This window comes from Paraburkholderia graminis C4D1M, from assembly GCF_000172415.1.
GTDB classification, from domain to species: domain Bacteria; phylum Pseudomonadota; class Gammaproteobacteria; order Burkholderiales; family Burkholderiaceae; genus Paraburkholderia; species Paraburkholderia graminis.
This window is the reverse complement of the sequence record NZ_ABLD01000005.1, coordinates 282,196-338,069: the sequence shown is the minus strand read 5'-3', so window position 1 is coordinate 338,069 and position 55,874 is coordinate 282,196. Positions and strand designations below refer to the sequence as shown.

Below are 55,874 nucleotides of genomic sequence, written 5' to 3'. Positions count from 1 at the left end.
TGCCGCGTCACGGTCCGCATGAAGCGCGCGAACGCGCTCGCGTCAGCCTGCGACGCGCAACGCGTCAACGCCGCCGACGCCTGCGGAAAGTAGCGCGGCGCGCCGGCCGCGCGCTGGGCGAGCAGATCGTACATCCAGCGCTGCAGCCAGCCGAGCACGAGCGGCACCGGCAGCTTCTGCAGCGCCTCGCCGCACGCAAAGGCGTCGCACTCGGGGCCCGCAGCGAGCTGCTTGAGCGTCCAGTCGCGCAGCGTGCGGTTTTCGTCGCTGGCGAGGGCGAGCGCGGTGAGCGGCGCGCCGCCCGCCTCGGCGAGCAGCGCCGGCGCTTCGGACACGCCTTGCGCCGCGAGCCATTGGGTGGCGGCTTCGGGCGACGGCATGCTCATCGGCCATTGGCGGCAACGGCTGATGATGGTCGGCAGCAACCGGTCGACGCGTGCCGACACCATCAGGAACACGACGCCCGCCGGCGGCTCCTCGAGCGTCTTCAGCAGCGCGTTGGCCGCGGCGATGTTCAGCCCTTCGGCCGGATACAGCACGACCACGCGGGCGCCGCCGCGATGCGAGCCCACGCCAACGAAGTCGAGCAAGCCGCGAATCTGCTCGATCTTGATCTCCTTGCTGGGTGCGCGCGTTTTCTTGCCCTCGTCGGCGTCGGCCTTGTCGGCTTTATCCGCTTTGTCGTCGGCGCCGTAGCCGAGGCCGGCCTCGGCGGCCAGCGCCTCGGGCACCACGATCCGGTAATCGGGATGGTTGCCTTGCACGAACCAGTTGCACGCGACGCACGCGCCGCACGGCTCGCCGTTCTCGCGCTGGTCTTCGCACAACAGGCCCTGCGCGAGGTGCTGCGCGAAGCGCAGCTTGCCGATGCCCGCCTGGCCATGCAGCAGCAACGCATGCGGCCAGTGGCCGCGCAACTGCTGCAGGCGGTTCCAGTCATCGGCTTGCCACGGATAAATCATCGTTTGTCTTTTCGAATCAATCGGTTGGGGGCGTTATTTGATGCTTTTCCGGAGCTTTGGCGTGCGCTCGCCTGGATTTGACATTACTAATGCAAAATCAAAGACTTGCAATCAACTCTTCAAGCTGCTTCTGGATGCGGACAATGCTCTGCGAAGAGTCAATGATAGCGAAACGATACGGTGCTTCTTCCGCCCGGCGCAGATATTCGGCCCGCGTGCGCTCGAAAAAAGCCGCCGATTCGCTCTCGAAGCGATCCGGATCGCGCGCCGCGCTGCGCCGTTCGTTGGCGATTTCCGGCGCGAGGTCGAACAGCACGGTCAAATCCGGCTGGAAGCCGCCCTGCACCCACCGCTCGAGCGTTTCCAGCTTGTCGCGCGGCAGCCCGCGCCCGCCGCCCTGGTAGGCAAAGGTCGCGTCGGTGAAGCGGTCGGACAGCACCCAGTCGCCGCGTGCGAGCGCCGGCTCGATCACTTCCGCCAGATGCTGGCGGCGCAGCGCGAACATCAGCAGCGCCTCGGTTTCGAGATCCATCTTTTGATGCAGCACGATTTCGCGGATCTGCTCGCCAAGCGGCGTGCCGCCGGGTTCGCGCGTCATGACGACCGCGCGGCCGGTGGCCGCCACCTTCTGTTCCAGCCGCTCGCGGAACCAGGCGAGATGAGTCGTCTTGCCGGCGCCGTCTATGCCCTCGAACGTGATGAATTTGCCGCGCGCCATTTATTGCCCTCGAATGTATTTGTCCACGGCCTTGTTGTGATCGCCAAGGTTGTCGGAAAAGATGCTGCTGCCGTCGCCGCGCGACACGAAGTACAACGCGCTCGTTTGCGCCGGGTTCAGCGCCGCCTGCAGCGACGCGACGCCGGGCAGCGAAATCGGCGTGGGCGGCAGGCCCATGCGCGTGTAGGTATTGTAGGGAGTGTCCGTCTGCAGGTCTTTTTTGCGGATGCGGCCCGCGTAGCTCTCGCCCATTCCGTAGATCACAGTCGGGTCGGTCTGCAGCGGCATGCCCACGCGCAGACGGTTCGCGAACACGGCCGCGACCATCGGACGGTCCGACTTCTTGCCGGTTTCCTTTTCGATGATCGAAGCCATGATGAGCGCCTCGTACGGCGTCTTGTACGGCAGGTTCGGCGCCCGCGCGAGCCATGCTTCATCGAGACGCACGCGCATCAGACGATACGCGCGGCGATACACGTCGAGGTCGCTCGTGTTCTTGTCGAACAGATAGGTGTCCGGGAAAAAGAGCCCTTCGCCGTTGCCGATCGACGCTTCCGGCGCGCCGATCGCGCTCATCAACTGCGCGTCGTTCATCGCGACGCTGTCGTGTTTGAGCGCCGGATTCGCGTCCAGCTCGGCGCGCATGCGCTTGAACGTCCACCCTTCGATGATGGTCGCGACGTATTCGTTGACGTCGCCGCGCGCGATTTTTTGCAGCACTTCGTAGGGCGTCACGCCGGTCTTGAACTCGTAATTGCCGGACTTGAGCTCGCTTTGCAGGCCGAGCAGCCGCGTCATCACGATGAATAGCTCGGGCTCGACCGGCACGCCGCCGCGATTGAGCTGCAGCGTGACGCTGCGCAGGCTGCTGTGCGGTTTGACGGTGACGTCGAGTTGCGCGGGATTCAGCTCGAGCGGGCTGTTGGCCCAGTGGTATCCGCCAGCGATCGCGGCTGCGGCCAGCACGAGGACAATCGAGCCGGCAACCAAACATTTCTTGAAGAGGGACATGAAAACGTGGCAGGGTTGGACTGCATATAATACTTGTTTGCCTTAGCTAAAGTCAGAATTGACTGTTCCCGGAATCCATGAACACACCGCTCGCTACCGCTTCAGGCACTGTCCCAGCTAACCCCGCAGTGCATCCGTCAGCCGCGGCCGTCACGGCGCTGCCGGTGTGGCCGCGTCCGTCCGCCGATGAGTTCGACGCCGCCCTCCAGCACGGCGCCTACGCAGTGCTCACGCAGTTCGGCGTGATCGACGCGACCGGCGACGACGCCGCAAGCTTCCTGCACGGTCAGTTGACGAACGACACGCAGCACCTCGACGCCGCCAACGCGCGCCTCGCGGGCTACTGCTCGGCGAAGGGGCGCCTGCTCGCGTCGTTCCTCACCTGGCGCAGCGGCGACACGCTCCGTCTGCTGGTCTCAAAGGACGTACAGGCGGCGGTGCAAAAGCGCCTCTCCATGTTCGTTCTGCGCGCGAAGGCGAAGCTCGTCGATGCAAGCGGCGAGCTGGCGGTGATCGGCCTCGCGGGCGATGTGCGCAAGGCGCTGTCCGGCGTGTTCGACGCGTTGCCGGACGGCGTGCACGTCAAGGTGGACGGCGCGGCCGGCTCGCTGATTCGCGTGCCGGATGCGTTCGAGCGGCTTCGTTATCTGTGGATCGGGCCGAAGGCGCAGGTCGAAGCGCATCTGCCCTCGCTCGGCGAGAAGCTCACGCAGGTTTCGCCGGCCGTGTGGGACTGGCTCGACATTCGCGCGGGCGAGCCGCGCATCACGCAGCCGGTGGTCGAGCAGTTCGTGCCGCAAATGGTCAATTTCGACGTGCTCGGCGCGGTCAATTTCCGCAAGGGCTGCTACCCTGGCCAGGAAGTGGTCGCGCGCAGCCAGTATCGCGGCACGATCAAGCGGCGCACGTCGCTCGCGAACGTGGCGGGCGAGCTCGATACCGTGAAGGCGGGCGTCGAGCTGTTTCACTCCGACGATCCTGGTCAGCCGTGCGGCATGGTGGTGAACGCGGCGTCGGCGCGGGACGGCGGCGTCGATGTGCTCGTCGAGATCAAGCTCGCGGCGCTCGAAAGCGGCTCGGTGCATCTGGGCGCCGCGGACGGCCCGGCGCTGCGCTTTCTCGCGCTGCCGTACGGACTGCCCTCCGAGGTTTGAACGGCGCTTCGCGGTACGCAGATGAACGGCGCCGTGCGCTCGAAGCACGCGCCGCTTTTTGCCGGCGTCCTCGTCCGACTACTGTTCGCCATTGCGTTTGAAGCAACATTGAAGCAACAACCGGGAGACGCCCCCGATGTGCCTGATCGTGTTCGACTGGCGACCCGATGCGGTCGACGGCCCACTCTTCACGCTTGCCGCGAATCGCGACGAATTTTTCCACCGCACGGCCCAGCCGATCGGCTGGTGGGACGACGCGCGGGGCGTGCTGGCCGGCCGCGATCTGGTCGGCGGCGGTACCTGGCTCGGCATGTCGCGCCACGGACGCTTCGCCGCGCTGACCAACTACCGCGCGCCGCACGACATGCGCGCCGACGCGCCGACCCGCGGCACGCTCGTCAGCGACTGGCTGGCTTGCGCGGAGCCCGCATTTGACGCGGGACGGAATGGCGGCGAAAACCACGACGCGAACGACGGCGAACAGGAAACGCCCCTCGCCTATCTGCGCCGCGTCGCGCAAACGGGCGATCTGTACAACGGCTTCAATCTGCTGGTCGGCGACTGGACGCGTCGCGAGCTCGCCTGGTACTGCAATCGCTCGAATCTGGCGCCCGCGCTGCTCGCGCCGGGCACGCACGGCATCTCGAACGCGATTCTCGACACGCCGTGGCCGAAGCTCGTCAGGAAGCGCGCCGAACTGGGCGCGCTGCTCACGCGCAATTCGATGCCGCCGCTCGAACATCTGATCGACCTGATGCGCGATCCGCGCGTCGCCGCGGACGCCGAGTTGCCGTCCACCGGCATTGCGCTCGAGCGGGAACGGGCGCTGTCTGCGGCGTTCATCGAAACGCCCGGATACGGCACGCGCGGCACGACAGCGCTGCGCGTCGTCGCGAACGGCGAGATGGTCAGCGTCGCCGTGGCCGAGCGTAGCGACGACAACGGCTCACACCGCATCGTCCGGCCAGGCGACTTCGAACGCAGCTTCGCGTTCAACGTCGAGCGGGAAATCGCCTAGTCAGTCCACGCCGAATGCCGCGCGCAATGCCGCGGCGGCATCGGCATGCGCGTGCGCGACCTCGGGCACGAAGCCGCCCATCTTGAAGAACTCGTGGATCATGCCCGGATAGCGCGTGAGCGTCACCGCGTTGCCGTAGCGGCGCAGCTTGTCCGCGTACGCATCGCCTTCGTCGCTGAGCGGATCGTATTCGGCGGTCGCGATCCAGGCCGGCGCGAGGCCGCTGAAATCGGGCGCACCGCGCGTGCCGTCGAGCGGCGCAAAACGCCAGTCGTCGCGATCGCTCGTATCGCGCACATACTGCTCGAAGAACCATTGGATCGTCGTGCCCGACAGCAGGAATCCGTCGGCGAGGCGCGAGTGCGAATCGGTCTGCTGATAACCGGTCGTGCCGGGATAGATCAGCAATTGCAGCGCGAGCGGGATGCCGGCGTCGCGCGCGAGCACCGCGCACACCGTCGCGAGGGTGCCGCCCGCGCTGTCGCCGCCGACCGCGAGCCGGGCCGCGTCGATGCCGAACTCCGCGGCGTGCGTATGCAGCCACGTGAGCGCGTCGAACGCGTCGTCGACGGCGGTCGGGAATTTGTGTTCCGGCGCGAGCCGGTAATCGACCGACAGCACCGCGCACTGGCTGTCGCGCGCGAACATCCGCGCGAGCGCATCGTGCGTGTTCACGCTGCCGACCGTGAAGCCGCCGCCGTGATAGTAGACGAGCGCGGGCGCGGGGTTCGCCCAGCTCGGTTCTTCGGCGTGGTAAAGACGTGCGCCGATCGTCGCGCCGTCGCGCGTCGGAATACGCAGGTCTTCGACGGAGAACATCGGCGCGCTGGCAATCTCGAGAATCGGCGCGCTTTTTTCATACGATGCGCGCGCCGCTTGCGGCGTCATCTCATGGAGCTTCGGGCGCTTTGCGCGCGCGATCATGTCGAGCACCTGCTCGATCTTCGGATTCAACGGCATGTGACGTGAGATGGGTTAAAAAGAACTCGCGGGACGGCTCGGGCGGGCGGCTTCCGTACCGCATTCAAATCTCGCTGGCGCTTCTCACTTCCGGCTTCAGCGACATCGGATCGGTCGGATCGCGCAACTGCTCGATGTCCTCGTGACGCAGCTTGACGGTCGCCATGATGGCCGGGTGCGTGATGATATAGAAGCGCCGTGCTGCGACGGCGTCGAACGTGAGTGCGGCGACCTCGGCCGCGCTCAGCTTGCCCGCTCGCACCGCGCGCTGCAATTGCTTGCCGGCGGCGATCTGCGAGCGCGTCGGGCTGTTTTCGTTGCGCAGATCGGCGGGCCGCATGCGCTCGGCATCCGCGATGCCGGTCGGCGCGAAAGCCGGACACAGCAGCGAGCAGCCGACCTGGGCATTGGCGTCGCGCCCGGCCTGCGCGAGTTGCAGGTCGTGATACAGCGTCTCGGTGAGCGACACGACGGCGTGCTTCGACGCGTTGTAGACGCCCATCGCAGGCGGCGACAACAGCCCCGCCACCGACGCCGTATTGACAATATGCGCCGGCTCGTTCTGCGCGAGCATGAGCGGCGCGAACGCGCGCACGCCGTGGGCGACGCCCATCACGTTCACGCCGAACACCCAGGCCCAGTCGTTCGCCGAACTCTCCCACAGGAAGCCGCCCGAGCCCACGCCCGCATTGTTGAAGAGCAGATGCACCTTGCCGAACGCATCGAGCGCGGCCTGGGCAAGCGCTTCGACCTGCGCCGCGTTCGATACGTCGGTCGGCACGCCGATCGCGTCGGCGCCCGCGGCGCGCAATGCATCGACGGTCTGGGCGAGCGCCTCGGGGTTCACGTCCGCGAGCACGAGCTTCATGCGAAGCGCCGCGGCTCGTTGCGCGAATGCCTGGCCGAAGCCGCTCGCCGCGCCGGTGATGACCGCGACCCTGGCGGGAAATTCGAACATCTGGGGACTCCTTTTTGCGTGGGGCTTGATGCGTGGCTTTTGAATGTGTGATTCGCGATGCGCGACTTTGGCTGCCGTGACTTCGGCTGCGTGCCGTTTGATGCCTGATTTTGCCGCATGCCTTCAATGCGCGACTTCCGCGCAACGCAACGCATCGACAAACGGATCAATGAGCGACTCGCGCGTCCCACCTCACGCTTCACTCACCGAGCCGAGCCTCACTCAAATCAGCTTCACCAACTGCTTGCCGAAGTTCTTGCCCTTCAGCAAACCAATGAAAGCCTCCGGCGCGGCATCGAGCCCTTGCGCGATGGTCTCCCGATATTGCAGCTTCTTCTGTGCGACGAGCGTGCCGAGTTCGTTGAGCGCTTGCGGCCAGACGTCCATATGCTCGGTCACGATGAAGCCTTGCACCAGCAGACGCTGCGTCAGTATCAGCGACGGGTGCTTGAGCGGCACCGGCTGACCGTCGTAGCCCGCGATGTATCCGCACACCGCGATGCGCCCCGACGGGTTCATGCGCGCGAGCGTCGCGTCGAGCACTTCGCCGCCGACGTTCTCGAAGCAGCCGTCGATGCCGTCCGGCGTCGCCGCCTTCAGGTCCTGATACAGATTGCCGGCCTTGTAGTCGACGCAGGCGTCGAAGCCGAGCGTCTCCACGACGTAGCGGCATTTCTCGACGCCGCCGGCGATGCCCACCGCGCGCGCGCCGGCCTGCTTCGCCAGTTGGCCGACGACGCTGCCCACCGCGCCGCTCGCCGCGCTGACCACCACGGTCTCGCCCGCCTTGGGCGCGATGATCCGGTTCAATCCATACCATGCCGTCACGCCCGGCATGCCGACGGGTCCGAGATAGGCCGACAGCGGCACGTGCGTGTCGTCGACTTTCTGCACGCCCGCGCCGTCCGACGTGCCGTATTCCTGCCAGCCGAATATGGCGACGACCTTGTCGCCGACCGCGAACTTCGGGTTCTTCGACTCGATCACTTCGCCGACCGTGCCGCCGATCATCACTTCGTCGAGCGGCTGCGGCGCCGCGTACGACTTGCTGTCGTTCATGCGGCCGCGCATGTACGGATCGAGCGACAGGTAGTGATTGCGCACGCGGATTTCGCCATCGGCAAGCGGCGCGAGCGGCGTCTGCACGAGACGGAAGTTGTCGGGCGTGACAGCGCCTTGCGGACGCGAAGCGAGCAGGAACTGGCGGTTGATTTGTGGCATGTCGATCGTCTCCTTGGGTTGTGGATTGTGGACTACCGATTACGAATCAGCGACGGCGTGTTGCGCTCGCCGACGGCATGTTCGGGCATGTTGCCGCCTCGCACCTTGCCACTCGCTCAACCGTCGCTAGGACCGGGTTTCGCCGACGGGTCGCTGCGCAAGCGCTGGCGCGTCACGTCGCGGCCCACGGCGAGGCGACGCATGTATTTGAACGTGCCGAGCGCCTTGCCGACGAAGTGGCCTTCGCTATCGCGGATCTCACCTTCGCAATAGGCCATGGTGGTCGAGCGGTGCAGCACGCGCGCCGTCGCGCGCAACTCGCCGCGGCCTGGCTGCATGAAGTTGACCTTCATCTCGACCGTGACCACGCCGACACCGTCGCCGGCGAGACTGCGCGCGGCCATCGCGAGCGCGACGTCGGCGAGCGTCATCGTGACGCCGCCGTGCGCGACGTCCCAGGTGTTCATATGCTCGGGCAAGAGGGACAGCACCACTTCGCTGGCGCCGTCCGCAGCGGAAACGAGCCGTGCGCCGAGCCGGTCGACGAAGGGACTTTCGGGCAACGACGCGCCGCCCGCAGTAGATGAAGATGAATCGGTCATTGCGGCTTTCGGTTTTCCTTGTCTTGACGTGCGGCGGCGCGTGCGCGTGTGCGCTGATGCACCGGCGATGCGGGCACCTTCATGCACGCGCGACGCGACGCGCCGGAAGAGAAGAAATGATACCTGCTATGGCGTTTCGCAGTGGGAGCGAGGCGTGTGTTTGTCTGCCGCCGACGCATATGCCGACGCCCGCGCCGTCATCGCTGTCGCAAGCCGTCCGAGCCGGCGCAGCGCGTCGTCGGCGAGATCGAGATCGGTGCTGGGACAACTGAGGCGAATGAAGTGATCGAAGCGGCCCGCGTTCGAGAACACGGTGCCCGGCATCACGCGAATGCCCTCTTTCAGCGCGGCGTCGAAGAAATCGGCCGACGACACCTCGCGCGGCAGCTCGATCCAGAAGAAAATGCCGCCCGCGGGCGGCGTGAACCGCGTGCCCTCGGGAAAGGACGCGCCCAGCGCCGCCGCCATCCGCTCGCGCTGCATCCTCAGCCGGTCGCGCAAGCGCCGCAGATGCCGCTCATACGCGTTGGTCTGCAGAAACTCCGCGAGCACGACTTGCGACAACTGCTCGTTGTGACGCGACTGCGCGAATTTCAGCATGCCGATACGCGGATGCCAGCGCCCGCCGTTGATCCAGCCGATGCGCATGCCCGGCGCGAGCGTCTTGTTGAACGACGTGCAATGGATCACGGTGCCGTCGCTGTCCCAGGCCTTCAGCGAGCGCAGCGGCTGCGCGCTGTCGACCAGTTCGCGATACGGGTCGTCCTCGATCAGCGCGATGCCTGCCCGCGCGCACAACTCGACGAGCCGTGCCTTGTGCGCGTCGGGCATCACGCTGCCGAGCGGATTTTGCAGGTTCGGCACCGCGACCACGGCCTTGATGTCGGGATGCGTTTGCAACGCGAAGTCGAGCGCCTCGATGGCGAGCCCCGTGCTCGGGCTCGCGGGAATTTCGAGCGCGCGCAGCCCGAGACTCTCGAGCGCCTGCAACAGGCCGAAGAAACACGGCGATTCGACGGCGACGGTGTCGCCCGGTTGCGTGACTGCCCGCAACGCCAGGTTGACCGCCTCGATGCCGCCGTGCGTCATGATGATGTCGTCCGCGCCGACCTGGATGCCCGCGTCGAGCGCACGGCGCGCGATGATCGCGCGCAACGCCGGATCGCCCTGATCCGGCCCGGCTGTGGTCAACAGCGTCGGCCGTCGGCGCAATGCGCGCAGCGCGGCTTTCTGCAACGCGTCGGTCGGATAGAGATCTGGCGAGGCGGTCGCGCCGCCCAGATTGAACGCGTCCGGATAGCGCTGATATTGCGAGACGATCGTCGAAATGACCGAGTGAATGCCGACGAACTGCGCGGCGCGAGGCATCGTTGCGAGGTCCGGTTCCGATGCGGCGGGCAACGCGGCGTTTTGCGACGCGCGCACGAAATAGCCGGCGCGCGGCTGCGCCTCGATCAACGCCTCGCGTTCGAGCACGCGATAACTCTCGGTGGCGGTCGCGAGGCTCACGCCGTGACGCTGCATGAAGGCGCGCATCGACGGCATGCGCTCGCCGGGGCGCAGCACGCCATTGCGAATCGCGCGGCGATAGTGCGCGGCCAGTTGGCGGTAAAGCGGTTCGCTCGCGGTGGCATCGTTCGAGGACGCCGGGAGTGCATGAGGCGCGAGGGGCATGCTGGTGTGCGCGTGCATGGGCTTTTGTGCTTGCGTTCAGGTTGATCGGCTCATGAGCCGATGGTGCGCACGGTCCGCGTGCGGCAACAGATACACATCGACCTCATTTCGACCGATACAGCGTATCAAAGAGCCGCGTTGTACCGGTGCAGATCGTCGGCGACTGCGGCTGTTTTCCGCGGCAGCGGGTCAATAAGCTGAATGGCATGCAAACGCACCAAAGGAAACGTTATGTCAGCTCACGCCAACATCAATGTGTGCCGTCTCGCCGCGGGCCAGGTCGCGCTGCACGACCTGCGCGCGAGGAGCGCCGTCGTCGCGGTCGAAGGCGATCTGCAGCTCGTCGTCCGCGATCATTCGCTGTCGTGGCTCGGCGACGCGGTTCCGTCGATATCGATCATGCTTAGCGAAGGCGAGTGCTTCGTGCCGACCGAACGCAGCATGGTGTCGATCAGCGCGTTGCATGGAAAAGCCGCGGCGTTCGCACTGCCCGCATCGCATGCAGCAGCTAGAAGCAATACGCAGCACGCGAATGGGATTCGCCAACTCGCCGCGTTTCTCAAAGCGACGCTGCGGCGCGCGGCCTGATGCGTTGCCGCGCGCAGCCCGTCGCCCGCTACAATGCATGACCCCATCCGCTCTTCGAGGTGCCGGTCATGTCCTTTGTCCGCAAGCTGTTCGGCGCGAGTCTGTTGCGCGTCGCCGCGTTGTGCGCGGTTCTCACGCTGACGCTCAGCGGCTGCGCGGGGCTGTTCGGCGGCGACCCGTTGCGCGTGAGCGTGGCAGGCATCGAACCGCTCGAAAGCCAGGGTCTGGAAGTGCGCTTTAACGTCAAGCTGCGCGTGCAGAATCCGAACGAATCGGCGGTGAGCTTCAACGGCGTGTCGCTCGATCTCGAACTGAACGGCCACTCTTTTGCGAGCGGCGTCAGCGATCAAGCCGGCACCGTGCCGCGCTATGGCGAAACGGTGCTGAACGTGCCGTTGACGGTGCCCGCATTCGCCGCGGTGCGCCAGGCCTTTGCGTTTGCCGGGGCCGCGCAGTCGGGACAGGTTCCGTATATTCTGCGCGGCAAGCTGGCGGGCGGCCCGTTCGGCACCGCGCGTTTCGTCGATCAGGGCATGCTCAGCCTGCCGATGTCAGGCGCCGGCATGCCGTAATCACGCGACCTCAGACCACTTCAAAGAGGCCCGCCGCGCCCTGCCCGCCGCCGATGCACATCGTCACCACGACGAGCTTCGCGCCGCGCCGCTTGCCTTCGATCAGCGCATGTCCCGCGAGGCGCGCGCCCGACACGCCATACGGATGGCCCACCGCAATCGCGCCGCCGTTCACGTTCAAGCGCTCCTGGTCGATGCCGAGTTTGTCCGCGCAATACAGCACCTGCACGGCGAACGCTTCGTTCAGTTCCCACAGGTCGATGTCCCCGACTTTCAGACCGGCCTGCTTCAGCAGCTTGGGCACCGCGAAAACCGGGCCGATGCCCATCTCGTCCGGTTCGCAGCCGGCCACCGCGAAGCCGCGGAAAATGCCGAGCGGCTGCAGCCCTTCGCGTTCCGCGAGCTTCGCGTTCATCACCACGCAAGCCGACGCGCCATCGGAAAACTGGCTCGCGTTGCCCGCGGTAATCACGCCGCCGGGCAGCGCCGTGCGAATCTTCGATACGCCTTCGAGCGTCGTGTCCGCGCGAATGCCCTCGTCGCCGCTGACGGTGACTTCCTTCGTATAAAGACGCCCCGTTGCCTTGTCGGCGACGCCCGCGAGCACCGTCAACGGCACGATCTCGTCGTTGAAGCGGCCGGCTTCGAGCGCGGCCGCGGCGCGCTGCTGCGAGCGCACGCCGTATTCGTCCTGACGTTCCTTCGAAATCGAATAGCGTTTGGCGACGTTCTCGGCGGTCTGCAACATCGACCAGTAGATTTCCGGCTTGTTCTCGCTGAGCCAGCCTTCGGTCATCATGTGGCGGTTCATCTCGTTCTGCACGCACGAGATGGATTCCACGCCGCCCGCGACGAACACATCGCCTTCGCCGGCGATCACGCGCTGCGCGGCGAGCGCGATAGTTTGCAATCCCGACGAACAGAAACGGTTGACCGTCATGCCCGGCACGCTAACCGGCAAGCCCGCGCGCAACGCGATCTGCCGCGCGATGTTCATGCCCGTCGCGCCTTCCGGATTCGCGCAGCCCATGATCACGTCTTCGATGCGCGCCGGGTCCAGCTTCGCGCGCTCGACCACGGCCTTCGTCACGTGGCCGCCGAGCGTCGCGCCGTGAGTCATGTTGAAACCGCCGCGCCACGACTTGGCGAGCCCCGTGCGGGCGGTCGATACGATTACGGCGTCAGTCATGCGAATCTCCTGCGTGTCAATGTCGATGGTGGCGCATGCGCTCATGCGCTAATGCGCGCGAGTGACCCGCGCCACCTTTGTCGTTCGATGCGAGCGTCTTGCGTCTACGCGTCAGCTCAGCCGTTAAACGTGCGGCCCTGCGCCGCGAGTTCGGCGATGCTCGGCGCAAGCTGCCACGCGTCGCCGTTCGGCTGCGATGCGTAGCGGCGTATCGCGCGCTCGACGTTGTAAAGGCCGACGGTATCCGCGTACAGCATCGGACCGCCGCGATAAAGCGGGAAGCCGTAGCCGGTCAGATAGACCATGTCGATGTCCGACGCTTTCGACGCAATGCCTTCCTCGAGGATCTTCGCGCCTTCGTTCACGAGCGCGAACACGAGGCGCTCGACGATTTCATCGTCGCCGATCTTGCGCCGCTCGCTACCGGTTTCCTTCGAATAAGCGACGATCATTTCGTCCACCATTTTCGACGGATACGCGGTGCGGTCGCCCGCCTTGTAGTCGTACCAGCCGCCGCCGGTTTTCTGGCCGAAGCGCCCGCTCTCGCACAAACGGTCGGCGATTTTCGAGTAATGCATGTCAGGCTGTTCCTGATAGCGGCGCTTGCGGATCGCCCAGCCGATGTCGTTGCCCGCCAGGTCGCTCATGCGGAACGGTCCCATTGCAAAGCCGAATTTTTCGATGGCCCGATCGACCTGCGCAGGCAGCGCGCCTTCTTCAAGCATGAAGAGCGCCTGGCGGATGTACTGCTCGATCATCCGGTTGCCGATAAAGCCGTCGCACACGCCCGAAACAACCGCGGTCTTCTTTATCTTTTTCGCGAGCTTCATGACGGTGGCGAGCACGTCTTTCGCGGTCTTCTCGCCACGCACCACTTCGAGCAGCTTCATCACATTGGCCGGACTGAAGAAGTGCGTGCCGACGACGTCCTGCGGACGCTTCGTGAACGCGGCGATCTTGTCGACATCGAGCGTGGACGTATTCGACGCGAGAATCGCGCCCGGCTTCGCGATTTCATCAAGACGCCTGAATACCTGCTCCTTGACGCCGAGTTCCTCGAACACCGCTTCGACGATCAGGTCGGCGTTTTTCAGGTCGTCGTAGGAAAGCGTGGTCGTGATGAGCGCCATGCGCTCCTGCAGCGCCTCGGGCTTGAGCTTGCCCTTCTTCACGCTCGCTTCGTAATTGTTGCGGATCGTTGCAAGGCCACGCTCGAGCGCGTCCTGCTTCATCTCGAGCAGCGTGACCGGAATGCCCGCGTTGATGAAGTTCATCGCGATGCCCCCGCCCATCGTGCCCGCGCCGATCACCGCGACCTGGCGGATCTCGCGCACCGGCGTATCGGCCGGCACATCGGGAATCTTGCTCGCCGCGCGTTCAGCGAAGAACGCATGGCGCAGCGCGCGGCTCTCGGGCGTTTGCACGAGCGCGACGAAGCACTCGCGCTCGAATGCGAGGCCCTTGTCGAAGCCGTTTTTCACGCCGGCCTCGACCGCGTCGATACATTTGAGCGGCGCGGGAAAATTCTTCGCGATAGCCGCGACGCTGTTACGCGCGAACTGAATGAAGCCCTCGGCATTCGGATGCTCGATCTTGCGATCGCGCACTTTCGGATGCGGGCCTTGTTTCGCGCCGACCTTGCGCGCAAACGCGAGCGCGGCTTGCGTGAGATCGCCTTCGGCGAGTTCGTCGAAGAGACCGGAACCGGCCAGTTTCTGCGAGTCGACCGGCGCGCCCGACACGATCATGTTGAGCGCGCTTTCGAGGCCGATTGCGCGCGGCAGACGCTGCGTGCCGCCCGCGCCGGGCAGAATGCCGAGCTTCACTTCGGGCAATGCGATCTGCGCGCCGGGCGCGGCGATGCGGTAATGCGCGCCGAGCGCCAGTTCGAGGCCGCCGCCCATCGCGACGCTGTGAATGGCCGCAACCACCGGCTTGGCGCTCCCTTCCACGGTCTTGATGACGGTGGCGAGCGTCGGCTCCTGGGTCGCCTTCGGCGTGTTGAATTCGGTGATGTCGGCGCCGCCCGAGAAGGCCTTGCCCGCGCCCGTCAGCACGACGGCCTGGATGGCCGGATCGTTTTGCGCGCGCTCGATGCCTTCGACGATCCCCGCGCGCGTCGACAGGCCGAGGCCGTTGACGGGAGGATTGTTCAGCGTGATGACGGCCACGCCGTCATGGGTTGTGTAGTCCACTGCCATCTGCCTGCCTCCGTGCGATGCATTGCATCCATGAGATGAGGCGGCGCAGCGCGCGCCGCCCGTCCGGTTGATCGAGCCGGCGAATGGCCCAACTCGAATGCGCCGGCCTTCGTCTTCAGCTTAGGTCGGCGGTTCCGGTGTCAGCAGGCAGAATACACAAAAAAGCACGCTCGTTCAATTTACGATCAGGCGGGGTTTCCCCTGGCGAGCGGGCAATCGCCTTCGTGCATGCGGTCTTCGAGCGCGGACGGCAGCACATGATCGCGGAAAATATCGCGCAGCTTGAGCTTCTGCAGTTTGCCCGTCGCCGTATGCGGCAGTTCGTCGACGAACACGACGTCGTCCGGAATCCACCACTTGGCGACCTTGCCGTTGTAGAACGCGAGCAGTTCGTCGCGCGTCACGTCGAGGCCCGCGCGCTTGACCACGACGAGGAGCGGCCGCTCGGTCCACTTCGGATGCGCGCACGCAATGCACGCCGCTTCGGCCACTGCGGGATGCGCGATCGCGACGTTTTCCACGTCGATCGAACTGATCCATTCGCCGCCCGACTTGATCACGTCCTTCGAGCGGTCCGTGATCTGCAGGAAGCCGTCGTGATCGATGGTCGCGACATCGCCGGTCGGAAACCAGCCGTCCACGAGCGGCGAGTCGTCCTTGCGGAAATATCGGTCGATCACCCACGGCCCACGCACGTACAGATCGCCGAACGCGACGCCGTCCCACGGCAACTCCTGTCCGTCGTCGCCGACGATCTTCATATCGACGCCATAGAGCGCATGCCCCTGCTTCTCGAGCAGTTTGCGCTGCTCCGCGACAGGCCGCTGCGATTGTTCCCACGTAAGTTTGGAGAGCGTGCCGAGCGGCGACATCTCTGTCATGCCCCATGCATGAATGACCTGCACGCCGTAGTCGTCGACGAAGCTGCGCAGCATCGCCGGCGGACACGCGGAGCCGCCGATCACCGTGCGCTCCAGCGACGAAAACCGCGAGCCGCTTTCGCGCAGATAGTTGAGCAGGCCGAGCCAGACGGTCGGCACGCCCGCCGAATACGTGACGCGTTCGCGCTCCATGAGTTCGAACAGCGACTTGCCGTCGAGGTCCTTGCCGGGGAACACGAGCTTTGCGCCGGTGAGCGGCGCGGCGTGCGGGATGCCCCATGCGTTGACATGGAACATCGGCACGACGGGGAGCACGGAATCGCGCGCGGACAGCGCCATCGCATCGGGCAAGGACGCGCCGAACGCATGCAGCACCGTCGAGCGATGCGAGTACAGCGCGCCTTTCGGATTGCCGGTCGTGCCCGACGTATAGCAGAGATACGACGCCTGACGCTCGTCGATGAGCGGCCACTCGAAGTCGCCGTCGTGCGCGTTCACGAGCGTTTCGTAGCTGAGCACGGGCGTTTGCATGGCCGGCAGATGCGCTTCGTCGGCGAGCGCGATCCAGCCGCGCACTTTCGGACATTGCGGCGCAAGCCCGTCGACGAGCGGCGCGAACGTGGTGTCGAACAGCACGTAGGCGTCGTCGGCGTGATTGACGATGTAGGCGATCTGATCGGGAAAGAGCCGCGGGTTGATCGTGTGGCACACCGCCCCGAAGCCGGTCGTGCCGTAGTACGTTTCGAGATGCCGGTAGCCGTTCCATGCGAGCGTCGCGACGCGCTCGCCGGGCTGCACGCCAAGCGCGATGAGCGCCTGCGCGAGTTGCTTCGCGCGCCGTTCGCAATCGCGATAGGTATAACGGTGGATGTCGCCTTCAATGCGCCGCGACACGATCTCGGCGGTGCCGAAATGCCGCGCGGCGTGCGCAAGCAGCGAGGACACGGTGAGGGGCACGTCCATCATCTGGCCAAGCAGCGGCATCGTCATAAAGAGTCGTCTCCTCGCCTTTTGCTTTTCAAAGAGTGCGGATCCGAAAGCGCCGTGCGCGGAAAACCCGCCGCGGCAGTGAAATTGCTGAAGCAGTCGGCAAGCGGGCCGGCGGCTCGCCACGCATCGGCAGCCACGCGGCCCGCGCGGCTTACGTGCCGGGCCGCCAGCAGCGCCGCGGGTGCGGACTTACAATATCGGTTAATAGTGAGGCGCTCAACATGTCGTTTTCCCCAAGCATTGCAGGCCTGTCCGGGCCTTTGGCGGCACTTTCCGAAGCTCTTTCCACCTCCAACGAAAACGCGTTCGCGCAGCTTGGCAGCACGTTTGTCACGCGTTTGCCGGCAACGCCGCTCAACGCGCCGTACGTCGTCGGTTTCTCTTCCGAGACCGCGGCGATGCTCGGCCTGGAGCCGGGGCTCGAAAAAGATCCGGGCTTCGCCGAGCTGTTTTCGGGCAACGCCACGCGCGAATGGCCGGCAGACGCGCTGCCCTATGCATCGGTCTATTCGGGGCATCAGTTCGGCGTGTGGGCGGGTCAACTCGGCGACGGCCGCGCGCTCGGACTCGGCGAAGTCGAACAAGACGGCCAGCGCTTCGAGCTGCAACTGAAAGGCGCGGGCCGCACGCCCTATTCGCGCATGGGCGACGGCCGCGCGGTGCTGCGCTCGTCGATTCGCGAGTTCCTGTGCTCGGAGGCGATGCATCATCTCGGCATTCCGACCACGCGCGCGTTGTGCGTGATTGGCTCGGACCAGCCCGTGCGGCGCGAGGAAGTCGAAACGGCCGCCGTGGTCACGCGCGTCGCGCCGAGCTTCGTGCGCTTCGGCCACTTCGAGCACTTCTATTCGAACGACCGCACGGACGCGCTGCGCGCGCTCGCCGATCATGTGATCGAGCGCTTCTATCCGCATTGCCGCGAAGCCGACGACCCGTATCTCGCGCTGCTGAACGAAGCGGTGCTGTCCACCGCCGACCTGATGGTCGAATGGCAGGCCGTGGGCTTTTGCCACGGCGTGATGAACACCGACAACATGTCAATCCTCGGTCTGACGATCGACTACGGCCCGTTCGGCTTCATGGACGGCTTCGACGCCGGCTATATCTGCAATCACTCCGATTCGCAAGGCCGTTACGCGTACCGGATGCAGCCGCAAATCGCGTACTGGAATCTCTTCTGCCTCGCACAAGGGCTCTTGCCGCTGCTCGGCGAACGCTATGAAGAGAGCGTGCGCGGCGACAAGTCGATCGAAGACGCGCAGCGGGTGCTCGCCGGTTTCAAGGACCGCTTCGGTCCGGCGCTCGAGCGGCGCATGAGCGCGAAGCTCGGACTCGAGATCGAGCGCGACGGCGACGCGGCGCTCGTGAATCGCCTGTTCGACGTGATGCACGCGAATCGCGCCGATTTCACGCTGACGTTCCGCAATCTCGCGCGTCTCTCGAAACGTGACGCGAGCGGCGACGCGCCGGTGCGCGATCTGTTCCTCGATCGCGCCGCGTTCGACGCGTGGGCGAACGACTATCGCGCGCGGCTGTCCCATGAAACACGCGACGACGCGGCGCGCGCCATTGCAATGAACCGCGTCAACCCCAAATTCGTTCTTCGCAATCATCTGGCGGAAACGGCGATCCGCCGCGCGAAAGAGAAGGACTTTTCCGAACTGGAGCGTCTGGCCGCCGTGCTGCGCCGTCCGTTCGACGAACAGCCCGAGCATGAAGCGTATGCCGGCTTGCCGCCCGACTGGGCAAGCTCGCTCGAAGTGAGCTGCTCGTCGTGACGCGCGCGACGCCGCATCGCGCGAACCGCGCTCCCACCCAAGCCCGAGAGAGGAACCGACCATGAACAATCCCGACGACCTCAAGCACGACGCCCCGGCCGTGCAGAAAGACGACGCCGAGTGGCGCAAGCAGCTTTCCGACATCGAATATCAGGTGACGCGGCACGCGGCCACCGAGCGTCCCTTCACCGGCCGCTATCACGATCACTGGGATCGCGGCATCTACGACTGCGTCTGTTGCGGCACGCCGCTGTTCGAATCGGATACCAAGTTCGACGCCGGCTGCGGCTGGCCGAGCTACTTCAAGCCGATCAACGGCGAAGTGATCGCGGAGAAGACCGACCGCTCGCACGGCATGCTGCGCATCGAGGTGCAATGCAAGAACTGCGGCGCGCATCTCGGCCACGTGTTCGAGGACGGCCCCGCGCCGACCGGTCTTCGCTACTGCATCAATTCGGCTGCGTTACAATTCGAGCCCAAGTAACGCAGCGCGTGCGCTGATGGCGGGACACGACGAGTGGTTGGCGGCCGCTTGCACGGTCCGCCAGGCGCCGTCGGTCGTGATGCTGAAGCTGAGCGCCCGGCGCAGCCAGCCAGTTGGCGGATCACGGCGCCCCTGCCTCTCCGACCCACTCTCCGAATTCCCCGTCCACACATGAAATTTCTGTTCGATCTGTTCCCGATCATCCTGTTCTTCGTCGCCTTCAAGGTGTGGGGCATCTTCACGGCGACGGCAGTGGCGATCGTCGCCACGCTGGTGCAGATCGCGTGGGTGGCCTTCCGCCATCGCAAGGTGGACCCGATGCTGTGGGTGAGCCTCGGCGTCGTCACCGTGTTCGGCGGCGCGACGCTCGTGCTGCATAACGACACCTTCATCAAGTGGAAGCCGACCGTGCTGTACTGGGCTTTCTCCGTCGTGCTGATCGTCTCGCAACTGGCCTTCAACAAGAACCTGATCGAAGCGATGATGGGCAAGCAGATCACGCTGCCGCACGCGATCTGGGGCAAGCTGAATGTCATCTGGGCGATCTTTTTCGTGCTGCTCGGGCTGCTCAATCTGTTCGTCGCGTACAACTACACGACCGACCAATGGGTCAATTTCAAACTGTTCGGCGCGACCGGCTGTCTGGTGGTGTTTATCGTCGGGCAAAGCTTGTGGCTGTCGAAGTACATGAAGGAGGAATGACATGAGCGACGTGTTCATGCACGCCACCACCGCCGAGCGCGCCGCGCTGATCGAGGCGCGTCTCACGGCTGCGCTCGCGCCCATCGCGTCGATCCAGATCACCGACGACAGCGCGCAGCACGCAGGCCACGCCGGAGCCTCTGCCGGCGGTCATTTCAGCGTCACGATCGTGGCCGCCGCGTTCGCCGGGAAGCCCCGCGTGGCGCGGCATCGCATGGTGTATGATGCGCTGGCCGACGCCATGCAGCGCGGCATTCATGCCCTTGCCATCACGGCTTACACGCCCGAAGAATTCGCTTTGTTGCCCCGCTAGGAAACCTTCCGATGACCTTGAAGAAAACCCGCCTTTGGGTATTGCTGGCTGCGTTTGCGGCCGCACCTGCATTCGCACAGAACATCGCCGTGGTGAACGGCACGCCGATTCCGAAAGCGCGCGCCGACGCGCTGATCGATCAACTGGTTCATCAAGGCCAGCAAAACACGCCGCAGTTGCAAATGGCAGTGCGCGAAGAGCTCGTGAATCGCGAGATTCTGATGCAGGAAGCGCTGCGCCGCGGGCTGCCGAATCGGCCGGACATCAAGGCGCAAATCGCCGTCGCACAGCAAACCGTCGTGCTGCGCGCGCTGATCGAAGACTTCGTGAAGAAGAACACGCCGAGCGACGCGGAAGTCACCGCTCGCTATAACGCGCTCATCAAGGACGCGGGCGGCAAGGAGTATCACCTGCATCACATCCTCGTCGACAACGAACAGCAGGCGAAGGACCTGATCGCGAAGATCAAGGGCGGCGCGAGCTTCGAAGATCTCGCCAAGCAATATTCGAAGGACCCCGGTTCGGGCAAGAACGGCGGCGACCTCGACTGGTCCGATCCGAAAGCCTACGTGCCCGAGTTCGCGGACGCGGCCACGCATCTGCAGAAAGGCCAGATGAGCGAGACGCCGGTGCATACGCAATTCGGCTGGCACATCATCCGCGTGGACGACGTGCGCAGCATCACGCCGCCGCCGCTGGAACAGGTGCGCCCGCAGATCGTGCAGCAGATTCAGCAGGAAAAGCTGCAGGCGTTCGAAGAAGGTCTGCGCAAGAACGCGAAGATCCAGTAAGCGGCAAGCCGGTTCGCTTCATGGCCCCGTTCAGTCGATGACTGAACGGGGCTTTTTATTTGCGCAGCGCACGGCTCATTTCAGCAAGCGGCATTGCAACGATCGAATCGAGCAGGCGGACTTCGCCGGCATTCGGCTGCGCGATTTCGTCGACGGCCCGCCGCGTGTTCGCGACTTTCGCGTCGGCCAGTGCCAGCATTTCGTCCAGCAATTTCTCGCAGCCTTTCAAAGGAAGGCGCAGTGCTTGCCCGAACTCGAGCATGTTCTTCCTGGAGATGTCGGCGAAACGCGTGGCCTGACCGACCGGCATGGTCAGATCGCAGTCGGGCCAGCGGTCCTGATTGTGCGGCTGGTAAGTCGGCGTGTGATAGACGACTGTGCTCACCAGGTCATAGAACGGCGCGAGCATGTAGCCCCGGAAAGTCGCGAAAAACGACACGTTCTTGAGATGCGAGTCCGCATTGCCGATAAGCACATTGAAGATGGCCCAACGGAACAGATGCAGCCGCGCGACGGCTCGCGTGCTGGTTATCTCGATGGCATCGCTCAATACCTGCGCGTTCGCGTTCCGGTATTTGAAGCTGCGGTCGTAGTTCAGCAGCTGCATCGCGTCGATCGTGTGCAGGCGCCGAACCGGCTCGCTGGAGATGTCGCGATCGAAGCGGTCGATCACATAACACGCCGACGGCACGCGCAGAAAATGCGTGGGCGGCACCGGCAGACCCATCGCCTGCGCCAGTCGCATGCAGAAAAATTCGTTGATTGCCGAATGCGGATAGCCGGTGCTTCGCATGTCGGGCTTCAGCAAATGCATGGACGGCTCGCTGCCTAGCGGCTCGAGAAGCTCGTACTCCGGTGCATTGCCCCTTAACGTTAAAAGAAGTTTCTGCTGCGCGCCAGCCGCCGACATGCGCTTGGGTGCGGTGGCGGTCAGCGCGCGTTCGGGCATGGCGCGAATGCGCGCGTCGAGATTGGCGTACGACAACGGTTGCAAACCGCCCGAAGCCTCGCGCTCGCCTTCCGCGAGCAGAGTCAGCGCGCCTGCCGATTCCCGGCCGTAGTAGGCGAGCAGACCCCAGGCATCGTTTGCATCGACTGTGGCTTCGCGAGCAAGCGCCGCTCGCATTTCTTCTTCGGGCAACAGATTGTCGAAGAACCATTGAACCGGCCTCTCGCTCGAGCCATCCACAAAAGACGCGGACTGGAACGCGAAAGCGGGCGACAGCGCGAACGCGTCGCCGTAGCCGAGCCATTCCTCGTCGTAGGTGAACGACCAGACGCCGTTTTCATCGCTCACGGTGCCGACGCGCCGGCGGTTAGCGTATGCGACGAGTGTTCTAGCCGCCACGATTGCTCCGCCGGCGACGAGGTGCACCTGCGGCCGCGGCCGCAGGAAGATCGACGGGGGTCTCGGCGCGCAGTGTTATGCCGAGTTCGCCAAGCAGATGCAATACCTTGCCGATCTGCGCCGTCGTCTTGCCCGCCTCGATGTGGCTGATGAATTTGGGCGACAGGCCGGTGGCAAGCGCGACGTCGTCTCGCGTGAGCCCTTGCGCGAGCCGCGATGCTCGCGCCAGTTCGCCCAACTGCGCAATGTCAGTAATCAACACTCCGGATTCCCGCACTTTCGACTCCCTTCGCCGTCCGTATCCGCTCGGGAACATTATGGCATAGCGCAGCGGTGCAAAGCCGTTTTCGTACCCGAGCGGATACGAAGCGGGCCAAAATGGGGTGAAACCGGGTGTTTCGTACCCGAGCGGGTACGAAATCGGTGAAAAGCGGGAGAAATGAGGTGTTTCGTACCCGAGCGGGTACGAAGAGAAGTGGAGCGAAGCGACCGCGAGGGCTAGGACCGCGACCTGCGCCTCGGCGCAGCGGAACAGGCTGCCGCGAAAGACGCGGCAGCCTGTTCTACGGCTCTACCGGCTACGCTCCACGCGATCAGCCCAACCAGCGCCGTGCGTTCTGGAACACGCGCAGCCACGGGCTTGCGTCGGTGGCGCCCTCGCCCCAGCCTTCCGGATGCCAGCTCATCTGCACCGCGCGGTGCACGCGCTCGGTGTGCGGCATCAGTACCGTGAAGCGGCCGTCCGGCGTCGTGACCGACGTGATGCCGTCCGGCGAACCGTTCGGGTTGAACGGATACTGCTCGGTCGCCTGACCGCGGTGATCGATATAGCGCATTGCCACCGCGACCTTCGACGCATCGCCCTGCTGCGAGAAGTCCGCGTAACCCTCGCCGTGCGCGACCGCGACCGGAATGCGCGAGCCTTCCATGCCGGCGAAGAAAATCGACGGCGAAGCCTCGACCTGCACGAGCGAAAAGCGCGCTTCGAATTTCTCCGACTTGTTGCGCGTGAACTTCGGCCAGGCTTCGGCGCCCGGGATCATCGACGCGAGGCTGCTCATCATCTGGCAGCCGTTGCAGATGCCGAGCGCGAAGGTGTCCGCGCGGCCGAAGAACGCCGCGAACATGTCGGCGAGTTGCGCGTTGAAGCGGATCGCCTTCGCCCAGCCTTCGCCCGCGCCGAGCGTGTCGCCGTACGAGAAGCCGCCGCACGCAACCGCGCCGGCAAAGTCAGCGAGGTTCGCACGTCCCGCGAGCAGATCGCTCATGTGCACGTCGTGCGCGTCGAAACCGGCGCGGTCGAACGCATAAGCCGTTTCCAGGTGCGAGTTCACGCCCTGCTCGCGCAGGATCGCCACACGCGGACGCGCGCTCTTGCCGACGTACGGCGCGGCGACGTCTTCGGCGGGATCGAACGTCAGCACCGGCGTGATGCCCGGATCGGCGGCGTCGAGCAACGTGTCGTATTCGGCGTCCGCACAAGCCGGGTTGTCGCGCAGACGCGAAATGCGCCAGCTCACCTCGCTCCACGCGCGATGCAGTTCGACGCGAGGCGCTTCGTAGACCTTCTTCGCATCGCGATAAATTTCGATGACGTCGCGGTCGTTGATCTTGCCGATCACATGTGAGCAGGCCGCGAGGCCATGTTCGCGCAACGCGGCGAGCACCACGTCGCGGTCGGCTGCGCGCACCTGCACCACGGCGCCGAGTTCTTCGTTGAAAAGCGCGCGGATCGTGCGGTCTTCGCGGCGGCCGCTCGTCTGCTTCGCCCAGTCTTTGGCGTCGCCGTAATCGGACTCGTGATGCGGGTCGAGCACCAGCATGTCGACGTTCAGCGACACGCCGACGTGGCCCGCGAACGCCATTTCGCAGACCGTCGCCCACAGGCCGCCGTCGGAGCGGTCGTGGTAAGCGAGCAGCTTGCCGTCGCTGTTCAGCGACTGGATCGCGTTGAAGAAGCGCTTGATGTCTTCGGGCTCGTCGACGTCCGGCACCGTGTCGCCGATCTGCTGCGTGACCTGCGCGAGGATACTGCCGCCCAGCCGATGCTTGCCGCGGCCGAGGTCGATCGCGATCAGCACCGAGTCGCCCACGCCGTCCGCACCGCTCGCGCGACGCAGTTGCGGCGTGAGATGCCGGCGCACGTCTTCGACGGACGCAAAGGCCGAAATGATGAGCGACACCGGCGCGACCACTTCCTTCGCGACGCCACGGTCTTCCCATTTCGTGCGCATGGACAGCGAGTCTTTGCCGACCGGAATGCTGATGCCGAGCGCCGGGCACAATTCCATGCCGATCGCCTTCACCGTGTCGTAGAGCGCCGCGTCTTCGCCCGGCGCGCCGCACGCGGCCATCCAGTTCGCCGACAGCTTCAGCTTGTCGAGCGACGCAATCGGCGCCGCTGCGATATTCGTGATCGCCTCGCCAACCGCCATGCGGCCCGACGCCGGCGCGTTGATGACGGCGAGCGGCGTACGCTCGGCCATTGTCATGGCTTCGCCGCGGAAGCCCGCGTAGTCCATCGTCGTGATCGCGACGTCCGCGACCGGCACCTGCCAGGGGCCGACCATCTGGTCGCGCGCGGTCGTGCCACCCACCGAACGGTCGCCGATGGTGATGAGGAATGACTTGCTCGCGACCGTCGGATGACGCAGCACGCTGACCGCGACTTCGGAGAGCGCGATGCCGGTCACATCCACCGCTTGCAGTTTGGACTCGAGGCGCTTGACGTCGCGATGCATGCGCGGCGCCTTGCCGAGCAGCACTTCCATCGGCATGTCGACCGGTTGATGCGCGTTGTCGTCCTTCAGTTCCGGATCGATCAGCTTCAGTTGACGCTCGGCCGTGGCCGTGCCGATCACGGCGAACGGACAGCGCTCACGCTCGCACATGGCCTGGAACGCCGGCAAATCGGCCGGCGCAATGGCCAGCACATAACGCTCTTGCGCCTCGTTCGACCAGATTTCGCGCGGCGACAAACCGCTTTCCTCGAGCTGAATCTTGCGCAGATCGAACAGCGCGCCCTTGCCTGCTCCGTCGACCACTTCCGGAAACGCGTTCGACAAACCGCCCGCGCCCACGTCGTGAATGCTCAGAATCGGATTCTTGTCGCCGAGTTGCCAGCACGCGTTGATGACTTCCTGCGCACGCCGCTCGATTTCCGGGTTGCCGCGCTGAACCGAGTCGAAGTCGAGTTCGGCTGTGTTCGTGCCCGTCGCCATCGAACTCGCCGCGCCGCCGCCCATGCCGATGCGCATGCCGGGGCCGCCGATCTGAATCAACAGTGAGCCTTCCGGCAAGTCGTGCTTGTGCGTGTGCTGATCCGAGATATTGCCGATGCCGCCCGCGATCATGATCGGCTTGTGATAACCGCGCACGAGGCCCGCCACATTCTGCTCGTAAGCACGGAAATAGCCGCCCAGGTTCGGCCGGCCGAATTCGTTGTTGAACGCGGCGCCGCCGAGCGGCCCATCGATCATGATTTGCAGCGGCGAAGCGATACGGTCCGGCCGGCCATACGCTTCGTACTTATTGTTCGGATTGCGATGCGCGAGCGGCTCGGCGACGTCGCGCGCGTTTTCCCATGCCTCGACGGCGTCGGGCAATTCCAGGTTCGACACCGTGAAGCCCGCGAGGCCGGCCTTCGGACGCGCGCCGCGGCCCGTCGCGCCTTCGTCGCGGATCTCGCCGCCCGCGCCGGTTGCGGCGCCGGGGAACGGCGAAATCGCGGTCGGGTGATTGTGCGTTTCGACCTTCATCAGCGTGTGCGTGAGTTCGACGCTGCGGCGATAGTGCTCGGGCAATTCGTTCTCGCCGAGCTGCTCCTGCGTGCGCGGGAACCAGCGCTCGGCCATGCCGCCCGCCATGATCGCCGAGTTGTCCGAATACGCGACGATCGTGCCTTGCGGATTGAGCTTCTCGGTATTGCGGATCATGTTGAAGAGCGAGATGTCCTGCTTCTCGCCGTCGATGGTCCATTCCGCGTTGAAAATCTTGTGACGGCAGTGCTCGCTGTTGGCCTGCGCGAACATCATCAGTTCGACGTCGGTCGGATTGCGGCCGAGTTTCGTGAAGGCGTCGACCAGGTAGTCGATTTCGTCGTCGGCGAGCGCGAGGCCCAGTTCCGTGTTCGCGGTTTCCAGCGCGCCGCGGCCCTGGCCCAGCACGTCGACGGTTTGCAGCGGCCTGGCCGGCAGTTCGTCGAACAGATGCAGCGCGTAATCGCGCGACGGCGCGACGCTCTCGGTCATACGGTCGTGCAACGCGGCGGCGACGGCCTCACGGGCTTCGTCGGAGAGCGCCTTCTTGCCGCCGAGCAGCCCGCTTTTCAGCGTGACCGTGTACTCGACGCCGCGCTCGATGCGGCGCACCTGCGTAAGCCCGCACAGATGCGCGATGTCCGTTGCCTTGCTCGCCCACGGCGACACCGTGCCGAAGCGCGGCACGACGAGGAACGTCTCTGCGGCGCCGCGCTCTTTGACTTCTTCGAGCGGATGGCCGTAGTGCATCAGCGCCTCGACTTTCGCGTTGTCTTCAGCGGAAAGCGGAGCGTGCGCGTTGACGAAGTGCAGGTATTGTCCGCGCACGCCCGTGATGTTCGGGTCGATGCGCGTGAGCGTTTCGAGCAGGCGGGTTTGACGGAAATCGGAAAGGGCCGAAGCGCCGGGGAAACACGAGAAGTGGGCCATGGACTTGACGTTGCGTCGCTCAATGATGCCGAAGAGTCGCGCGTGATGGCGACATGAGGCGGAAAGGAAGTCCGGGATTATACCCCGGGAACGGGCTTCCAGCGGCCTGCGACGTGGGCTCGCCCGCGCTCCGCGAGGCGCTCTCGGCCATGCTCCGGCGCGCCGCGCGCGGTCGTTGACTGCTATCATTCGCCCTTTCATCAGATCGGTGCGAGCAAGGCGTGGCCTTGCGCCGGCCTCACGTCGCGAGCCGCGCCGGACTTCGTTCCGGAAGTCTTGGCTGCGCGCGAGGTGCGGCCGCGCCGCATGTCACGCCTCGGCGCCTCGCCTCGGCAAATCGAATCAGAACAATGGATGTCATCGTCATTGGCGGCGGGATTGCTGGCGTCGCCACCGCTTATCAGCTACGCGCGGCCGGCCACCGGGTATGCGTCGTGGAGCGCCACGCCACCGTCGCGCAGGGCGCCACCTATGGTCACGGCGGCACGGTCCTGCCGACGCCGCTCGATGTCTGGTTCGGCCCGACCTTCATGGCAAGCCGGCAGAACGCGAAAAACGGCGTGATCAGCAAGCCCGGCTTCAGCGGCCCGGCGCGCCAGTTCGTGAAGAAGCTCGCCGCGTTGCAGGAGCCGGACGAGTTCGGTCATCAGTACGAGATGCTGCGGCCGCTCATCGAGTCCTCGCGCGAGGCGATGGCGGACATGGAAGCGCGCTTTGGCTACGAGTTCGAACAGGCAAGCGGCCTGCTCTATCTGGTGCGTTCCGCGCAGGAGTGGCAGCAGTTGCAGCCCGCGCTCGGTCTGCTGGCGCTGCACCACGTGCCGCATCGTGTGCTCACTCCCGCGGAATGCGCGGCCTACGAGCATTCGGTGCGCACCGAGCCGGAATTCGCGGGCGGCGTGGTGTTCGATCACGAACGAACCGCCAATTGTCCGCTCTTCACCAAGCTCATCAAGCAGACGCTCGACAACCAGGGCGGCGTGCAGTTCATGCTCGGCTGCGAGGTCTCGTCGATCCGCCTCGACGGCCAGCGCGCGGCGGTCGAACTTGCGTCGCGGCCAGGCGAAACTTCCCGTTCGCGCGAAGTCGACGTGATTCACGCGGACGCCGTTGTGGTTGCTGCCGGCCAAGGCAGTCTCGCGCTGCTCGAGCGCCTCGGCTTGCGACTGCCGCTCTATCCGCTGCGCATTCACACGCTGGTCGCACCAATCGCGCATGAGGAGTGCGCGCCGCACGTGGCCATCGTCGATGCGGTCAAGCGCATCACGATCAGCCGCATGAATCACCGTTTGCGGATTGCCGGCGGCGCGGTCCTGCAAGCCGCCAACCAGCTCGACAAGCCGCTTGGCGAGGCGCTGACCAAGGAAGCGCTCGCGCTCCTCGGCCAGGCCACGCATGACTGGATTCCCGGCGCCGCGCGCATCTCGGCGGCCTTGCCGTGGGAAGGCGTCAAGCTGTTGTCGCCGGACGGACTGCCCGTGGTCGGCAATGCGCTGCATCCACGGCTTTTCGTCAATGTGGGGCATGGGCCCGCGGGCTGGGGCCTCGCCTGCGGAGCGGGCAAGCTGGTCGCGGATCTGATCTCGGGCAAGACGCCGGATCTGCCGGCGGAAACGCTCGCCGCGTTGCAGGCCGAGCGGTTCGGGCAAGGGGTTTAAGCGCTGCGCGGGCCGTGGGACGTAGCCACGGTTTTGCGAATGCCGTTCGCGCCCGGCCAGCGCTAGCAGTGCCGCCGGCGCTTTGCATGGCCGCGGACCAGCTCGCCTCATCTCACTTCATCTCGCCTCGTCTCATCTCGCCTGGCCAAACTGCCACGCGGCGCGTCCATCGGCACTACCATAGCGATTCCAGAAGCTCTCGCGCCTGACCCAAGGTGCTCGCCTTGTTCTCGCCCTGCCTCGCCATGACCGATGCCGACCTCACGCCGCCAACGCTGATCCGCCCGCAAAACCGCGCGCTGCCGCTGCTCACGCTGACCGATCTGCGGATCGCCGAAACGCAAGCCGCGGCATCGCTGCCCGCGCACACGCTGATGGACCGCGCCGGCAAGGCGGCCGCCAGCTTCCTGCGCGAACAGATCACGCGCGACACGTCGACGGAAAAATCCCGCCAGCGCGTCTGGCTGATCGCCGGCCCCGGCAACAACGGCGGCGACGCGCTGATTCTCGCGACGCAACTGCACAAGGCGGGCATCGCCACGGAACTGTGCATGCCCGTCGAAGTGAAACCGGACGACGCCCGCTGGGCGCTCGACACGGCGCGCGCGAACGGCGTCTCGATCACCCAGGCGCCGCCTGCTTCGTTCGATGGGTACACGTGGCTTGTCGACGGCATGTTCGGCATTGGCCTCGCGCGCCCACTGGAAGGCGTGTTCGCCGACATCGCGCGCCGGCTTTCGCAGCGCACGCGGGCCCGGCCGCATGGCGGCGGCGTGCTGGCGCTCGACGTGCCGAGCGGCCTCGACAGCGACACCGGCACGATCGTCGGCGATGGCGACGCCGCGGTGCGCGCGACGCACACCGTCACGTTCATCGCCGGGAAGCCGGGTCTTTTCACCGCGCAGGGCCGCGATCTTGCCGGCGCGGTGACGGTCGCGCCGATCGGCATCGACAGCACGGCGCGCGCCTCGGTTCGGCTGAACGCGCCGGAACTGTTCGCGACGTTCCTGCCGCCGCGCGACTTCGCGACCAACAAGGGCACGTTCGGCAGTCTCGCGGTGGTCGGCGGCGACACCGGCATGTGCGGCGCGCCGATTCTGGCATCGCGCGCCGCGCTTTTCTGCGGCGCGGGCAAGGTCCACGTCGCGCTGCTCGGCGCGGGCGCCCCGCCCTACGACCCGCCGCATCCCGAACTGATGCTGCATGCCGTCGACGATCTGCCGCTCGACAAAATGGACGCGCTGGCGGTGGGCTGCGGCATGGGCCACGGCGAGCGCGCCACGCGCGTGCTGCGCGACGTGCTGCAACTCGACGTGCCGAAGCTGCTCGATGCCGACGCGCTCAATCTGATTTCGAACGACGCGGCGTTGGCCGCAGCCGTCACCGCGCGCGGCGTCGAAGGCGATCCGTGCGTGCTCACGCCGCATCCGCTGGAAGCCGCGCGCCTGCTCGGCACCGACGCCGCCGGCGTGCAGCGGGACCGCCTCGGCGCGGCGCGCGCGCTCGCTGCGCGCTTCGCGAGCGTGGTGGTGCTGAAGGGAACGGGCACGGTGATCGCCGCACCCGACGGCCGTCTCACGATCAATCCGACCGGCAATGCCGCGCTCGCGACGGGCGGCACCGGCGACGTGCTCGGCGGCATCATCGGCGCGTTGCTCGCGCAACGCCTGCCGGGCTACGAAGCGGCGCTCGCGGGCGTCTATCTGCACGGACTCGCCGCCGACACGCTCACCGCGCAAGGTCACGGCCCCGCCGGACTGACGGCGGGCGAACTCGCGCCGATGGTGCGCAGCCTGATGAACCGCATGTTCTATCCGTCGACGCAATCATGAGTGATGGCGCGCTGAGCGGCATCGCGCCGCGTGCGGCAAGAGGCGTCCTATACCGGGTGGCTAAAGCCCTGCCGCCTGTCACGCAACGCCGCTATACTGAGTGACTGCGTGACCCACTGTGTAGATAGACCGCGCTAAGCGATTATGTTCGCAGCGTGTCGCATGCAGTGCCTCGCGAATCGCGATGGATTCCACGAACCGCGGCGAAGCGCCGCATGGTGCCGCAGCTTCTGAAATTTCACCACGAACGCGGCCGTGCGGTCTCGCTCTAACAGCATCGTTGCATCATCCCTGGCGGCGCTTCGCGCGCGCCTTTCTTCGTGCCCCTGGTTAGACGGACGCTATGACCCAGAACTCGCTCCCCTCCTGGTCCTCGCTGCAAACGCATTACGAGCAGATTCGCAATGCACACCTGCGCGACTGGTTCGCCCCCGAGAACGATCCCGCGCCCACGCGTGCCGAACGCTTTGCGTTCGCCGGCGGGGGTCTCGCGGCCGACTTTTCGAAGAACCGCATCACCGACGACACGCTGAAGCTGCTCGTGCAACTCGCCCGCGAAGCGGGCGTCGAAAAGCGCCGCGACGCGATGTTCGCGGGCGAAGTCGTCAATCCGACCGAAGGCCGCGCGGCGCTGCATACCGCGCTGCGCGCAAGCAGCCCGAGCGCGCCGTTTCACGCGCAGGTGCAAGCCGAGCGCGCCAAGATGGCCGCGTTCGCCGACCAGGTGCGCAGCGGCGCGTGGACCGGCTACACGGGCAAGCGCATTCGCCACGTGGTGAACATCGGCATCGGCGGCTCGGACCTCGGGCCGAAAATGGTCGTGCACGCGCTGCATCATCTGGCTACGCCCGAGATCGCCATGCACTTCGTGTCGAATGTGGACGGCGCGGATCTCTACAACGTGATGCAGCAGATCGATCCCGAAGAGACGCTCGCCATCATCGTTTCGAAGACCTTCACCACGCTCGAAACCATGACGAACGCGCGCTCGCTGCGCGACTGGTTCATCGAGAAAGGCTGCCCGGAAAACGCGCTCGCGAAGCACTTCGTCGGCGTATCGGCGAACCCTTCGGAAGTGGTCAAGTTCGGCATTGCGCAAGAGAACGTGTTCGAGATGTGGGACTGGGTGGGCGGCCGCTATTCGCTGTGGTCGGCAGTCGGTCTGTCGATCATGATCGCGGTCGGACCGCAGCAGTTCGGCGAGCTGCTCGCGGGCGCCAACGAAATGGACGAACATTTCCGCACCGCGCCGCTCGACAAGAATTTGCCCGTGCTGCTCGGCATGATCGGCATCTGGTATCGCAACTTCTTCGGCTCGCAGAGCTATCTCGTCGCGCCGTATTCGGAAGCGCTGCACTACCTGCCTTCGTATCTTCAGCAACTGGAGATGGAGAGCAACGGCAAGTCGGCGCGTCTGGATGGCGCGATGGTCGACTATCCGACCTCCGCCGTGACGTGGGGCGAGCCGGGCACGAACGGCCAGCATGCGTTCTTCCAGATGCTGCATCAAGGTCCGACCATCGTGCCGATCGACTTCGTCGCCGTGCTGACGCCTGAGCATCCGCTCGTCAATCATCACGCGAAGCTGCTCGCCAACTGCTTCGCGCAAAGCGAAGCGCTGATGCTCGGCCGCACGCTCGAAGAAGCGAAAAAGGTCGCCGGTCCGGACAAGCCGGAGCTTGCGCCGCACCTCGTGTTCCCAGGCAACCGTCCGACCAGCACGCTGATTCTCGACGCGCTCACCGCACGTTCGCTCGGCGCGTTGATCGCGCTGTACGAACACAAGGTGCTGGTGCAGGCGTCGGTGTGGAACATCAATCCGTTCGATCAATGGGGCGTCGAGCTGGGCAAGATTCTCGGCAAGGTGGTTGAAGCGGATCTCACCGCGGCAAGCGTCGATGAAAAGAAACACGATTCGTCGACGTCGGCGTTGATCGCAAGGGCGCGGGCGGCTTTGAAGCGCTGAGATTGGTGCGCTGGTCGAACCGGCGCATTTGCGGTCGGCGTGTTCGATATGCGTTGCGCTGTGTGAAGTAGAAAGCGGGCCTTTAGCGGCCCGCTTTTTTTCGACCTAACGGCATGTGTCGCGCTTACTGGTTGTAGCTCGCTGACGAGCGCGGTCTTAACCGCGCTCGTGTGCCTCCTCCACCCCGCTCACGCCAGACGCCCCGCTTCGATCGTCACTGTCGTATCGCAGCGGCGCGCCAGTTCGACGTCGTGCGTGACGAGAATCAGCGTTGCGCCATTCGCGCGATTCATCTCGAACATCAGGTCGATCACCGCGTGGCCGGTCGCGGCATCGAGACTGCCGGTCGGTTCATCGGCGAAGAGAATGGCCGGGTGCGTGACGAACGCGCGCGCCAGTGCGACGCGTTGCTGTTCGCCGCCCGACAGCAGCTTCGGATAATGACCGGTGCGCTGTCCGAGGCCGACTTGCTCGAGCAGCCGGCGCGCGCGCAGCGCGGCCTCGCGGGTGCCGATACCGCCTTGCAGTTCGAGCGGCAACGTGACGTTTTCGAGCGCGGTCAAATGCGGCATCAACTGGAACGACTGGAACACGAAGCCGACCGAGCCGCTGCGCAATGCCGCGCGCTCGTCTTCGTTCAATGTCGTCAGCTCGCGGCCGAGCAGACGAACCGAGCCGGCGCTCGCGCTGTCCAATCCTGCGAGCAGGCCGAGCAGCGTAGACTTGCCCGACCCGGACGCGCCGACTATCGCGACACTGCTGCCGGCCTGGATAGCCAGGTCGATGTTGTCGAGAATGGTCAGTTCGCCCGTTGCATCCTTAACCTTCTTGCACAAACCCCGCACTTCAATGACTGGATCAGTTTTGTTTAGCATGGTGAAGCGTAGGTTGAAAGTGCGCGCCATCAGGCGTTGCGCCAACGCCATTATTCCGGCAACGAGCTCAGTGGTAATCGGCTCGGTCGTATTGGCCGCGGCCTTGCTATCGGCGAGTTTCGCGGTTCGCGCGGCTAATGTACCCAACGCAGCCAACGCACCGAATGCGCCCGAAGCGGCCAGGCCGGTGATCGTCGTATTGGGCGACAGCATCTCCGCCGAATACGGCCTGCCCCGCGATACGGGCTGGGTTGCGTTGCTGCGCCAGCGCCTGACCGAAGAGCGAATCGATTATAGCGTTGCCAACGCGAGCATCAGCGGCGACACGACGAGCGGCGGACGAGCCCGCTTGCCGGCGCTCATGCAGCGTTTGAAGCCAAGCATTGTGATCGTGGAACTCGGTGCGAACGACGCGTTGCGCGGCGTGCCGCTCGCCACGACCGAAGCGAACCTGCGCACGATCATCGAAGAGGCGCAGCAAGGTCACGCGAAGGTCGTGCTCGTGGGCATGTACGTGCCGCCTAACTACGGCCCCGACTATACGCAAAAGTTCCACGGCATCTATGGCCAGCTCGCGAAGCAACTGCGCGTGCCGCTCGTGCCGTTTCTGCTCGCCGGCATTGCCGACAAGCCCGATATGTTCCAGGCAGACCAGATTCATCCGACGCAGCAGGCACAGCCAGTGCTACTGAACAACGTGTGGCCTGCTGTGAAGCCACTCCTTCGTGCAAGTTCGCCGCGCTAGGCAGGCGGCTAGCAACTTGTGTCCGACATCACGGGAACACGGATCGGCGCGCTCTATCTCACGCTTCGCAATCCCGTGTACCCGGCTCGATTCTGAGCGACTTCTGAGGAGATAACGTGAAATACCTACCGTTAATCGCTTTGACCGTGGCAATTTCTGCCTGCGCCGCTCAACCGCCGGCTGGCGTCCAATCCGTTGGACAAAGCCAGCAACCGCCGAAGGCCGTGGCGACCTGCATCGCGCAAAAGTGGGCGGACGGCTCGCAGCAACAAGTCGTGTCGCAAGACACGCTCGCTAACGATCAGGCCGTCGACGTGTATGTGCCTGGCCAGCAGCCGCCGAACGGCGCGGCCGCTGTCGTGCGTCCTTCATACTCCGGCAAGGGTTCGTGGGTCGGCTTCCGCGCAAACGGCGCAGCAGGCAGCGACGCCACCGGCGCGATCAGTTCGTGCCTGTAATCGCGAGGCGCTGACGAGCGCCAGGATCGTTTGACGAGCGCTCAGTTGTCGAATGAAGCTTGTCGAATGAATAGTGTCGCGAAATGCAAAAAGCCCCGCGGTTGCGGGGCTTTTTGCATTTGCGTGCTGCTGACTAACAGGCTGCAACGAGGCTGCAACGAGGCTGCAACCGGGCTGCAACGCGAGCCTTACTGGTCGCTCGCCTGCGCGTTGCCGCTGCTTTCGAGCGAGCCGTACAGCTTCACCTTCGAGCGGGCGCGCAGTGCCTCGACATAGGCCTCGGCTTCCGACTGCGATTGCACCTGCGCGATCTGCTGCTGAGCCGCAGCCAGACGCTGCGGGTCCACCGCCCCACCCGTCACGACCGCGTTCACCCGATAGATCGCGTAACCATCGTCGCCGAGATCGACGCCTACGTAGGCGGGCAACTTTTGCGCGTCCGCCTTGTAGATCGCGCTCAAGGCCGCCGGAGGCATGCCTTGCGCGTCGTTGCGCGACACTTTCAGCGGCGACGAGAAACCCGTGGTCGCCTTCGACTTCTCCAACTCCGCGAGCTTTGCGATGCCGTCCTTATGCGCGGCTTCGTTCGACTGGGCCGCGATGACCTTCTGACGCACGGTGTCCTTGATCGCGTCGAGCGCCGGCACGGCCGCGGCCTTGTAGTCGGTGACGCGCGCAGCGATCAGCGTGTTGCCGCCGACGTCGATTGCCTGCGTGTTGTTGCGCGCATTGACCGAGTCGTTCGCGAACACGGCGGCGAGGAACTTCGCGTTGTTCAGCGGGCTGTCGGGCGGCAGCTTCGGATCGGGCTGCGGCGTGACCGTGGCCGTCTGCAACTGAAGCTTGTACTTGTCGGCGGCCGGTTGCAGGCTCTTCGCCTTCTCATAGACGATGGATGTGAAACCTTCCGAGTCGTCGCTGAACGCCTTGCTCGCCAGTTGCGTCTTCAGGTCGCGCGCGATCTGATCTTTCACTTCGTCGAACGGCTTGGTAGCGGCCGGCTTCACGTCCGTCACCTTGACGATGTGATAGCCGAAGTCCGTTTGCACGATGCCGCTGACCTCGTCTTTCTTGAGCGCGAACACCGCGTCGTCGAACGCCTTGCCGCCCGCGATCATGCCGCGGCCAAAGTAACCGAGATCGCCGCCCTTTGCCGCCGAGCCGGGGTCTTGCGAGTTCTGTTGCGCGATCTGAGCGAATTGATCAGGATGCGCCTTGATCTGTGCGAGCAACTCGTCCGCCTTCTGCTTCGCCTTGGCCTTGTCGGCCGCGCTCGCGTCTTTCGGCGCTGCGATCAGGATATGGCTCGCGCGCACCTGGCCTTCAGTGCGGTAGTGCGCGATGTTGTCGTCGTAGTATTTTTTCAGCTCGGCGTCGGCGGGCTGCACCGACGCGGCGACCGTGGCCGGCGACATCACCAGATACTGGATGGTCGCCGTGGCCGGCGTCGCGAAGTCGTTGCGATGGGCGTCGTAATAGGCCTGCAACTGCGCGTCGGTAGGCTGCACCTTCGCGGCATAGTCGCGCGGATGGAACGCGATGCCCTGCACTTCGCGCTGCTGCTCGGCGAGTTCGGTCAAATGCTGCGCGAGCGTTTTCGACGTGAAGGCGCTGCCCTGAATGGCGGCGGGCAACTGCTGCGTGGCGATGCTGTAGCGCACGCGCTCGTCGTACTGATCGGGCGTCATGCCCTGCATGGCGAGCAACTGCTTGTAACGGTCGACGTCGATCGAGCCGTCCGGATTTTTCAGCGACGAGATGACCGGATCGTTCAGCAGCACGCGGCGCACGGCGTCGTCGGACGCGGTGAGGTGCAGGCGCTGCGTTTCATCGGCCAGCACGCGTTGTTCGATCAGGCCGTCGAGCATCTGGCTGCGACGCTCCGGCGTGTCGAACGCCTTGATGTCGAACTGCGCGCCGAGCATCTGCCGCGCGCGGTCGAGCTGCTGACGCATCGCGTTGTCGTACTCTGCCCGCGTGATCTTGTGACCGTTGACGCTCGCGACGTTTGCGCTTTCGTCAAAGAAGCCGCGAAAGCCCTGAATGCCCACAAAACCCAGCCCCGGCACAATGACGAGGATGAGCATGAACATCATCAGGCGTTTGTGATTACGGAAAAAATCGAGCATGCGTGAGTGCCAAAAACAGAACGCCCGATCTTACAACAGCGGGCAATAAAAAAGGCGAACCGGAGTTCGCCTTTCAAGGATACTGGCGGAGTGGACGGGACTCGAACCCGCGACCCCCGGCGTGACAGGCCGGTATTCTAACCGACTGAACTACCACTCGTTCTACTACACACTTCTGCATCTTCGCTGCGCTTCTTCTTGCAAGCTGCAGCTTGCCGGGACTGCCCAAATTGCGGCGAAATCGCGGCAAAAAATGAATTGTAGCTGAAGGCGCCGCGTGTCCGCAACTTTTGCGTCCCGGGGTTCGGGCGGCTCCCGATGCGATTCAGGCAAGGTTCGGCGCGTACCTGAGCGGTCCGGCTCACAATCCAATCTCCGTCACTGATCCAGTTAGCGTCACCCAAATGACCGATACCGCCGATATTCGCTTCCTCCTTACCATCCAGCAGAACGGAAGCCTGATCGCCGCCTCGCGCAAGCTCGGCCTCACCGCTTCGGCCGTAACGCAGCGCCTGCAACAGATCGAAAAGAAGCTCGGCAGCAGGCTCGTGGAAAGAACCGCGCGCAAGCTGACCTTTACCGAAGAAGGCATGCTGCTTTGCCTGCGCGGTGCGGAACTGATCGAGCAACTCGACACGCTGCTGGAAGATCTGCGGATTCATCATGGAGGACTGGTCGGCACATTGAAGGTCAATGCGCCGCTCGGTTTCGGCCGGCGCTACCTCGCACCGGTCATTGCCGATTTCCAGCAGGAGAACCCCGACGTCGATGTCGCGCTCACGCTATCCGACCAGCCGCTCACCGAAGCGGCGGACCGGTTCGACGTCGTGGTTCATATCGGCGAGTTGCGCGCATCCAATCTTGTCGGCCATACGATCGCACCGAACGCGCGATTCGTCTGCGCATCCCCTGCTTTCGTGAAGCGTTTCGGCAATCCCGAGCAGCCTGACGATCTGGCGGGACTGCCGTGCATCGTCCTTCGCGAAAACCAGGAAGACGTGTCGCTGTGGCATTTCAGCAAAGGCAAAACCGGCCGCAGCGTCCGCGTGACGTCGAAACTCAGTTGCAACGACGGCGACGTGATCCGCCGATGGGCGTGCGAGGGCCGAGGCGTCATTCTGCGTTCCGAGTGGGATGTCGCGGACGATATCCGGCAAGGCAGGCTGGTGAGGCTGCTGCCCGGCTGGAAAGCACCGGATGCCCACGTGATCGCGCTGACTCACAACCGTTCCGGCTTGCCGAGAAGAACCCGGAATTTCATGCAGTATCTGCAGGCGCGCTTCAAGCCGCTTCCGCCGTGGCGCGTTTAAGGACGCATCGCATGTTCAGTTTTTGTGAATCACTGAGTTAGCGCAGCTAAATTCACAGCGGGCTGCTAAAACCTATAATCGAATCGTCTCTGGATTCCGATTGGTTATCAACGTCCATGTCCGCGAAAGATTCCTCACTTCAGCCCGGCTATCCGAAAGCCGTCCTGTTCGACCTGTTGACCGCCCTGCTCGATTCGTGGACGCTCTGGAATCGTTGCGCCGGGTCCGAACAGGCAGGCAGAGCGTGGCGCGCGGAGTACCTGCGCCTCACCTACGGCTGCGGTCAATACGTCGAATACGAAACGTTGGTCAAGCGCGCTGCGCAATACGTCGGCCTTCCCGACTCCGCGCCGCAAGCGCTCGAAGATAACTGGCTCCAACTGACGCCTTGGGAAGGCGCATTGGCTGCGCTGCAACAGCTACAGCCTCACTGCAAGCTCGCAGTGGTCACCAATTGTTCGGCACGGCTCGGCCGGCAAGCAGCATCGATTCTGCCCGTGCAATGGGACGTGGTCGTGACAGCGGAAGAAGCCAGCGCCTACAAGCCTGACCCTCGTCCCTACGAGTTGGCGCTCGACGCGCTGAACGTGCTGCCTCACCAAGCGGCATTCGTCGCGGGTTCCAGTTACGACATGTTCGGTACGGCTGCCGTCGGCTTGCGGACGTACTGGCATAACCGGATCGGCCTGCCGCTCGTCGCCGGCGCACAGCGGCCGGAAATCGAATCGCCGACACTCGATTCCCTCGCCGCCTGGGCGAGCCATTTCACGGCGAACAACTCGCAAACATCATGACACTCGATTCACAGGAAACGCCCGCGGCCATCGTCGATGTCCGCAAGATGGAAAAGAATATCGCCGCGATGCAGGAGCGGATGAACGCGCTCGGCGTGAAATTCCGCCCGCATGTGAAAACGTCGAAATGCGTCGAGGTGGCACAGGCGCAGATCGCCGCCGGGGCTCGAGGCATCACCGTTTCCACGCTGAAAGAGGCGGAAAGTTTCTTCGCGGCCGGCATCGTCGATATTCTTTATGCGGTCAGTATCGTTCCGTCGAAGCTGCCTAGAGTCATGGCGCTGCGGAAGCGGGGATGCGATCTGAAGATCGTCGTCGACAATGCCAGCGCCGCGCTCGCCATCGTGGAGTTCTGCAAAACAGCGGGCGAATCGCTGGAAGTGTGGATCGAAGTGGATACCGACGGCCATCGCTCCGGCCTCAAGCCCGAAGAAGATGCGCTGCTGGAAATCGGCCGCATTCTGCACGCGGGCGCGATCAAGGTCGGCGGCGTGTTGACACATGCCGGTTCGAGCTACGAATTGAATACGCCCGCAGCGTTGGCGGCGCTCGCTGAACAGGAACGCGCCGGCTGCGTGCGCGCCGCGCAACGCCTGCGCGCGGCCGGCATTCCGTGCGAGAGCGTGAGCGTCGGCTCCACGCCGACGGCGCTCGCCGCGCGCAGCCTCGAAGGCGTCACCGAAGTGCGTGCCGGCGTCTACGCATTCTTCGATCTCGTGATGCACAACGTCGGTGTTTGCGCGATCGACGATATCGCGCTGAGCGTGCTGACCACGGTGATCGGCCATCAGGAAGACAAGTCGTGGGTGATCGTCGACGCGGGCTGGATGGCCATGAGCCGTGACCGCGGCACGTCGAAGCAGTCACGCGATTTCGGCTACGGACTGCCGTGCACGCTCGACGGCACTCCGCTCGACGGCTATCTGATGATCGGCGCAAACCAGGAGCACGGCATTCTTGCACCGGCCGATGCCGGCCACGCTCCTGATCACGGCGATCTGAAGGCCCGCTTTCCGATCGGCAGCCGGCTGCGCATCCTGCCCAATCACGCGTGTGCAACGGGCGCGCAGTTCCCCGAATATCACGCGCTGCAAGCAACGGGAGAACTCGCCGTGTGGAGCCGCCTGCATGGCTGGTGAAACTCGCGGACCTGCTTGTGAGCCCGCGCCCGCGGCTAACCAAACTCGTCCGGATAAAGCGCCGCGCTGCCGTCGAGATTGCCGGTTTGCGCGTAGATCAACGGCTCGCCGTCGCGGCGAACTATCGCTCCATCAACGACACGGCCGATGACCAGGCGATGATCCCCCGCCTCGATGTCGCTCGCCAGTTCGCACTCGAAGTGCGCGAGCGCCTCGAGGAGCAAGGGCGCACCCGTCCTGCCGGGTTGCCACGATACGGATGCGAGTTTGTCCACCGTGCGGCCCGACTGCGTGCCGAAGTGCTCCGCGAGCGGCTGCTGGTCCGCACTCAACACGCTGATGGCGAAGACCTGGCCGCTTCGCAGCAGTTTGTACGACTCGTGATCCGTGCCGATCGTGATCGCGACGAGTAGCGGCGAAAACGAAACCTGCATGATCGAACTGGCGGTGAACGCGTTGCGTCGATTACCATCCGCAACGCCGACGACATACACGCCGGCCGTCAAATGCCTGAAAAGTTCTGCGATGCGCTCGCTCATCGTGGACTCCTCTTAAGTGCGAAGAAGCGTGTTTCATCATAGCGCCGCTCATGCGTTGCGGCTTGCGCATCGGCTGGAACGCGGCTTGCGGCGCGAAGGTGTTTTACAGCGATCTTCATTTCATCATGAAAGACTCTCTCATCTACAACCGGTTCAGTTCAAAAGTGGTCGTCGTGACAGGCGCCGGGTCCGGGATCGGCGAAGGTGCGGCGCGTCGCTTTGCGGGAGAAGGCGCGTCGGTCGTGTTGGCCGGACGCACTCGCGAGAAGCTCGAGCGTGTGGCGCGCGACCTCGACGCTCAACGCACGCTCGTTCACCCCTGCGATGTCTCCAGTTACGAGGCCGCCGAGCAACTGATGGCCGCGGCAATCGCGCGCTTCGGCTGTATCGACGTGCTCGTCAATAACGCAGGAATCGCGCCGACTGGCCGCATCGACGAAGCCTCGCTCGACGACTGGCGCGGGATCATGTCGACCGATCTCGACGGTGTTTTCTATTGCAGCCGCGCGGCGATTCGTCATTTGATCGACGCGCGCGGCTCGATCGTGAACGTGTCGTCGGTGTCCGGCCTGGGCGGCGATTGGGGCATGAGTTTCTACAACGCGGCCAAGGGCGCGGTCACCAATTTCACGCGGGCGCTTGCCCTGGATCACGGCCGCGACGGCGTGCGAGTCAACGCGGTCTGCCCGAGCCTGACGGCCACCGACCTGACGCAAGACATGCTCGGCGACGAGAAGCTGATGGCAAAGTTTCGCGAGCGCATTCCACTCGGCCGCGCAGCCGAGCCCGCTGACATCGCGGCGGTCATCGCTTTTCTCGCCAGCGACGACGCGCGTTTCGTGACTGGCGTGAATCTGCCCGTCGACGGCGGTCTGAGCGCGTCGAACGGCCAGCCGCCGCAAGCGTGAGCGCGACGCGTGCCTGCGCTGCTCGATGACACGCTGAATCGCGTCGTGCGGCGTTATCGCTTGCCGGCCGACGCCTGCAAATTTCCGCCGACGCCCGATGCCAGTCCTGCTGAGGCGCTCGCGATCGTCATCGAGCGGGCTCGCGAAGCCGTGGTCCGCGGCGAAGCGCCCGATGCGGAATTGAAGCGTCGTTTCATCGCAGCGCTCGCTCAGATGATTCGTGACGCGATGCGTGCCGAATCCGGCGACCCCGTTTTCCAGGCGATGGCGTTTCGTCATCGAACGGCTGAGGTGCGCGAGTACGCGTCGCTGGCAGCGCATGCCGCGCGGGACCGCCGTACGATTCACGCGGCCGTGAATGCCATTGCTCATCCGGCGAAGCAGCAACGAACTCCGCCGGGGCGGCAACGCGACGCGCTGGCTTTGTTGCATGCGTCCGCGGCGTCGGGAGCCTGGTCGGAGTTCGACGCGACGCTGCGGAGCCTTTGCGCCGAGCATTGCGCGGGCGAGTTTCCGTTCGAGCGCAGCTTGACGCAATTGCTCGACAGTCCCGAATTGTCACGCTTGCGGCGTCTCGAACTGCTCGCGTCCGATGATCGTGTGCGTCAATATCAGTCGCTGTGGGATCGGCATGCTCATCGTCCGGGAAGCGCGGCGGCGATTGCCCTCGGCATTGCATCGAAAGAACGCGGCGCCCAGGTTGAAGCGTTAGCCACGCACGCGCTCGAGCTATTGGCGCGACGACTGAATGAAGCGGAAGGCTCGCTCGCGTCGTATTGCGTCGTCAACTCGATGCGCGTGCCGGCCGCGATGCCCGCGAGCCACGAGCGTGCAAAAACCGAGTGGGACGTCGTGCTGTTAAGACGTGCAAAGGCGAATGGCGAAGCTGCGGCCTGGGACGTATGCCTGCTCGTGGAGGCGAAGGCATCCGTTGACGCCGCGACCACCGACTTCCCGCGTCTTTTGCGCGGTGTGAATCTGCTTGCCCACGCGGATGAAAACACGGTCTATTCGTTCCTCACTCAGCAAGGCACGGTGAGTGTGCGTGGCGCTTCACTGAGCGCGCTGCGAACCGACGACGCAAGTCTCGCGAAGACCGTGCTCTATTGTTGTGACGCTCCTGCTGAAGCGAGTCCGCGTTTGCTTGGTGCCGCCGCTCGCATGCAGTTGTTGTCGGCAGAGGCCAGTCTGGTGTTTGCAAATGTTCTCGCTACCGAACACGATGCCGATTCAAGCGCTCTAGAACCAGTCTGGCAGCAGTTACTCGAATCTCCGAAATGGCATGCCCTCCTCTACCAGTATCCGACGCTGCGCCGGGTTCGCGAGCTGATGGTTCATGCGGAAGATCTGCAATTGGCGGTCATCGCGGCGCTGTATTGATGACGCTGATTCATAGCCTCAAGAAAGCACAGCAACTTAATCTACAGGAGACTCTCGGATAGAGTGGACAGCGACGTGGACTTCCCAGGCAAAGGAGCAGCTTTTGGACACGAAGGTTTGCCGAACAGTTGCACTAGCTGTTGCATTTGCAACGACTGCTCTCCCCTTTATGAGCCGTGGCGCGTCCGCATTAAAGAGCCAAACGAATCCTGCTTACGTACAGACCGCTTCAGCAAAACAAGCCGCAACCATGTCGAACAAATCAACCGCGCTGGCCCGAATCAGACTGAGCTTCGACGGTAAGCAAGCGGAGGTCGAACTCAACGACAACCCTGCCAGCCGCGACTTTGTTTCCATGCTGCCGCTCACGCTGAATTTCCGGGACTACAACGGCGTGGAGAAAGTCGCCTATCCTCCGCGCAAGCTCTCAACCAAAGGCGCGTCCTTTGGATTGACACCCTCAGTAGGCGACTTTGCGTTGTATGCGCCGTGGGGAAACCTCGTGGCCTACTATCGCGGGTTTCGACATTCCGGCGATCTGGTTCATCTCGGCCGCTTCACTTCCGGTATAGAAGAACTGTCGAAGATGGACGGCGAATTCAGCGTCCGTATTGAAGCTGTGCAGTAGTCGGCTTTTGAACTTTCGATGCCGTTCCGTCGTTTTCTCGAACATGCACAAAGAGGTTATGGGACTCGCATCCCATAGCCTCTTTTGCTTGCGAGCGTCGGCAGATAACCGATAGACAACTATCGTCGCGCAATACAGCGATCAGTTGCAGTGCGCGTTGTCGTCGCTCTTATTCGCCGCGAGTTGACTCGACGTGCGTTCCGCTTTCGCGAGCGTCACCTTCGCGGACGCTGCGTGCGCGTCGTCCACCCAGGTCCGCGGATTCATGCGCGCGGGGTTATATCCTGCTGCCGCGTAGTCGGCAGCTTCCTGACGGACCTGCTCACGCGTCAAACCTTGAGAGGACGTTTGCGCCGAGGCGAGCATAGGCGCGGAGATGGCGATTGCGATAAGAACAAGTTGAAGTTTGCGTTTCATGGTCGTAGCTCCGGAAAGATGGGCAAGGTTTGCCCGATAGCTTCGATGAAGCAACGGGCATCGCTTCGGTTCATGCACACTTTAAGGATTTCTACTGATTCGATTAAGTAGACGCCTTCCATTGAGCCTATTAGTATCATTCATGAATCACGAGATCGAAGCGACGCTCGAACACGCAACGCGCTGCTCGCCCCTGGCACCGGATGTTTGCTCACAAAGAATGGATGATGCGAGATGCCTCGAGAAAACCTGAATGACATCCTTGTGTTTATCGCGGTTGCACGCGAGAAGAGCTTCACGCGTGCGGCGGCAAAACTGGGCGTTTCTCAATCGGCGTTGAGTCATACCATCCGCGATCTCGAGGCGCGACTCGGACTGCGCCTCCTCACGCGAACGACCCGAAGCGTTTCGACCACTGAAGCGGGCGAAGAACTCTTTCAGGCGGTGGCGCCGCGCATCGAGGAAATCGATGCAAGCATTGCGGCTTTATCGGATTTCAGGGACAAGCCCGCTGGGATCATTCGCATCACCGCAACGGATCATCCCGTGGAGACGGTCATCTGGCCGAAGCTGCGAAAACTCTTGCCGTCCTACCCGGATATCAAGGTCGAGGTGACCGTCGACTACGGTCTTTCGAACATCGTCGAAGAACGCTATGACATTGGCGTCCGATTCGGCGATCAGGTCGCAAAGGACATGATTGCGGTCCGTATTAGCCCGGACATTCCGATGGCTATCGTCGGCTCACCCGGCTACTTTGCAAATAGAGAACTTCCGAAAACGCCGGAAGATCTTCTCCGCCACGAATGCATTAGCTTGCGCATGACGACCACGAAGGCGCTGTACGCGTGGGAATTGAAAAAGGGAAAGAGAGAGACGCAAGTGCGCGTTGCAGGACAGGTCACCGTCAATACGCAGCCTCAAATGATCCAGGCCGCGCTGGACGGCTTTGGACTGACTTTCGTCCCGGAAGATGCCGTAATCCAACACATGCGCAATGGCCATTTGCTAAGCGTTCTGAGAGACTGGTGCCCAGTCTGGCCCGGCTACCGCGCCTACTATCCGAGCCGCCGTCAAACGTCGCGTGCATTCTCGCTTGTGATCGATGCATTGAAACACCAAAGCTAAGCCGACTCCCAATTCGCCGCACCGATTGATCACAACAGCTCATAAGTCCAATCGACCGGCTTGGGTTTATCCGAACTGCCCGCGCAGCTAGAATAACTTCAATCGGTCAGGCATTCACTCGCTGACTCAGTCTTTTAGTCAACACGCGCCCGCTGCATTGCTTTAACGGATCGCAGCGCCGGCGACTCGCACGTCCATTCACTGCTTGAGCGCGCATCGTCGCGCCTGACGCCGTAATCAGGCATTGTCGACTGCCAATTCATTGGCCGGTCGCGCATTCCTTTTGTCGAAGCACGTTCAAGTATTGCAGCGAATCGGCGCCCAAGATGAACGAGGAAATCCGATGTCCACAGTGTCGAATCAATCCGCTATTTCCAGACGCCAGGTATGGAGCGCGGTCGCCTCGATGGCGATGTGCGCGGCCATGCTGATAGCGTCCGAATTCATGCCCGTTAGTCTTCTGACGCCGATTGCGTCAGACCTGCGTGCGTCAGTCGGTATGGCGGGCCAAGCCATTTCTATCTCGGGCCTCTTTGCTGTCGCGACAAGCCTGATCATTCCTTCGGTGACGAGCCGTCTCGATCGACGTCATGTGCTGGCCGGACTCGCGGGGCTGATGCTGATGTCGTTGGTGCTGATCGCCGAGGCCCGCAGCTTCGAGATGTTGATGGCCGCTCGCGCGCTTCTCGGCGTGACAGTAGGTGGTTTCTGGTCGCTTGCAACCGCAACGATCATGCGACTCGTGCCCGAGGAATCGGTGCCGAAGGCATTAGGTGTTCTCTATACGGGCAACGCCGTCGCGACGTCATTTGCCGCGCCCATTGGTAGTTACCTGGGCAGTGTCATCGGATGGCGAGGTGTGTTCTGGGCACTCGTCCCAATCGTGGCAATCAATCTGGTCATGCTGCTGGTGACGCTTCCGCCTATGAAAACCCGCGCATCGCAAGACGGCGGCGCGAACGCGCTTGCACTCCTGCGGCGCCCGCATGTGTCGTTTGCAATGCTCGCCGTCATGCTGACGTTTGCCGGCGCTTTTGAGGTCTTCACGTACTTCCGGCCGTTCTTTGAAACCTACACGCACGTCGGCGTGCTACGGCTATCAGTCCTTCTGCTTGGCATGGGACTCGCCGGTTTCGCCGGCACGTACGGTGCGAGCGCACTGATCGGTAAACGCCTCTTCCATCTGTTGATGGCTTTGCCCGTTGCACTGGCCGTCGTGACGCTCATCATGCTTCCCGCGGGTCACTCGTTCGGCGCAGCGGCATTGCTGGCAATTGCGTGGGGCGCCGTTAATGCAGCCATTCCCGTCGCATGGTCGACGTGGCTTTCGAAGGGCGTGAAGGACAAACCGGAAAGCGGCGGAGGCTTGATGGTTGCATCTATCCAGCTATCCATCATGGTGGGCGCGGAGCTAGGCGGCACACTACTCGATCATTATTCGATCGGCGCGACCTTCTTGTCCGGCGCGGCGCTGCTGGTTCTTTCGGCGATTGTCGTTGGCAGCGGCAGGCGTCTCAGGCCCGCGGTGTGATAGACGATGCAGACGTTGCGCAGTTCATGCGCGGCGCCGACGTCAATGCTTGTCCGGCTAACGGCCATCTTACGTTTCCAGTTTGCGCGTCTGGGTCCTGCCGCGTACAGTTGATTATTCTTCTATCGGCGGCAACGAGCGGCCGCAGTCGCCCGACAAAACATTTTTCACGCTCGCCACAATATTCGCGTTCCTGAAACGTCTTCAGGCGCATGGAACCGCCACCTACCTCGCAGCCGATGACCGACCGAGACAGCGACATCACCGCGACCGTGGTGCGTGAGCGCACGAGGCTCGTCAATTTCATCCGGCGTCGAATACGCGATCCGGATGATGCCGAGGACATCCTGCAGGACGTGTTCCACGAATTCGTGCAGGCTTACCGGCTTCCCGCTCCGATCGAACAGGCTAGTGCGTGGCTTTTTCGCGCCGCGCGCAACCGCATCATCGATCGCTTTCGCAAGAAAAGAGAGCAGCCGCTGCCCGATCCGTTCGAGACCGACGACGACGCCGGCAGCGAATATCGCCTCGACCTCGCGCTGCCGGCGCACGATGCCGGTCCCGAAGCGCTCTACGCTCGCGCTCTATTGCTCAAGGCTTTGCAGGACGCGCTCGATGAGTTGCCGCCGAATCAACGTGACGTATTTATCGCCCACGAGCTCGAGGGGCGTTCCTTCAAGGACATGGTCGCGCAAAGCGGCGTGCCGCTTAATACGCTGCTTGCGCGCAAACGCTATGCGGTTCTCCATTTGCGCGCTCGACTGCAAGTCATTTACGACGAACTGGATATTTAAAGGAGTCAACGGATGAAATTCCGAATCAGATGTGCCGGCAAAGCGCTGCTTGTGGTGGTCGCCATCGCCGCGCTTGGGTGGGTGGTCATGACGCTATGGAATTGGGTGATTCCGGCGCTATTCGTCGGCGCCCGTGCGATCGATTTCGCTCATGCGTTGGGCTTGCTGGTCTTGAGCCGCATTCTCTTTGGCGGATTCCGCGGACATGGCGGCTGGCGCGAACGGCGTCACTGGCGCAAATGGGAAGCGATGACGCCCGAGGAACGCGAGCATTTCCAGACGGCGTGGCGCTCGCGCCATGCCCCGCGTAAGGAGGATTGAACATGCGCGAGAACGCGGTGCGCGACTGCAAACAGGAGCCGGGCGTGATTGCGCCTGTCGTCGATCTGAGACGTTGCGAAGGCAAAGGCGATTGCGTGAACGTTTGCCCGGAGAATGTGTTTGAGATCCGGCGTATCGATGAGGCCGATTACCTCAGCCTCGGTTTGATGCATCGCCTGAAGCAGCGCGTGCATGGAATGAAGGTCGCCTACACGCCGAATGCGGACGCCTGCCGCTCTTGCGGTCTTTGCGTGACGGCATGCCCTGAACGCGCGATCAAGCTCGCCAGAACGGCATAGCGCATATGAGTCCATCAACCGCAGTGCTTTTGCGCGAGCTTCACGAGCAGAGCCAGTCAGAAGTGATAGCCCGCGCATGCGCGCAGTTTCAGGGATCGAGCGAGGAGTTTCTAACTCTCGTCGACGAATACGAAACGCTCGCACCCAGATTGCGTGGCCGGTTTCTCGAAACGCTCGGGCTATCCAGCGAAGATTTCGAGTCCTCGCAAGGCACGCCTCTTTCGCTGGCCGTCTCGGCGGAGACGGGACGGTTCCTGCGCAACATGGTGCTGTCGCACAAACCGGCTCGAATCCTAGAACTCGGTAGTTCGTGCGGTGTGTCCACGTTGTATCTCGCCGAGGCTCTTCGCACGTCAGGCAGCGGCATCGTTGTAGCGACTGAAGTCGATCCGCTGAAGTGCGTACGTCTTCGGGACAACATCATGACGGCGGGCGTCGATGCTTATGTCGATCTGCGGGAAGGCGATGTGTTCCAGACCGTCACCGAGCTGGACGGCACGTTCGACATGGTGTTCATCGACGTATGGGCCAACGCCTATCTGGATCTATTCAAACGGATCGAACACCTGCTGCGCCCCGGATCGATCGTTCTCGCCGACAACATGTACACAGCCGAAGACGCGGTTCGGCCGTACAAGCAATATCTCGATGCGGACCCGCGCTTCTCGAGCACGACCTTGGGCTTTGAATCGGGGATCGAGTTTACGGTCGTCGTTTGCTGAATGAATGGGGGTGGGGCTCGCGTTCTTGCGCCATGCAATCGGGATGATTCCAATGCGCCGTGATTGATCGCTGCTTGCCTGAAGGCGCCCGGTCTCAGTCGGAGATCGAAGCAGAGAGTCCGCGAGCAAACGCGTCCGGTGAAGCGAAGCCTCTCACTTGCGCCGCTGGATGGTTGCCAACGCGAGCCCCGCTCCTGCGAACGCGCACGCGGCGGACACCAGCGCGACTGCGCGCAGCGCGGCAACGATGGCGTCGGCTTCCGCTTGCGCCGTCGGCGTCTGCGGCGGCGTATGGGCACCGCCGGCTTGCGCACCGGCTGCCGCGTTCAACCCCGATAACTGTGCGCTCTGGCGTGCATCGTGAGGAACGTGCAGTTCGTCGAGCCGCGCGGACAGCGCCGCGTCGTGCGACCACACAAACACGATGCCGAGTACCGCAACCGCCAGCAGGCTCGCTACGCGTGCGACCGCGTTGTTGATACCGGACGCCACGCCCGTGCGATGAGCCGGCACTGAGCCCATCACGGTCGTCGTGAGCGGTGCGACCGTGATCGTCATGCCGAGGCCGAGCACGGCGAGCGCAGGGAAAAATCCGGCCCAATAGCTGCCGCGCACGAACGGCATCGCGAGCATCGCAAAGCCGATTCCGGCGATGGCCGGGCCAACGCTCAATAGGACCCGCGAACCGAAGCGGGTCGTCAGGCCGCCGGTCAAGCGCGACAACGAGCCGATGATGACCGGCACCGGCAGCAGCGCCGAGCCCGCTTCCGTTGCCGTGTAGCCATGTGCGCGGATCAGCGTGAACGGCAGGAAGAAAAATACCCCGCCCATACCGAAGTAAAGCAGCAGCGTGACGAGATTCGCGCCGGTGAAATCGCGCGAGCGAAACACCTCGAGCGGCATCATCGGGTCACGGCTCTTCGCTTCGATCATCAGGAATGCGGCCAGCACGAGCGCGCCAACGCCGATCGCGCACAGTACGAGCGCATGCGCGAAGCCACGCGCCGACGCCTCGGTCAGGCCATAGGTCAATGCCGCGAGCCCCGCTGCCGCACTCAACGCGCCTGGCCAGTCCAATTGTTGAGGCGCATCGGGCGTGTGGCTGTTCGGCACCGACGAAACCGCGAGCGCAATCGTCGCCGCTGCAAGCGGGACGTTGAGAAAGAAGATCGCGCGCCAGGAGAATGCGTCGACGAGCAGGCCGCCGGCCACTGGCCCGAGCGCCGACGTAATCGCGCCGACACCCGCCCAGGTGCCGATCGCCCGTCCGCGCTCCTCGCCGTCGAAGATCGCGCCGATGATCGCAAGACTGCCGGGTACGAAGAGCGCAGCGCCTATGCCCTGCACCGCACGCCCGGCGATCAGCGAGCCCGCGTTCGGCGCGAGCCCACAAGCGGCCGACGCGAGCGTGAAGACCGCGATTCCCGCGATGAACACCGTGCGGTGGCCGAGTTTGTCGCCCATCGATCCGCCCACCAGTACGAGCGATCCGAGAAACAGAAGGTAGGCATTGATGATCCACTGCATCGCCGCGACGCTCGCGCCGAGCTCGCTCTGAATGGCGGGCAACGCGACGTTGACGACGGAGCCGTCGATAAACGCCATGCTCGAGCCGAGGATCGTCGCGGCGAGCGCCAGACGCTTGCGCCGGCACGGGCTGTCGAGTGCGGTGGGCTGCATGCGGATGATGAGTTCGTCGCACGGGCTCGCTTGCGCAGCGACAACGTGCGCGCGGTGTGGGTCGCTATGAACGCGCGGGTCGGCCATGCTCGCTCCAGTGCCGGTCGATGGTGACTAGCATAGCAACTGGGGCGCGGGAGCGCAGGTGTGGGTGCTCGTGGACTTGCGCGCCGCGCCACGGCCAAGAAAAAACCCGCAGAGCCAATAGCTGTGCGGGTTTTCGGATACTGCGGCAGAACACTACGGAACTGCGTGGAAGCAGGTCGCGAAACGAATGGTGGGTGCTGAGAGGCTCGAACTCCCGACCTACGCCTTGTAAGGGCGCCGCTCTACCAACTGAGCTAAGCACCCGTTTCGCAGACTTCTGATGCTGCTGCCTTTGCTGAAGCAGCAAGCCCGTTAGTTTAGCGCATCCTTTAGGGCTTTGCCAGGCCTAAATTTAGGCACTTTTGCCGCCTTGATCTTGATCGCGTCGCCCGTGCGCGGATTGCGTCCCGTGCGCGCCGTACGCTTGCCGACGGCGAACGTGCCGAAGCCGACCAGCGTCACCGAACCGCCTTTCTTCAGCGTGCCTTTTACACCGCCGATCACTGCGTCCAGCGCGCGGCCGGCCGCAGCCTTGGAAATTTCCGCCTGCTGCGCAATGTGGTCGATCAATTCCGTCTTGTTCATCCTACCCCCGCGAATGTTTTAGAAGCGAAACGGCGCGTGCAGCGCCTGACATCGTGTGGCCGGCGCAACGCCGGGCCGAGTCATTAGAATTGGCCGAAACCGCCGTGTCAACCGGGGTTGAGCCTGATTTTGCAGAGATTCGAACGGACTTGCTTATCGCCGCGATGCTTGCGCCTTTCGATGCGCGCACAACCAGTTTACAGCTTCACATTTCATTGCCCAAATGAAGACCGTGTCGCGACAACTTTCTTTGCACTCGAAAGAAAACAGGCAATAAAAAACCCGCAGCGATAACACCGCGGGTTTTGTGCAGCGAAACTACCGCTGAAGGTTTAGTGCTTCACGACTTCGGTTGCGCCGGAGTCCTTGCCGGGTTCGGCAGCGACCGGCGACGCAGGCTTCGCCTCTTCTTCCGGCAACGCTTCAGGCACACGTTCGAGCGCCAGTTCGAGCACCTTGTCGATCCAGCGGACCGGCACGATTTCGATTGCGTTCTTCACGTTGTCCGGAATCTCCGTCAAGTCCTTGACGTTTTCTTCCGGGATCAGCACGAGCTTGATGCCGCCGCGATGCGCTGCCAGCAGCTTCTCCTTCAGACCGCCGATCGGCAGCACTTCGCCACGCAACGTGATTTCACCCGTCATCGCGACATCGGCACGCACCGGAATACCGGTCAGCACCGACACCAGCGCGGTGGTCATCGCGATACCGGCCGAAGGACCGTCTTTCGGCGTGGCGCCTTCAGGCACGTGGATGTGAATGTCCTGCTTCTCGAACGCTTCGTCCTTGACACCGAGACGACGCGAACGCGAACGCACAACCGAGCGCGCTGCCTCGACCGATTCCTTCATCACGTCGCCGAGCGAACCCGTGCGGATCACATTGCCCTTGCCCGGCATCACGGCGGCTTCGATGGTCAGCAGATCGCCGCCCACTTCCGTCCACGCGAGACCCGTGACCTGGCCAACCTGATTTTCCTTCGCGGCCAGACCGAAGTCGTACTTGCGCACGCCGAGGAACGTGTCGAGGTTGCTGCCGTCGACCTTCACCGCGCCTTCCGCCTTCTTCAGCAGAAGCATCTTCACGACCTTGCGGCAGATCTTCGAAATTTCACGCTCGAGCGAACGCACGCCCGCTTCACGCGTGTAGTAACGAATGATGTCGCGGATCGCCGTTTCCGTCACATCGACCTCGCCATCCTTGAGGCCGTTGTTCTTCTTCTGCTTGGGCAAAAGATAACGTTGCGCGATGCTGACCTTCTCGTCTTCCGTGTAACCCGACAGACGGATCACTTCCATCCGGTCGAGCAACGGCGGCGGAATATTCAGCGAGTTCGACGTCGCCACGAACATCACGTCCGACAGATCGAAGTCGACTTCGACGTAGTGATCGGCGAACGTATGGTTCTGTTCCGGATCGAGCACTTCGAGCAATGCCGACGACGGATCGCCGCGGAAATCCTGGCCCATCTTGTCGACTTCGTCGAGCAGGAAGAGCGGATTGCGCACGCCGACCTTGGTCAGGCTTTGCAGAATCTTGCCCGGCATGGAACCGATATACGTACGACGGTGACCGCGAATCTCGGCTTCGTCACGTACGCCGCCGAGCGCCATGCGCACGAACTTGCGGTTCGTGGCGCGAGCGATCGACTGGCCCAGCGACGTCTTACCGACACCCGGAGGCCCAACGAGGCACAGAATCGGCGCCTTCACCTTGTCGACACGTTGCTGGACCGCGAGATACTCGAGAATGCGTTCCTTCACTTTCTCGAGACCGAAGTGGTCTTCGTCGAGCACGCGTTCCGCATTCGAGAGGTCGTTGTTGACCTTGCTCTTCTTGCGCCACGGCAAGCCGATCAGCGTGTCGATATAGTTGCGCACGACGGTGGCTTCAGCCGACATAGGCGACATCAGCTTGAGCTTTTTGAGCTCGGCGTCGGCCTTCTTCTTGGCTTCCTTCGGCATGCGGGCAGCCGTGATGCGCTTCTCGAGTTCTTCGAGATCCGCACCTTCTTCACCTTCGCCGAGTTCCTTCTGGATCGCCTTGACCTGTTCGTTCAGGTAGTACTCGCGCTGGCTCTTCTCCATCTGGCGCTTCACGCGCCCACGGATGCGCTTTTCGACCTGCAGGATGTCGATCTCGGCTTCGAGCTGCGCGAGCAGATGCTCGAGACGCTCGATGACCGGGAACATCTCAAGAATGTGCTGCTTCTGGTCGAGCTTCAGCGGCAAATGTGCCGCGATGGTGTCGGCCAGACGCCCGGCTTCGTCGATACCCGACAGCGACGTCAGAATCTCCGGCGGAATCTTCTTGTTCAGCTTCACATACTGATCGAACTGCGACACGATCGCGCGGCGCAGCGCTTCAGTTTCAGCGCTGTCGGCGTGGTCGGGTTCGAGCGGCATGACTTCGCACGAGAACTGCGTTTCCTGTTCTTCGATGGAAAGCGTTTTCGCGCGCTGCAAACCCTCGACGAGCACCTTAACGGTGCCATCGGGCAGCTTGAGCATTTGCAGGATGTTGGCAACACACCCTACTTCGTACATGTCCTTTTCGGTCGGCTCATCTTTCGCAGCCGTTTTCTGGGCGACGAGCATGATGTGCTTGCCGCCTTCCATCGCTGCCTCGAGAGCCTTGATCGACTTCGGGCGGCCTACGAAGAGCGGAATCACCATGTGCGGGAAAACGACTACGTCACGCAGCGGGAGCAGCGGGAGCGTAATGCGTTCCTGCGGAAGGAGTTGGGTTCCTGACATTTCATTTCCCCATGAGTGGAATCAGTTCGTTCGATAGGTGAGGCCGGCAGAAAATATTGCAAGCCTCCGCGTGTGGGAAAAGTTCAGTGACTCCGAAGGTTCAGTGACTCCATTGTGAAAACAATCTTTCTGACCACACGATAAACGAAAAAGCCGTTCACGTCGCCATGAACGGCTTTTTGCGGTATCCGAAGCCGATCAGTTCGAACCCGCGACTTTGGGCGCGTCTTCGTAGATCAGTAACGGTTTGCCGTCGCCGTCGATCACATTGTCGTCGATGATGACCTTGCTGACACCTTTCATTTGCGGCAGATCGTACATCACGTCCAGCAACGCCTGTTCCAGGATAGAGCGCAGTCCGCGCGCGCCCGTCTTGCGACGGATCGCCTTGCGCGCCACAGCCTGCAACGCGGCCGGACGAATTTCGAGTTCGACCCGTTCCATGTTGAAGAGCTTGTGGTACTGCTTCACCAGCGCATTCTTCGGTTCGACGAGAATTTTCATCAGCGCCGCTTCGTCGAGCTTGCCAAGCGTGGCGACCACCGGCAGACGGCCGATCAGTTCGGGAATCAAACCGAACTTGATCAGATCTTCCGGTTCCACTTCGCGCAGCACTTCGCCGGCGTCGCGATCCTGCTTGCTCTTCACGCTCGCGCCAAAGCCAATGCCGGTCTTTTCAGTACGATCGACGATGACTTTTTCGAGGCCGTCAAATGCGCCGCCGCAGATGAACAGAATGTTGGTCGTATCGACCTGGATGAAGTCCTGATTCGGATGCTTGCGGCCACCTTGCGGCGGCACCGACGCCATCGTGCCTTCGACCAGCTTCAGCAACGCCTGCTGCACGCCCTCGCCCGACACGTCGCGGGTAATGGACGGGTTATCCGACTTGCGGCTGATCTTGTCGATTTCGTCGATATAGACAATGCCGCGCTGGGCCTTGTCGACTTCGTAATTGCAGTTCTGCAGCAGCTTCTGGATGATGTTCTCGACGTCTTCACCCACGTAACCCGCTTCGGTGAGCGTGGTTGCGTCCGCAATGACAAAGGGAACGTTCAGAAGACGCGCGAGCGTTTGCGCGAGCAAGGTCTTGCCGGAACCGGTCGGGCCGATCAGCAGGATGTTGCTCTTAGACAGCTCGATCTCGTCTTTCTTGTCGAGATGCTTCAGGCGCTTGTAGTGGTTGTACACCGCGACCGCGAGAATTTTCTTCGCGCGTTCCTGACCGATCACATACTGGTCGAGGATTTCACGGATTTCCTGCGGACTCGGCAGATCGGACTTGGACAAGCCCGCCTCGATACCCGCGCCTGCTGCTTCGTCGCGAATGATTTCGTTGCACAGGTCGATACATTCATCGCAGATGAACACCGACGGGCCGGCAATCAGTTTCTTGACTTCATGCTGGCTCTTGCCGCAAAACGAGCAATACAACAGCTTTTCGCTGTTAGAACCTTTCTTGTCCGCCATAGATGTGTGAGCCTCCGGACACTCGATTACATGATACGCCGTTTGCCCCAGCCTCGCAGTTGGGCGCGGCGGGGCTGAGCAAGGTGACGGCGTTTGCCGCAGGCGCTCGGACGAGTCTTGATTATTTCACAACCGATCAGGCGCCGGATTTGCCCCGAATTAGGGCAAATCCGTACCCGATCAAGGACGCTTGTGGGCTACCTGATCGACCAGACCGTACGCTTGCGCGTCGTCGCCGGACATGAAGTTGTCACGGTCGGTGTCGCGCGCAATACGCTCGACCGGCTGGCCGGTGTGGTGCGCCAGCAGATGATTCAGCCGCTCCTTCAGGTAAAGGATTTCCCGAGCCTGAATTTCGATGTCCGACGCCTGACCGCGCGCGCCGCCCAGCGGCTGGTGAATCATCACGCGCGAGTTCGGCAGCGCGAAGCGCTTGCCCTTCGCGCCCGCTGCCAGCAGGAACGCACCCATGCTCGCCGCAAGCCCCATGCACAGCGTGGAGACGTCCGGCTTGATGAACTGCATCGTGTCGTAGATCGCCATGCCCGCCGAAACCGATCCGCCCGGGCTGTTGATATAGAAGTAGATGTCCTTGTCCGGATTCTCGCTCTCGAGGAACAGCATTTGTGCGACGACGAGATTGGCCGTCTGATCGTTCACCTCGCCGACCAGGAACACAATGCGTTCCTTCAGAAGACGCGAGTAGATGTCATACGAGCGCTCGCCCCGACCGCTCGTTTCCACGACGATCGGCACCAGTCCGAGCGCCTGCGCTTCGAGATCCCGGGACGACTGGGAGGTCAACGTGTCCAGCATTTGGGCGCGAAAGGTCATGCAATGGATCCTTGTCTGGAAATATTCTAAATATTTGATGCTAGACAGGTGTGGTCGACCAGCCCGTATTCAAGTGCGCGCCGACT

General features: G+C 63.5%; 49 protein-coding genes and 1 tRNA gene (1 of these 50 running past the window's edge). 26 read left to right on the top strand and 24 right to left on the bottom strand.

Features of this window, described 5'->3' with window-relative positions:
• The 3 genes from BGRAMDRAFT_RS11855 to mltG form a co-directional block, all read right to left on the bottom strand.
• Positions 1 to 962 carry the 5' portion of a DNA polymerase III subunit delta' gene (locus BGRAMDRAFT_RS11855; RefSeq protein WP_006048975.1) on the bottom strand. 82 nt of this gene lie to the left of the window's left edge, so 962 of the gene's 1,044 nt are visible here — the first part of the coding sequence; its start codon is at positions 960 to 962; its stop codon lies beyond the left edge, outside the window.
• A gap of 97 nt (positions 963 to 1,059) precedes the next feature.
• The gene (tmk, locus tag BGRAMDRAFT_RS11850; RefSeq protein WP_006048974.1) at positions 1,060 to 1,680 is read right to left on the bottom strand and encodes a dTMP kinase; all 621 of its coding nucleotides are present in this window, start codon (positions 1,678 to 1,680) and stop codon (positions 1,060 to 1,062) included.
• On the bottom strand, positions 1,681 to 2,691 hold the full coding sequence (gene mltG, locus BGRAMDRAFT_RS11845; RefSeq protein WP_006048973.1) for an endolytic transglycosylase MltG: 1,011 nt from the start codon (positions 2,689 to 2,691) through the stop codon (positions 1,681 to 1,683).
• A gap of 77 nt (positions 2,692 to 2,768) precedes the next feature.
• Between mltG and ygfZ the strand changes: the two genes are divergently transcribed.
• Together ygfZ and BGRAMDRAFT_RS11835 are read left to right on the top strand one after the other, a co-directional pair.
• The gene (ygfZ, locus tag BGRAMDRAFT_RS11840) at positions 2,769 to 3,845 is read left to right on the top strand and encodes a CAF17-like 4Fe-4S cluster assembly/insertion protein YgfZ (RefSeq protein WP_006048972.1); all 1,077 of its coding nucleotides are present in this window, start codon (positions 2,769 to 2,771) and stop codon (positions 3,843 to 3,845) included.
• Between the two features lie 136 nt (positions 3,846 to 3,981).
• A complete protein-coding gene (locus BGRAMDRAFT_RS11835; RefSeq protein WP_006048971.1) occupies positions 3,982 to 4,863 on the top strand; it encodes an NRDE family protein in 882 nt (293 codons plus the stop codon).
• On the opposite strand, the gene BGRAMDRAFT_RS11830 is transcribed toward BGRAMDRAFT_RS11835, so the two are convergent.
• The 5 genes from BGRAMDRAFT_RS11830 to BGRAMDRAFT_RS11810 form a co-directional block, all read right to left on the bottom strand.
• Positions 4,864 to 5,823, bottom strand: coding sequence for an alpha/beta hydrolase (locus BGRAMDRAFT_RS11830; RefSeq protein WP_006048970.1), 960 nt, complete (start codon positions 5,821 to 5,823; stop codon positions 4,864 to 4,866).
• 64 nt (positions 5,824 to 5,887) lie between these two features.
• Positions 5,888 to 6,781 carry an SDR family oxidoreductase gene (locus BGRAMDRAFT_RS11825; RefSeq protein WP_006048969.1) on the bottom strand — a complete coding sequence of 298 codons (894 nt, stop codon included), beginning with the start codon at positions 6,779 to 6,781 and terminating at the stop codon, positions 5,888 to 5,890.
• Between the two features lie 222 nt (positions 6,782 to 7,003).
• A complete protein-coding gene (locus tag BGRAMDRAFT_RS11820; protein ID WP_006048968.1) occupies positions 7,004 to 8,002 on the bottom strand; it encodes an NADP-dependent oxidoreductase in 999 nt (332 codons plus the stop codon).
• A gap of 116 nt (positions 8,003 to 8,118) precedes the next feature.
• Positions 8,119 to 8,604: a PaaI family thioesterase gene (locus tag BGRAMDRAFT_RS11815; protein WP_006048967.1), complete on the bottom strand. Its 486-nt coding sequence runs from the start codon at positions 8,602 to 8,604 to the stop codon at positions 8,119 to 8,121.
• Positions 8,605 to 8,730: 126 nt separating this feature from the next.
• On the bottom strand, positions 8,731 to 10,278 hold the full coding sequence (locus BGRAMDRAFT_RS11810; RefSeq protein ID WP_085962925.1) for an aminotransferase-like domain-containing protein: 1,548 nt from the start codon (positions 10,276 to 10,278) through the stop codon (positions 8,731 to 8,733).
• 231 nt (positions 10,279 to 10,509) lie between these two features.
• Between BGRAMDRAFT_RS11810 and BGRAMDRAFT_RS11805 the strand changes: the two genes are divergently transcribed.
• A complete protein-coding gene (locus BGRAMDRAFT_RS11805; protein ID WP_006048965.1) occupies positions 10,510 to 10,866 on the top strand; it encodes a hypothetical protein in 357 nt (118 codons plus the stop codon).
• Between the two features lie 68 nt (positions 10,867 to 10,934).
• Positions 10,935 to 11,438 carry an LEA/WHy family protein gene (locus BGRAMDRAFT_RS11800; RefSeq protein WP_006048964.1) on the top strand — a complete coding sequence of 168 codons (504 nt, stop codon included), beginning with the start codon at positions 10,935 to 10,937 and terminating at the stop codon, positions 11,436 to 11,438.
• 10 nt (positions 11,439 to 11,448) lie between these two features.
• Here the strand turns inward: BGRAMDRAFT_RS11800 and BGRAMDRAFT_RS11795 are convergent, their stop codons facing one another.
• From BGRAMDRAFT_RS11795 to BGRAMDRAFT_RS11785, 3 genes are all read right to left on the bottom strand, one after another.
• A complete protein-coding gene (locus tag BGRAMDRAFT_RS11795; protein ID WP_006048963.1) occupies positions 11,449 to 12,627 on the bottom strand; it encodes an acetyl-CoA C-acyltransferase in 1,179 nt (392 codons plus the stop codon).
• 116 nt (positions 12,628 to 12,743) lie between these two features.
• Positions 12,744 to 14,828, bottom strand: a complete 2,085-nt coding sequence (locus BGRAMDRAFT_RS11790) for a 3-hydroxyacyl-CoA dehydrogenase NAD-binding domain-containing protein (RefSeq protein WP_006048962.1) — start codon at positions 14,826 to 14,828, stop codon at positions 12,744 to 12,746.
• A gap of 185 nt (positions 14,829 to 15,013) precedes the next feature.
• Positions 15,014 to 16,699 (bottom strand): 3-(methylthio)propionyl-CoA ligase, encoded by a 1,686-nt coding sequence (locus BGRAMDRAFT_RS11785; RefSeq protein WP_006048961.1) that lies wholly within the window; start codon positions 16,697 to 16,699, stop codon positions 15,014 to 15,016.
• Between the two features lie 221 nt (positions 16,700 to 16,920).
• Here BGRAMDRAFT_RS11785 and BGRAMDRAFT_RS11780 point away from each other — a divergent pair, with 221 nt between their 5' ends.
• The 5 genes from BGRAMDRAFT_RS11780 (at position 16,921) to BGRAMDRAFT_RS11760 (ending at position 20,767) form a co-directional block, all read left to right on the top strand.
• Positions 16,921 to 18,477 carry a protein adenylyltransferase SelO gene (locus BGRAMDRAFT_RS11780; RefSeq protein WP_006048960.1) on the top strand — a complete coding sequence of 519 codons (1,557 nt, stop codon included), beginning with the start codon at positions 16,921 to 16,923 and terminating at the stop codon, positions 18,475 to 18,477.
• Positions 18,478 to 18,538: 61 nt separating this feature from the next.
• Entirely contained in the window at positions 18,539 to 18,961 is a 423-nt protein-coding gene (msrB, locus tag BGRAMDRAFT_RS11775) for a peptide-methionine (R)-S-oxide reductase MsrB (RefSeq protein WP_006048959.1), read from the top strand.
• Positions 18,962 to 19,132: 171 nt separating this feature from the next.
• A complete protein-coding gene (locus BGRAMDRAFT_RS11770) occupies positions 19,133 to 19,663 on the top strand; it encodes a septation protein A (RefSeq protein WP_006048958.1) in 531 nt (176 codons plus the stop codon).
• Between the two features lies 1 nt (position 19,664).
• A complete protein-coding gene (locus BGRAMDRAFT_RS11765; RefSeq protein WP_006048957.1) occupies positions 19,665 to 19,976 on the top strand; it encodes a BolA family protein in 312 nt (103 codons plus the stop codon).
• 11 nt (positions 19,977 to 19,987) lie between these two features.
• On the top strand, positions 19,988 to 20,767 hold the full coding sequence (locus BGRAMDRAFT_RS11760) for a peptidylprolyl isomerase (protein ID WP_006048956.1): 780 nt from the start codon (positions 19,988 to 19,990) through the stop codon (positions 20,765 to 20,767).
• A gap of 55 nt (positions 20,768 to 20,822) precedes the next feature.
• On the opposite strand, the gene BGRAMDRAFT_RS11755 is transcribed toward BGRAMDRAFT_RS11760, so the two are convergent.
• The 3 genes from BGRAMDRAFT_RS11755 to purL all read right to left on the bottom strand — a co-directional run bounded on the left by BGRAMDRAFT_RS11755 (position 20,823) and on the right by purL (position 26,803).
• Complete coding sequence (locus tag BGRAMDRAFT_RS11755) at positions 20,823 to 22,115, bottom strand: HipA domain-containing protein (protein WP_006048955.1); 1,293 nt, start codon at positions 22,113 to 22,115, stop codon at positions 20,823 to 20,825.
• Positions 22,105 to 22,431: a helix-turn-helix domain-containing protein gene (locus BGRAMDRAFT_RS11750; RefSeq protein WP_085962920.1), complete on the bottom strand. Its 327-nt coding sequence runs from the start codon at positions 22,429 to 22,431 to the stop codon at positions 22,105 to 22,107. The genes BGRAMDRAFT_RS11755 and BGRAMDRAFT_RS11750 overlap by 11 nt, the downstream gene beginning before the upstream one ends.
• Before the next feature lie 277 nt (positions 22,432 to 22,708).
• Positions 22,709 to 26,803, bottom strand: a complete 4,095-nt coding sequence (purL, locus tag BGRAMDRAFT_RS11745) for a phosphoribosylformylglycinamidine synthase (protein ID WP_006048953.1) — start codon at positions 26,801 to 26,803, stop codon at positions 22,709 to 22,711.
• Between the two features lie 350 nt (positions 26,804 to 27,153).
• Here purL and BGRAMDRAFT_RS11740 point away from each other — a divergent pair, with 350 nt between their 5' ends.
• The 3 genes from BGRAMDRAFT_RS11740 (at position 27,154) to pgi (ending at position 32,259) form a co-directional block, all read left to right on the top strand.
• Positions 27,154 to 28,461: an FAD-dependent oxidoreductase gene (locus tag BGRAMDRAFT_RS11740; protein ID WP_006048952.1), complete on the top strand. Its 1,308-nt coding sequence runs from the start codon at positions 27,154 to 27,156 to the stop codon at positions 28,459 to 28,461.
• 245 nt (positions 28,462 to 28,706) lie between these two features.
• On the top strand, positions 28,707 to 30,293 hold the full coding sequence (locus BGRAMDRAFT_RS11735; protein WP_006048951.1) for a bifunctional ADP-dependent NAD(P)H-hydrate dehydratase/NAD(P)H-hydrate epimerase: 1,587 nt from the start codon (positions 28,707 to 28,709) through the stop codon (positions 30,291 to 30,293).
• Positions 30,294 to 30,636: 343 nt separating this feature from the next.
• Positions 30,637 to 32,259: a glucose-6-phosphate isomerase gene (gene pgi / locus BGRAMDRAFT_RS11730; RefSeq protein WP_006048950.1), complete on the top strand. Its 1,623-nt coding sequence runs from the start codon at positions 30,637 to 30,639 to the stop codon at positions 32,257 to 32,259.
• A gap of 188 nt (positions 32,260 to 32,447) precedes the next feature.
• Here pgi and BGRAMDRAFT_RS11725 read toward each other — a convergent pair whose 3' ends face one another.
• Positions 32,448 to 33,134, bottom strand: coding sequence for an ABC transporter ATP-binding protein (locus BGRAMDRAFT_RS11725; RefSeq protein ID WP_029968371.1), 687 nt, complete (start codon positions 33,132 to 33,134; stop codon positions 32,448 to 32,450).
• Between BGRAMDRAFT_RS11725 and BGRAMDRAFT_RS11720 the strand changes: the two genes are divergently transcribed.
• Together BGRAMDRAFT_RS11720 and BGRAMDRAFT_RS11715 are read left to right on the top strand one after the other, a co-directional pair.
• Complete coding sequence (locus BGRAMDRAFT_RS11720) at positions 33,133 to 33,879, top strand: arylesterase (RefSeq protein ID WP_044020871.1); 747 nt, start codon at positions 33,133 to 33,135, stop codon at positions 33,877 to 33,879. The two genes, BGRAMDRAFT_RS11725 and BGRAMDRAFT_RS11720, sit on opposite strands and share 2 nt — an antisense overlap.
• A gap of 116 nt (positions 33,880 to 33,995) precedes the next feature.
• Positions 33,996 to 34,337, top strand: a complete 342-nt coding sequence (locus tag BGRAMDRAFT_RS11715) for a hypothetical protein (protein WP_006048947.1) — start codon at positions 33,996 to 33,998, stop codon at positions 34,335 to 34,337.
• A gap of 188 nt (positions 34,338 to 34,525) precedes the next feature.
• Here BGRAMDRAFT_RS11715 and BGRAMDRAFT_RS11710 read toward each other — a convergent pair whose 3' ends face one another.
• Complete coding sequence (locus tag BGRAMDRAFT_RS11710; protein ID WP_006048946.1) at positions 34,526 to 36,466, bottom strand: SurA N-terminal domain-containing protein; 1,941 nt, start codon at positions 36,464 to 36,466, stop codon at positions 34,526 to 34,528.
• A 404-nt stretch (positions 36,467 to 36,870) separates the two neighbouring features.
• Between BGRAMDRAFT_RS11710 and BGRAMDRAFT_RS11700 the strand changes: the two genes are divergently transcribed.
• The 3 genes from BGRAMDRAFT_RS11700 to BGRAMDRAFT_RS11690 all read left to right on the top strand — a co-directional run bounded on the left by BGRAMDRAFT_RS11700 (position 36,871) and on the right by BGRAMDRAFT_RS11690 (position 39,709).
• A complete protein-coding gene (locus BGRAMDRAFT_RS11700) occupies positions 36,871 to 37,776 on the top strand; it encodes a LysR family transcriptional regulator (RefSeq protein WP_006048945.1) in 906 nt (301 codons plus the stop codon).
• A gap of 116 nt (positions 37,777 to 37,892) precedes the next feature.
• Positions 37,893 to 38,570 (top strand): HAD-IA family hydrolase, encoded by a 678-nt coding sequence (locus BGRAMDRAFT_RS11695; protein WP_006048944.1) that lies wholly within the window; start codon positions 37,893 to 37,895, stop codon positions 38,568 to 38,570.
• Complete coding sequence (locus BGRAMDRAFT_RS11690) at positions 38,567 to 39,709, top strand: DSD1 family PLP-dependent enzyme (protein ID WP_006048943.1); 1,143 nt, start codon at positions 38,567 to 38,569, stop codon at positions 39,707 to 39,709. The genes BGRAMDRAFT_RS11695 and BGRAMDRAFT_RS11690 overlap by 4 nt, the downstream gene beginning before the upstream one ends.
• A 35-nt stretch (positions 39,710 to 39,744) precedes the next feature.
• Here the strand turns inward: BGRAMDRAFT_RS11690 and BGRAMDRAFT_RS11685 are convergent, their stop codons facing one another.
• Positions 39,745 to 40,248, bottom strand: a complete 504-nt coding sequence (locus tag BGRAMDRAFT_RS11685; protein ID WP_006048942.1) for a flavin reductase family protein — start codon at positions 40,246 to 40,248, stop codon at positions 39,745 to 39,747.
• Between the two features lie 125 nt (positions 40,249 to 40,373).
• Between BGRAMDRAFT_RS11685 and budC the strand changes: the two genes are divergently transcribed.
• The 3 genes from budC (at position 40,374) to BGRAMDRAFT_RS11670 (ending at position 43,164) form a co-directional block, all read left to right on the top strand.
• The gene (gene budC, locus BGRAMDRAFT_RS11680) at positions 40,374 to 41,156 is read left to right on the top strand and encodes a meso-2,3-butanediol dehydrogenase (RefSeq protein ID WP_044020913.1); all 783 of its coding nucleotides are present in this window, start codon (positions 40,374 to 40,376) and stop codon (positions 41,154 to 41,156) included.
• A gap of 9 nt (positions 41,157 to 41,165) precedes the next feature.
• Positions 41,166 to 42,536, top strand: a complete 1,371-nt coding sequence (locus tag BGRAMDRAFT_RS11675) for a hypothetical protein (RefSeq protein WP_006048940.1) — start codon at positions 41,166 to 41,168, stop codon at positions 42,534 to 42,536.
• A 103-nt stretch (positions 42,537 to 42,639) separates the two neighbouring features.
• Entirely contained in the window at positions 42,640 to 43,164 is a 525-nt protein-coding gene (locus BGRAMDRAFT_RS11670; RefSeq protein WP_232292257.1) for a cyclophilin-like fold protein, read from the top strand.
• A 141-nt stretch (positions 43,165 to 43,305) separates the two neighbouring features.
• Here BGRAMDRAFT_RS11670 and BGRAMDRAFT_RS11665 read toward each other — a convergent pair whose 3' ends face one another.
• Positions 43,306 to 43,581, bottom strand: a complete 276-nt coding sequence (locus tag BGRAMDRAFT_RS11665) for a DUF4148 domain-containing protein (protein WP_006048938.1) — start codon at positions 43,579 to 43,581, stop codon at positions 43,306 to 43,308.
• A gap of 234 nt (positions 43,582 to 43,815) precedes the next feature.
• On the opposite strand from BGRAMDRAFT_RS11665, the gene BGRAMDRAFT_RS11660 reads away from it, so the two are divergent.
• The 6 genes from BGRAMDRAFT_RS11660 (at position 43,816) to BGRAMDRAFT_RS11635 (ending at position 48,376) form a co-directional block, all read left to right on the top strand.
• A complete protein-coding gene (locus tag BGRAMDRAFT_RS11660; protein WP_006048937.1) occupies positions 43,816 to 44,709 on the top strand; it encodes a LysR family transcriptional regulator in 894 nt (297 codons plus the stop codon).
• Positions 44,710 to 45,052: 343 nt separating this feature from the next.
• Positions 45,053 to 46,240, top strand: a complete 1,188-nt coding sequence (locus BGRAMDRAFT_RS11655; RefSeq protein ID WP_006048936.1) for an MFS transporter — start codon at positions 45,053 to 45,055, stop codon at positions 46,238 to 46,240.
• A gap of 212 nt (positions 46,241 to 46,452) precedes the next feature.
• Positions 46,453 to 47,034 carry an RNA polymerase sigma factor gene (locus tag BGRAMDRAFT_RS11650; RefSeq protein ID WP_006048935.1) on the top strand — a complete coding sequence of 194 codons (582 nt, stop codon included), beginning with the start codon at positions 46,453 to 46,455 and terminating at the stop codon, positions 47,032 to 47,034.
• A gap of 12 nt (positions 47,035 to 47,046) precedes the next feature.
• Positions 47,047 to 47,355, top strand: coding sequence for a hypothetical protein (locus tag BGRAMDRAFT_RS11645; RefSeq protein WP_006048934.1), 309 nt, complete (start codon positions 47,047 to 47,049; stop codon positions 47,353 to 47,355).
• Between the two features lie 2 nt (positions 47,356 to 47,357).
• A complete protein-coding gene (locus BGRAMDRAFT_RS11640; RefSeq protein WP_006048933.1) occupies positions 47,358 to 47,654 on the top strand; it encodes a 4Fe-4S dicluster domain-containing protein in 297 nt (98 codons plus the stop codon).
• A gap of 5 nt (positions 47,655 to 47,659) precedes the next feature.
• Positions 47,660 to 48,376 (top strand): O-methyltransferase, encoded by a 717-nt coding sequence (locus BGRAMDRAFT_RS11635; protein ID WP_006048932.1) that lies wholly within the window; start codon positions 47,660 to 47,662, stop codon positions 48,374 to 48,376.
• A 153-nt stretch (positions 48,377 to 48,529) separates the two neighbouring features.
• Here BGRAMDRAFT_RS11635 and BGRAMDRAFT_RS11630 read toward each other — a convergent pair whose 3' ends face one another.
• The 6 genes from BGRAMDRAFT_RS11630 to clpP form a co-directional block, all read right to left on the bottom strand.
• Positions 48,530 to 50,143, bottom strand: coding sequence for an MFS transporter (locus BGRAMDRAFT_RS11630; protein WP_006048931.1), 1,614 nt, complete (start codon positions 50,141 to 50,143; stop codon positions 48,530 to 48,532).
• A gap of 188 nt (positions 50,144 to 50,331) precedes the next feature.
• Positions 50,332 to 50,407, bottom strand: a tRNA-Val gene (locus tag BGRAMDRAFT_RS11625).
• A gap of 48 nt (positions 50,408 to 50,455) precedes the next feature.
• Positions 50,456 to 50,728, bottom strand: a complete 273-nt coding sequence (locus tag BGRAMDRAFT_RS11620) for an HU family DNA-binding protein (protein WP_006048930.1) — start codon at positions 50,726 to 50,728, stop codon at positions 50,456 to 50,458.
• A 332-nt stretch (positions 50,729 to 51,060) separates the two neighbouring features.
• A complete protein-coding gene (lon, locus tag BGRAMDRAFT_RS11615) occupies positions 51,061 to 53,484 on the bottom strand; it encodes an endopeptidase La (protein ID WP_006048929.1) in 2,424 nt (807 codons plus the stop codon).
• Positions 53,485 to 53,682: 198 nt separating this feature from the next.
• On the bottom strand, positions 53,683 to 54,954 hold the full coding sequence (clpX, locus tag BGRAMDRAFT_RS11610) for an ATP-dependent Clp protease ATP-binding subunit ClpX (RefSeq protein WP_006048928.1): 1,272 nt from the start codon (positions 54,952 to 54,954) through the stop codon (positions 53,683 to 53,685).
• 180 nt (positions 54,955 to 55,134) lie between these two features.
• Entirely contained in the window at positions 55,135 to 55,788 is a 654-nt protein-coding gene (gene clpP / locus BGRAMDRAFT_RS11605; protein ID WP_006048927.1) for an ATP-dependent Clp endopeptidase proteolytic subunit ClpP, read from the bottom strand.
• Positions 55,789 to 55,874: the final 86 nt, after the last annotated feature.

What these genes read in the sequence shown, in the direction of transcription:
- tmk (WP_006048974.1), bottom strand. Translation starts at nt 1,680, where the DNA reads ATGGCGCGCGGCAAATTCATCACGTTCGAGGGCATAGACGGCGCCGGC.
- mltG (WP_006048973.1), bottom strand. Translation starts at nt 2,691, where the DNA reads ATGTCCCTCTTCAAGAAATGTTTGGTTGCCGGCTCGATTGTCCTCGTG.
- ygfZ (WP_006048972.1), top strand. Translation starts at nt 2,769, where the DNA reads ATGAACACACCGCTCGCTACCGCTTCAGGCACTGTCCCAGCTAACCCC.
- BGRAMDRAFT_RS11835 (WP_006048971.1), top strand. Translation starts at nt 3,982, where the DNA reads ATGTGCCTGATCGTGTTCGACTGGCGACCCGATGCGGTCGACGGCCCA.
- BGRAMDRAFT_RS11830 (WP_006048970.1), bottom strand. Translation starts at nt 5,823, where the DNA reads ATGCCGTTGAATCCGAAGATCGAGCAGGTGCTCGACATGATCGCGCGC.
- BGRAMDRAFT_RS11825 (WP_006048969.1), bottom strand. Translation starts at nt 6,781, where the DNA reads ATGTTCGAATTTCCCGCCAGGGTCGCGGTCATCACCGGCGCGGCGAGC.
- BGRAMDRAFT_RS11820 (WP_006048968.1), bottom strand. Translation starts at nt 8,002, where the DNA reads ATGCCACAAATCAACCGCCAGTTCCTGCTCGCTTCGCGTCCGCAAGGC.
- BGRAMDRAFT_RS11815 (WP_006048967.1), bottom strand. Translation starts at nt 8,604, where the DNA reads ATGACCGATTCATCTTCATCTACTGCGGGCGGCGCGTCGTTGCCCGAA.
- BGRAMDRAFT_RS11810 (WP_085962925.1), bottom strand. Translation starts at nt 10,278, where the DNA reads ATGCCCCTCGCGCCTCATGCACTCCCGGCGTCCTCGAACGATGCCACC.
- BGRAMDRAFT_RS11805 (WP_006048965.1), top strand. Translation starts at nt 10,510, where the DNA reads ATGTCAGCTCACGCCAACATCAATGTGTGCCGTCTCGCCGCGGGCCAG.
- BGRAMDRAFT_RS11800 (WP_006048964.1), top strand. Translation starts at nt 10,935, where the DNA reads ATGTCCTTTGTCCGCAAGCTGTTCGGCGCGAGTCTGTTGCGCGTCGCC.
- BGRAMDRAFT_RS11795 (WP_006048963.1), bottom strand. Translation starts at nt 12,627, where the DNA reads ATGACTGACGCCGTAATCGTATCGACCGCCCGCACGGGGCTCGCCAAG.
- BGRAMDRAFT_RS11790 (WP_006048962.1), bottom strand. Translation starts at nt 14,828, where the DNA reads ATGGCAGTGGACTACACAACCCATGACGGCGTGGCCGTCATCACGCTG.
- BGRAMDRAFT_RS11785 (WP_006048961.1), bottom strand. Translation starts at nt 16,699, where the DNA reads ATGACGATGCCGCTGCTTGGCCAGATGATGGACGTGCCCCTCACCGTG.
- BGRAMDRAFT_RS11780 (WP_006048960.1), top strand. Translation starts at nt 16,921, where the DNA reads ATGTCGTTTTCCCCAAGCATTGCAGGCCTGTCCGGGCCTTTGGCGGCA.
- msrB (WP_006048959.1), top strand. Translation starts at nt 18,539, where the DNA reads ATGAACAATCCCGACGACCTCAAGCACGACGCCCCGGCCGTGCAGAAA.
- BGRAMDRAFT_RS11770 (WP_006048958.1), top strand. Translation starts at nt 19,133, where the DNA reads ATGAAATTTCTGTTCGATCTGTTCCCGATCATCCTGTTCTTCGTCGCC.
- BGRAMDRAFT_RS11765 (WP_006048957.1), top strand. Translation starts at nt 19,665, where the DNA reads ATGAGCGACGTGTTCATGCACGCCACCACCGCCGAGCGCGCCGCGCTG.
- BGRAMDRAFT_RS11760 (WP_006048956.1), top strand. Translation starts at nt 19,988, where the DNA reads ATGACCTTGAAGAAAACCCGCCTTTGGGTATTGCTGGCTGCGTTTGCG.
- BGRAMDRAFT_RS11750 (WP_085962920.1), bottom strand. Translation starts at nt 22,431, where the DNA reads ATGTTCCCGAGCGGATACGGACGGCGAAGGGAGTCGAAAGTGCGGGAA.
- purL (WP_006048953.1), bottom strand. Translation starts at nt 26,803, where the DNA reads ATGGCCCACTTCTCGTGTTTCCCCGGCGCTTCGGCCCTTTCCGATTTC.
- BGRAMDRAFT_RS11740 (WP_006048952.1), top strand. Translation starts at nt 27,154, where the DNA reads ATGGATGTCATCGTCATTGGCGGCGGGATTGCTGGCGTCGCCACCGCT.
- BGRAMDRAFT_RS11735 (WP_006048951.1), top strand. Translation starts at nt 28,707, where the DNA reads ATGACCGATGCCGACCTCACGCCGCCAACGCTGATCCGCCCGCAAAAC.
- pgi (WP_006048950.1), top strand. Translation starts at nt 30,637, where the DNA reads ATGACCCAGAACTCGCTCCCCTCCTGGTCCTCGCTGCAAACGCATTAC.
- BGRAMDRAFT_RS11720 (WP_044020871.1), top strand. Translation starts at nt 33,133, where the DNA reads ATGGTGAAGCGTAGGTTGAAAGTGCGCGCCATCAGGCGTTGCGCCAAC.
- BGRAMDRAFT_RS11725 (WP_029968371.1), bottom strand. Translation starts at nt 33,134, where the DNA reads ATGCTAAACAAAACTGATCCAGTCATTGAAGTGCGGGGTTTGTGCAAG.
- BGRAMDRAFT_RS11710 (WP_006048946.1), bottom strand. Translation starts at nt 36,466, where the DNA reads ATGCTCGATTTTTTCCGTAATCACAAACGCCTGATGATGTTCATGCTC.
- BGRAMDRAFT_RS11700 (WP_006048945.1), top strand. Translation starts at nt 36,871, where the DNA reads ATGACCGATACCGCCGATATTCGCTTCCTCCTTACCATCCAGCAGAAC.
- BGRAMDRAFT_RS11695 (WP_006048944.1), top strand. Translation starts at nt 37,893, where the DNA reads ATGTCCGCGAAAGATTCCTCACTTCAGCCCGGCTATCCGAAAGCCGTC.
- BGRAMDRAFT_RS11690 (WP_006048943.1), top strand. Translation starts at nt 38,567, where the DNA reads ATGACACTCGATTCACAGGAAACGCCCGCGGCCATCGTCGATGTCCGC.
- BGRAMDRAFT_RS11685 (WP_006048942.1), bottom strand. Translation starts at nt 40,248, where the DNA reads ATGAGCGAGCGCATCGCAGAACTTTTCAGGCATTTGACGGCCGGCGTG.
- budC (WP_044020913.1), top strand. Translation starts at nt 40,374, where the DNA reads ATGAAAGACTCTCTCATCTACAACCGGTTCAGTTCAAAAGTGGTCGTC.
- BGRAMDRAFT_RS11665 (WP_006048938.1), bottom strand. Translation starts at nt 43,581, where the DNA reads ATGAAACGCAAACTTCAACTTGTTCTTATCGCAATCGCCATCTCCGCG.
- BGRAMDRAFT_RS11660 (WP_006048937.1), top strand. Translation starts at nt 43,816, where the DNA reads ATGCCTCGAGAAAACCTGAATGACATCCTTGTGTTTATCGCGGTTGCA.
- BGRAMDRAFT_RS11655 (WP_006048936.1), top strand. Translation starts at nt 45,053, where the DNA reads ATGTCCACAGTGTCGAATCAATCCGCTATTTCCAGACGCCAGGTATGG.
- BGRAMDRAFT_RS11650 (WP_006048935.1), top strand. Translation starts at nt 46,453, where the DNA reads ATGGAACCGCCACCTACCTCGCAGCCGATGACCGACCGAGACAGCGAC.
- BGRAMDRAFT_RS11645 (WP_006048934.1), top strand. Translation starts at nt 47,047, where the DNA reads ATGAAATTCCGAATCAGATGTGCCGGCAAAGCGCTGCTTGTGGTGGTC.
- BGRAMDRAFT_RS11640 (WP_006048933.1), top strand. Translation starts at nt 47,358, where the DNA reads ATGCGCGAGAACGCGGTGCGCGACTGCAAACAGGAGCCGGGCGTGATT.
- BGRAMDRAFT_RS11635 (WP_006048932.1), top strand. Translation starts at nt 47,660, where the DNA reads ATGAGTCCATCAACCGCAGTGCTTTTGCGCGAGCTTCACGAGCAGAGC.
- BGRAMDRAFT_RS11630 (WP_006048931.1), bottom strand. Translation starts at nt 50,143, where the DNA reads ATGGCCGACCCGCGCGTTCATAGCGACCCACACCGCGCGCACGTTGTC.
- BGRAMDRAFT_RS11620 (WP_006048930.1), bottom strand. Translation starts at nt 50,728, where the DNA reads ATGAACAAGACGGAATTGATCGACCACATTGCGCAGCAGGCGGAAATT.
- lon (WP_006048929.1), bottom strand. Translation starts at nt 53,484, where the DNA reads ATGTCAGGAACCCAACTCCTTCCGCAGGAACGCATTACGCTCCCGCTG.
- clpX (WP_006048928.1), bottom strand. Translation starts at nt 54,954, where the DNA reads ATGGCGGACAAGAAAGGTTCTAACAGCGAAAAGCTGTTGTATTGCTCG.
- clpP (WP_006048927.1), bottom strand. Translation starts at nt 55,788, where the DNA reads ATGACCTTTCGCGCCCAAATGCTGGACACGTTGACCTCCCAGTCGTCC.